We start from the raw sequence: 57671 nt of genomic DNA, 5'->3' as shown, positions 1-57671 counted from the left end.
CCCGGGAACAATCGATGCCGATTACCGCGGTGAGATCAAGGTGCTGTTGATCAACCTGGGGCAGGAGCCTTTTGCCATTGCCCGTAATGAGCGGATTGCCCAGATGGTGTTCCAGGCTGTTCCGGCAGTAACACTTGTAGAAGTGGAAGAGCTGTCTGAAACTGTTCGGGGCGCCGGCGGCTTCGGCCATACCGGGAAGTAAGGATTTACTGCCCATTCAAAAGCTTGCAGACAAACCGCCTATTAGGGCGCTGTCTGCAAGCTTTTTTTTTGTAACGTTATTTGCCACTATTCATTTTCAGGCCGGCATGTATAACTTCACGCAGCTTCTCCAGCTGCGCATCCCGCCGTTCGATGATATCTTTGGCTGTAGTGTAGGCTTCTATGTCCGGCTGCAGGGAATCTGCCGGATCACGTTCCGGTGCGGAACGGGTGAATTTTTTAAACGAAACCTGGAAATGGATGCCTGAGGCAGGAAGCTGGAAGGTAAGGATATCACCGAAGGACGACGGCTGGTTACCTGTTGCTTCACCAATAGTCCGGCCAAGACCGTTATCCTGGACAATGACAGCAAACATGTTGGCTGAGCTGAAGGTCTGGGGGGAGGTCAGCAGGTACAGCTTGCCCTTGTATGGATAGTCTGTCTTCAGGACGTTCTTGATTAGCTGCGGTGGCGATTGCACCACACCATCATCCTGATCTGCACCGTAGGCTGTCTTAACCTGCGGGGAGTAGCGGACATTAGCACCGTAAGTGTAGTATGATTTAACATCCATGTAAGACAGAAACTCACCGATAACGGACGAGTCACCGCCCCCGTTACTCCGCAGATCCACTGCCACATGCTGTATGCCCCGCGCCTTAACCTCGTCAAAGAACTGTTGCACAGTGACCTGATATTTCTGGGTATTCTCGCATGTATTCAATTGAAAGATGCCGAGTGACAGATCGTCCTCAAAGGTATAGGAAAAAGGCACGTCACCTTTAGGATACGGATTGTACTCCTTATGTGTAAGCTTATCCGTAAGGGTAAAAGCTTCTGTGATACTCGCGGCCCCTCTCTTTACAGTTATCTTAACCCGATCATTTGTAACCAGCCCAAGATGGCGGAGCAGAGCCTCTACCCGCAGCAGGACAGTTCCCTGCACTCTAATCCATTGCGTATTCTCAGCGGGAATGAGTATGGCCAGTTCCTGTTCCAGATCATCGATGCTGCGTCCGCCGATAGCTGTAACAATATCCCCGGTATGCAGATTGCCCCGGTTATCATTAACCACCAGTCCGTCATGCGCCCAAAACAATGGAAGATCAAGGAACTTTAGGTTCTCCAGCTCCCAGTATAAAACCGTATGCCCGTCATGCATCAATGAGACAATCTCGTTTGCGGTGAAATAAAAATCAGCGTCGCTTTGCGGCTTCCGGATTTTGCTGTAGGCAGATTCGATGACCTGCTTCTGTTCACTGCTCCAGCCGTTAATCAGAGAAGGATGGACTTCACCGATCGTCTCTACCAGAAAGTCCAGATCCTGCTTCATTTGTTCTGGATTTAAAAGCTTTACCGGAGCCTCAGAGGCCGGAGCACCGGAGCCTTGGGCTGCCTGGTTTCCATTGGGGGCTGGACTGCTATGAACCGATGCAGCGGGAAGCGCTCCGGAGGCTTGTCCGCCTTCATCCCCGAAATCTGAAGATTTAATATAGAGCGCGGCAGCAGCCACTGCGGCTACTGACAGCAGCAAGGCAGCCTTCGTCCATTTCGCCTTCATTAGATAGCTTCTCCTTACCATTTTTTAACTAACTATAAAATGATTCTGGATCATTTTCTGTGATTTATGTGGACCGCCCAGGAATTATTATCCGCTTTTCACCCATCTGCGAGCCCCGGCATAAGATGCTTTATAGACGATAGTGTATGTGGAAAGGAGCGTCATCCCTATGCTTACTGGCATCAGGATCGTGTTCCTGGGCGGGGACGCGAGACAGCTTGAAGTGATTCGAAAATGTGTGGAAATGGATGCGGCGGTCAGTGCCGCCGGATTCGAGAAGTGGGAAGCCCCTAGCCCGGGGGTGAACCTGGAACAGCTGTCGCCTGAGCTACTCGGAAATGCGGATGTGCTGGTGCTGCCTACGGTGGGCTGTGACGAGGAAGGGAACATCAACGCGCTGTTTTCATCCGGCCGTCTGCAGCTGCTGGAGGAGCATGCTGCTGCCCTGCCGGAAGGATGTACAGTATACACCGGAATGGCCAAAAGCTATCTGCGCAGCCTGTGCGCAAGACACAAGCTTAAGCTCATAGAGCTGCTGAACCGGGATGATGTGGCGATCTATAACTCGATCCCGACAGCGGAAGGTGCGCTGGTCATGGCCATTCAGAATACCGATTTTACCATTCACGGCTCCACTTCGATGGTGCTCGGGATGGGACGCACCGGCTTTACTATGGCAAGGGCACTCCAGGGGCTCGGCTCCACAGTCAAGGTGGGTGTAAGGAAGCAGGATCATTTTGCCCGGGCGGAGGAGATGGGCTGGAAGCCGTTTATGACCGGGGAGCTGCTGCAGCAGGTGGGCGATACCGATCTGATTTTTAATACGATACCAAGCATGATTATTACAGCACAGATTCTTTCCCGTGTTCCCAAGAGTAGCGTCATTATTGACCTGGCTTCGGCGCCGGGCGGATGCGACTTCCGGTATGCGGAGAAGCGCGGCATCAAGGCGATGCTGGCACCCGGGCTGCCCGGGATTGTCGCCCCGAAAAGCGCCGGGATGATTATGGGCAATGCGCTGGTACAGTCGATCTCGGAGGAGATTCTAACGAAGGGGGACCAATAAATGGATTGGCACGGAAAAACAGTAGGTTATGCGATTACCGGCTCACACTGCACCTTTGCGGAGGTGATGCCGCAGATTCAGCGGTTTATGGATGGGGGAGCGAAAGTGGTGCCGATTGTTTCCGCATCCGTGCTGAATACGGACACCCGGTTCGGCACATCGGAAAATTGGCTAAAACAGTTGAAAGATATAACGGGGAATGATATCATTTCTACAATTGTTGATGCGGAACCGCTGGGTCCATCCAAGCTGCTCGATGTGCTGACAATAGCTCCCTGCACAGGCAATACGACGAGCAAGCTGGCTAACGCCATGACTGACAGCCCTGTCCTGATGGCTGCCAAATCGCAGATGCGCAACGGCCGCCCGCTTGTGCTGGCCATTTCGACTAATGACGGCCTGGGTCTGAACGCGGCGAATATTGCGAAGCTTCTGGTAGCCAAACATATTTATTTTGTGCCGTTCGGCCAGGATAACCCTGAGGGCAAGCCCAATTCGCTGGTAGCACGCATGGAGCTCATTCCTGAAGCCTGCTACGCCGCACTGCAGGGCAAACAGCTGCAGCCGATGATTATCGAACGGTTTCATTCAGCATAGCATGAAGGTCTGCATGGAGCAGACCTGAATTGATTTATAAGCCTTACTTGCGCCGTCCTCATGCTGGGGGCGGTTCAGCACTTTTTTAGCTTGTTTAGAGAAGTAATGGAGGAATTATACGATGGGTATTTTAGTGCAAAAATTCGGAGGTACTTCACTTTCGACACCGGCAGCAAGAGAGCATGTTATCAGCCATGTCAAACGGGAGCTGGCAAGCGGATTCAATCTTGTAGTCGTTGTATCTGCAATGGGCCGCAAGGGCGAGCCTTATGCTACCGACACCCTGCTGGACTGGGCGGTACAGAACGGCAACGCGCTGCCTGACCGCGAGAAGGATCTGCTGATGTGCTGCGGAGAGATTATCTCGGCGACGACGCTGTGCGGGCTGCTGGAGGAGCAGGGCATCCGTGCAACTGTGCTTACAGGGGCACAGGCAGGCTTTTTGACTGACAGTAATTACGGAAATGCAAGAATTCTCGATGTCCGCACCGAACGGATTCTACGCGAACTGCGCGAGCATAAAGTAGTAATAGTAACCGGGTTCCAGGGTCAGACCGAAGCCGGGGATTTCACGACCCTTGGCAGAGGAGGAAGTGATACTTCGGCAACTGCGCTCGGAGCTGCCCTTCGTGCAGATATGGTCGATATTTATACCGATGTGGACGGAATCCTGACTGCTGATCCGCGGATTGTCGAGGATGCCAAGCCTCTTACTTATGTCAGCTATACCGAAATCTGCAACATGGCCTACCAGGGGGCTAAGGTTATTCACCCGCGTGCCGTGGAAATTGCTATGCAAGCCAATATTCCGGTACGTGTACGCTCTACCTTTTCCGAATCAGAAGGTACATTGGTCACCCATCCCGAAGGGTTTAATGATGTATCCAACGGGATTGTAGACCGGTTTGTCACTGGGATAGCCTATGTGAGCAACATTACACAGATTTCCGTTGAATGCCCGGACGGCAACGGCACAGGCGTACAGCTGCAGATATTTAAAAGCATGGCCGACAACGGCATCAGCGTTGACTTTATTAACGTAACGCCTACAGAGGCGCTGTATACCGTCAATGACGACAAATCCGAACGGGCTATTGCTGCGCTGCAGGAGCTGGGGCTCCGGCCGAAGAGCTTATCCGGCTGCGCCAAGGTCTCGGTAATCGGGGGCGGAATTAACGGTGTACCGGGGATTATGGCCCGGATCGTTGAGGCGCTCAGCTCGCAGAATATTCAGATTTTACAGTCGGCGGATTCGAATACTACCATCTGGGTTCTTGTGAAAAAGGAAGATATGGTGCAGTCGCTGCGTGCGCTGCATGCCAAATTTGAATTGCACCGCTGACAAGGAGGAATTCAAAGTGGATTTCGGTAGACTGATCACTGCGATGGTAACCCCCTTTGACGGGGATGGAGAAATCAACTGGGAAGGAACTTCCCGGCTGGTCGATTATTTGATAGAAGAACAGAAATCCGAAGCGCTGGTTGTCTGCGGGACGACGGGGGAATCGCCTACCTTGACCGATGAGGAGAAGCTGAAGCTGTTTTCCTTTGTCCTGAATAAAGCAGACGGACGCTGTAAAATTATCGCCGGAACCGGCACCAACAGCACCAGACATTCCATACATCTTACGAAGGAAGCAGAGAAGATCGGCGTAGACGGTGTTCTGCTGGTCGTTCCTTACTACAACAAACCGAACCAGGAAGGGCTGTATCAGCACTTCTCGGCGATTGCCGGCAGCACCTCTTTGCCCTGTATCCTGTACAATGTTCCCGGACGAACAGGTGTGAGCATGAGTGCGGCAACGACACTGCGGCTTGCGGAGATTCCGAATATTGTCGCCACCAAGGAATGTGCCTCCGTGGACCAGATTACATTGATTGCTACGGCATGCCCTGAGGATTTTCATGTCTACACAGGCGATGATTCTGCAGGTCTGGCTACCCTGGCGGTTGGCGGGCACGGGATTATCAGTGTGGCAGGACATATTATCGGCGCCCAGATGTCGGAGATGATTCAGGCATACCTGGCCGGAAATGTGAAGCGGGCAGGAGACCTGCACCGTCAGCTGTTCCCTGTGTTCAAGGGTCTTTTTGAATGTCCGCAGCCGCTGCCGAATCCGGCCGCAGTCAAGTATGCCTTGTCGCTGCGCGGAATCGACGTCGGTTCTGTCCGGCTCCCGCTGGTCGGCCCGGATGAAGCTGAGGCCGCTTTTATCAAGGAGCTGCTGAATTAGCCTTACTCTGATTCTGAACGGTAACTAACTGAAACCGGTATCCCTTTAACGGGAGCCGGTTTTTTTGATGAAATTGCATATTTTATATGAGCTGGTTGATGCATCTTTTCCGCAAATAATGCCTGAATTCTAAGGAAAGAATAAGCTTACATAGCGGATGACTTGTCTTTTGCCAAAAAAATCATGTATAATGTTCTTAAGTGACTGGGTGCGGTTAATTAAATATGCGGTAATCTTCCGTCAATGTTTTTAACATTGTGAGACAGGGTAGGTCCTTCTATAAGTCTGTGCTATTGCTGTCGGTTTTTTGCGCGAGGGGCGCAGCATTGGCCTTTGACGGATATTATCCAGTTCAAGAAGCTACTCACTTCTCACTTCTCGGTTTCGGGATTTTTCGCATTGCACAGCAGATATGATCAGACTTAAGCGGAATATCCCTGTTCTTTATGGAAGCTATCGGCAATTTGAACAATGTGTTCAGCGCCGCTGAAATATGAAGCTTAATGATTTGCCAATAAAAGGGTGACGTCCAACATCATAGGAGGGTTAGATTCATTTGTCCAAAAAAAATAACAACAACGATAAGCTAATGATTTTCGCTTTGGGCGGAGTCGGAGAAATCGGAAAAAACATGTATGTAGTCCAATATGCTAACGACATTGTGGTCGTGGATGCAGGACTTAAATTCCCGGAAGAGGATATGCTCGGTATTGATATTGTTATTCCAGACATCTCATACCTGACTGAGAACCGTGATAAGGTTAGAGGGATCGTCCTCACTCACGGACACGAAGATCACATCGGCGGTCTGCCTTATGTGCTCAAGAACCTGAATGTTCCGGTATACGGAACAAGACTTACGCTCGGCCTGGTCGAGAACAAGCTGAAGGAAGCCAACCTGCTTGGCGAAACGAAGCGCATTCTGATTAATGAGGATTCTGTCATCGACCTGGGAACCTCCCTGCAGGTGACATTCTTCAGAACTAATCACAGTATTCCGGATTCCGTAGGCGTATGCATTGAGACCCCGGAAGGTAATGTCGTTCATACAGGCGACTTCAAATTTGACCATACACCAGTCAATGGCCAATATGCGAACCTGCACCGGATGGCGGAAATCGGCCAGAAGGGTGTACTCGCACTTATGTCTGACAGTACCAATGCCGAGAAGCCGGGCTTTACCCCTTCGGAGAAAAATGTCGGCATCGTGCTGGAGGATATTTTCCGCAAAGCCGACCAGCGCGTAGTAGTGGCGACTTTCGCTTCTAACGTGCACCGTATTCAGCAGGTGGTTAATGCTGCAGAATCGACAGGCCGCAAGATCACTGTTATCGGACGCAGTATGGTTAACGTGGTTGCCATTGCTTCCGAGCTTGGATACCTGCATGTACCGGACGGTATGCTGATTGAGCCGGAGGAAATGAACCGCATGGCCGCCAACCGCGTTGTCGTGCTCTGCACAGGCAGCCAGGGTGAGCCGATGTCGGCACTTACCCGGATGGCCCGCTCCAGTCACCGCAAGGTAGATATCCTGCCGGGAGATACCGTTATTATTGCGGCGACTCCGGTTCCGGGCAACGAGAAGTATGTCGGCCGTACCATTGATGAACTGTTCCGTCTCGGCGCCAATGTAATCTACAGCGGCTCGAACTCCGGCGTTCACGTATCCGGTCACGGCAGCCAGGAAGAGCTTAAGCTGATGCTTAACCTGATGAAGCCGAAGTACTTCATTCCAATCCACGGTGAATTCCGGATGCAGCGCAGACATGCGCTTCTGGCAGAATCCGTCGGCGTGGAACCAAGTAACATCTTCATCACCGAGATTGGTGAAGTGATTGAGATTCAGGGCGGTGGAGCCCGCAGAGCCGGTAAGGTTACTGCAGGCAACGTGCTGATCGACGGTCTGGGTGTCGGCGACGTAGGTAACATCGTACTCCGCGACCGCAAACTGCTGTCCCAGGACGGTATCCTCGTAGTCGTCGTTACACTTAGCAAGCAGAACGGAGCGATTGTCTCCGGGCCGGATATCATTTCCCGCGGCTTTGTATATGTCCGTGAGTCCGAAGGACTGCTGGACGAAGCCAACCGTATTGTATCCAGCACGCTGCAGCGTCTGATGAGCGAGAAGGTCAATGAGTGGGCTTCCCTCAAGACCAGCGTCAAAGATTCCCTCGGCCGCTTCCTGTACGAACAGACGCGCCGCAGACCGATGATTTTGCCGATTATTATGGAAGTTTAAGAAGATAGCTTCTTCTATTTAAATAAGCAGGGCGCAAGAGCCCCTTCTCTCCCGGAAATATTGGACGGTTTCCTGGGGAGGAGGGGTTTTTGTTATTTTTACGGCAAGAGACAACATTTCCTTAGTTCAATCGTTATACTGCCAGGGAGGTGCATAATGGGGGCTAAGCTTAAGGAGCAGCTGCTGGGATCCAAAATGGCCGAGATCCGCAGATATCTGATCCGCCTGGGCGCAGCGCCTGAAGATGCGGAGGATATTGTACAGGATACGGTCTGCAAGGCACTGCAGTATATAAGCGGGATCGAAGAGCGCAATTTTAGCGCCTGGCTCTATAAGGTTGCAATTAACCGGTATTATGATCTGTGCCGCAGACATAAACGGTTTCAGTACACCATGGAGGCAGAGGAGCAGGCGGCGCCTGATAAGGAGCAGCCGGAGTCACTGCTATTGCAGCGCGAACAAAAGGAACGAATTGAACAGACGCTAAGCCGGCTGATTCCGGCCAACCGCCAGCTGATTCTGCTCAAATACGAGCTGGGCTTATCCTATAAGGAAATCGCAGCATTGCTGGGAATCAGTGAAGGAACGGTAAAAGCGTCTCTATACCGGGCAAGACAACAGTTTCAACAATTTTACGGAGGTGAGGTACATTGACTGCCCCATGGAATGAAGATGAGGACAAGCAGCTGTCACAGGTCTTGAGAAAGGCAAAACGCAAAAGTACGGTGCGCAGTATTTTCATTTCGCTGGCCGTAGTGCTTGTGACATTAACCGCTATATTTTTTGGTGCTGCCCAAATGGTGAATCACAGATCCTCAGAGACCCTTTTGAGCGAATGGATGTACAGGATGATCAGCAGTCCTAACGAATATGAAGCAGGATATAAGGATACCCGCGGGTTTCTGTCAGGTGTGCTGGAAACGAACACCTACAAAATTATTGAGGGTGTTCCGATCCCCTGGGAGCAAGAGTGGATAAATTACAATGAATGGTGGTTTCCGTTCACTACAGGCGCATACGGCGGGACATCAGCTTTGACCGTCAGCAATTCGGAGCTGGAGCAGGCCGGTTATGAATACGGCAGACAGTATAACCCTTACAATGGCCAGCGCGAAATGCTCTACTATGTTCCTGAAGTGGATTATAACGGGAAAATTTTTAATGACCTATCGCTGCTTAGTGAAATGGAGCCCGGGAAGCTTGCGGAAATGTCGCTGTCATTCGATCAATCCTATTCGTTTGAGGAGGTGCGAGACATGCTGCCAGCGGGCGTAAGACCGGTATGGTATTGGGTTGATACGTATGGTGATTGTAATGGATTTCAGTTTGAACCCCGTGATGACGGAAACGGAGGAACGAGCTACCCTTTGCCAATGTCAGGTTACGGGGTATACGGCTTCGGAATCCGTCCTGACTACAATGATGTAACACCTGAAGATTTTGTTGACTCCGTTCAAAGCGGATTGTCGCGCAAGGACAGATACTATGAAGAATATAAGCATATTATTGAGAATTTGAAAAAAGATAAAGCTGCGCCGGATGCAAGTGATGTCCGTATTCTGGGCGTAGTTGTTACAGGTACAGCGCCCACCCTGGCCAGCCTGCAGGGACAAAGCTATATCCGGGGCGCGGTGCTTGGGGCTGTTGTCGACAAGTACTAAAAGGAAATGTTCATTTCTGTATAAGCCGCTCACCGTAAATGTCATACTAAGCACAGTCAGTATGGCTGCAGCTTTATAAGAGCTGCAAGCGGAAAGGGTGAGCTGGAAGTGGATAAGAAGCAAGGTTTGGATACGGGTATCAGCAACGGAGAGGTTCAGCCGGAGGAAACCAGGACAGCTGCTCCTGAAGCAGTCCCGCCTGCCGTAAATATGCTTAAAGAGCTGGGCCAGACGGCGGTGCCGAGCGCAGAGCCGGATATTTTCTGCATGACGATCATCGGCCAGATCGAGGGGCATTTTGTACTCCCGCCGCATAATAAAACGACTAAATATGAGCATATTATTCCGCAGCTTGTGGCTGCAGAACAGAACAAGAATATTAAAGGCCTCCTGATTATTCTGAACACTGTCGGTGGTGACGTAGAGGCCGGGCTCGCGATTGCCGAAATGATTGCGTCCCTGTCCAAGCCGACGGTTACGGTGGTTATCGGAGGCGGGCACAGTATCGGTGTGCCGATTGCCGTAGCATCCAGCTACTCCATAATTGCCGAAAGCGCAACGATGACCATTCATCCGATCCGGATGAACGGGCTTGTGATCGGTGTGCCGCAGACCTTTGAATATATGGAACGGATGCAGGAGCGGATGGTACGGTTCGTCACCTCCCACTCGCGGATCAGTGAACAGATGTTCAAGGATCTGATGTTCAAAACAGGGGAGCTGAACCGTGATATCGGTACCGCGGTGGGCGGGTATGATGCGGTTAAATTCGGCCTGATGGACGAGGTTGGCGGAATCGGCGCCGCCCTGGCTCATTTAAACCGGATGATTGCCGGTACAAGAGTAACGGCTGCAGGAACCGGTGAGGTTACACAGGGAGGCCTGCCGCAATGACCTTCTATACCGTTGTGCCGCTTGAACAAATGTTTGAGGGGGCTTACAGTAACGGGCAGCAGCTGCAGGAAGTGACAATCGGGGGGATGCTGATGCAGGTAGAGCCGCTGGAAGGCAGGCAGGCACGGATTGTCCGTCTGCTTCAGTGTCCGCTTGACAAGTATCTTGATCCGGCGTTCGCTCCCGGTGCAGTTGTCGATTACGATAAATAACGGAGCGCCATAAAGTTGCATTTATTTACAAAACAGAACATAGGTACGCCACGCCATTATATGGTATAATGTTGCCGGGGGTGGCTGGCGTGGCTAAACGGAGAAAAAGAAAGTCTAAGAAAAAAGCGACAATCGGCAGCGTTCTTAAATATGAAATTTATGGTATTATGCTCATTACCATTTCAGTAATAGCCCTGTCCGGCGAAGCTGCCGTAGGGCGGTCTCTGTCCAGTATGGCGGGATACCTGCTGGGCAGATTTTATTTTGTTCTGCCGGTCGTCGGCATCATCTACGGCCTGATGGTCATGATACACAGGAAGTGGCCCTCCGGCTGGAATACTCGTTATACCGGTGCGGTAATGCTGGTCCTGTCCTTATGCCTTATGAGTTCGATCTCAGCCATGCAGCAGAAGCTGGGACCTATTAATATGCTGCATCCCGGCAATGTGCTGGCGCAAATACATAATGATCTATCCGGTGCGCTGAAGCCCGGTACCAATGACAGCAGTGTCTACCTGCTGGGCAAGGATATCAGCGGCGGATATGTTGGCGCGCTGGAGTTCGCAGCACTGCTGTGGCTGTTCGGCACATTGGGTGCGAAGCTGATTATGATCGTAATGCTGGCTATCAGCTTCATGCTGGTTACCAATCTCTCCTATGTGGAGCTGTTCTCGCTGCTGCGGGTACGCTCCGTGAAGCTGCTGGAGAATCTCAGGCAGAGAGCGGCCAACCGCCCGGCTGCAGTTCCGGTAACCCCCCGTTCGCCAAGAGGCGGCAGGCCTTCTGCACCACCGCCTCCTGACGATGACGAGGACGATGAAGAAGAGGACGAGCCATCTCTTCCGAGAAGAAGCCAGCCGCTGTTCTTCCGCCGGATCAGCGGCTGGCTTGGCGGATCCGGGTCCACCGGATCTGTTGAAGCAGGCGGCGACGAGACAGGCTCTGATGTGAGGACGCCGGATCCGGGCATGCCTGGATCTCCGGTAATTTCAGGATTTGAAACAGACCACTTGGATGCTGTTCAGGACAGGGCTGAATCTGATTTTGCCGATGAGGATCTGGAGCCGGTAACTCCGATCATCCGTGATTTCTTCGAGCATATCCGTTCTGAAGGGCTAAGTGAGGAAGAGCGGGAAGAGTGGGGCGGGTTTTCACCTGCCGCGCGCAGTGCAGGAGCACGCAGTACAGCTGCACCAGGCATTCCTTCAGCCGCCCGGCAGCCTGGTACAGATGATGTGCCGGATGAGGAGGTCACGGTAGATCTTGAGGGCCTGCTGGGTACGTCTGAGAGCGGAGAGCCTGCTCCGGCTCCGCCGCTTCCGCCGCCGCCGAAGCCATATAAGCTTCCGCCGTTCAGGCTGCTGTCCAAACCGAACGGCGGCGGCAAAGCTGGAGACCAGAACGATTACATGCAGACTGCCCGTAAGCTGGAGGCGACGCTGGAGAGCTTCGGCGTCCGGGCCAAGGTGCTTGAGGTGGTTCGCGGGCCTGCTGTAACCCGGTATGAAATCCAGCCGGATATCGGGGTTAAGGTCAGCCGGATTGTTAATCTGACCGACGATATTGCGCTGGCGCTTGCAGCCAAGGATATCCGGATGGAGGCGCCGATTCCGGGCAAATCGGCTATCGGTATTGAGGTGCCGAATCCCGAGGTTTCGCTTGTAACGATGCGTGAGGTCATGGAAACACAGATTTTTCAGGATGCCGAATCCCGGCTGTCCATTGCCTTCGGACGCGACATTTCCGGCCAGACCATTGTTGGCAATCTGGCCAAGATGCCCCATCTGCTCGTTGCCGGGGCTACGGGATCAGGGAAGTCGGTCTGCATCAACGGGATTATTACCAGTATTCTGTACAAAGCGAAGCCGGACGAGGTTAAGTTCCTGATGGTCGACCCCAAGATGGTTGAGCTTAATGTCTATAACGGCATTCCGCATCTGCTTGCTCCCGTAGTTACCGATCCGAAACGGGCCAGTCTGGCCCTGAAGAAGATTGTCGTAGAGATGGAGAAGCGTTATGAGCTGTTCTCCAAATCGGGAACGCGCAATGTGGAAGGCTACAATAATCTGATGAAGGATAACCCTGCGGCAATTCTCCCTTACATTGTGGTTATCGTGGACGAGCTTGCCGATCTGATGATGGTGGCAGCAAACGATGTGGAAGACGCAATCTGCCGTCTGGCGCAAATGGCTCGTGCTGCGGGCATTCACCTGATTATCGCTACCCAGCGGCCATCTGTTGACGTTATCACCGGTCTTATCAAAGCCAATATTCCTTCACGGATCGCCTTCGGCGTATCCTCCAACGTGGACTCGCGGACTATTCTCGATATGCCTGGTGCAGAGAAGCTGCTGGGACGGGGCGATATGCTCTTCCTCCCGATGGGTGCCTCCAAGCCGGTCCGTGTACAGGGCGCATTCATGAGCGACCAGGAGGTAGAGTCGATCGTGCAGTTCGTCAGCAGCCAGGGGGAAGCCGAATACGATGAGACACTTGTACCTGAAGTGGATGATGTCATTTCGGAAGATCAGGAGCCGCAGGATGAATTGTATGAACAGGCTGTACAGATCGTCCTTGAAGCGAAGCAGGCCTCTGTCTCGCTGCTGCAGCGGCGTATGCGGGTAGGCTATACCCGCGCCGCCCGGCTGATTGATGCGATGGAAGCCCGGTCGGTTATCGGGCCTTACGAGGGCAGCAAGCCGCGTGAAGTGCTAATGTCGCTGGAGCAGTATCAGCAGAACCGGATCAGCTCATAGACCTTATTGATCAAGCACTCTTTCCTTTGCGGAGAGGGTGCTTTTTGCTGTGAAAAGCCCCCCTTCCAAAGGATATGCAGCAGAGTTCAGCTTGCCCATGCATAGGATGTCCTGCCAGTCGTCATAATAACTTTAGCCATCCATGTTGAACTTACAATAGAAAGGTAGAGCGACCCCAATGAAAAAACATAAGCAGTGGATATTTGCCTTAATGACTCTGGTACTGGCAGCCGCACCGTTTGCGGGAGTCCTTTTCAAGAACCAGGATGTCTACGCCAATCCGCAGCAGCAGACGGAATCCGTTAGCCCTCTTTCCGGGGAAGAGGCGCTGCCGGCTTTCGGGACGACTCCGCTGAAGGTTGGCTCATCAGGTCAGGATGTATATGAGCTGCAGGGCAGACTGAAGCATCTCGGTTACTATAACGGAAAGATTGACAGCCAGTTTGGTGCCAAGACCAAAAATGCGGTAACCTGGTTCCAGTGGAAATTCGGGATGAAGGCAGATGGCGTTGTCGGGGCTAAAACAAAGCTGAAGCTGTATAATGCGACCAAAGCATGGAAGCCGACAGAGCCTTCAACCACAACTGCCAAAAAGAATACGGGCAGCAACACGGCTGCCAAGACAGGCAATACCGGCAAAACGAATACAACTGCAGAATTATCCTCCGGCAACACCATGGGCTTGTCCGAAAATGATCTGAAGATCATGGCCAATGCCGTATACGGCGAAGCACGCGGGGAACCGTTTGAGGGACAGGTGGCGGTGGCTGCGGTAATCCTGAACCGGGTTAAATCCCCGAGCTTTCCCAATACGCCGTCCGGTGTTATTTTTCAGCCGGGTGCCTTTACGGCAGTAGCGGACGGCCAGATCTATCTCGAGCCGAATGAGCAGGCACGCAAAGCCGTTCAGCAGGCGCTTAACGGCTGGGACCCATCCGGGGGCTGCCTGTATTATTTTAACCCGAAAACGGCGACCTCCAAATGGATCTGGACCCGGCCGCAGGTCATCACGATCGGGGAGCATATCTTCTGTATGTAAGACTATACACCGACTTAAAGCAACCGGTATATCTTCTGCCGGTTGCTTCCTTACTTTGGAATGGTTTAGAATGGATAATACTTCATAAACTTAAATTGTACTGCATCTATCCACGCCGTAAAGGAGTTTTGGACTTGACAAACAATGGATTTCAACATGGTAACGCTGCAGGCATGCGCATCCATGTACTGCCGACCAAGGCGTTTAAAACCTTCGCCATTTCTCTCTATGCCGGAGTGCCTCTGGATGAGGGCACAGTCACACCGACAGCGCTGGCTCCTTTTGTCCTCCGCAGAGGCACAGCCACTTACCCGGAGACCATGCAGTTCCGCGAACGGCTGGAAGAGCTTTACGGAGCCGGTTTCGGCTTTGACATCTACAAACGGGGCGATTATCAGATTGTCCAGTTCCGGATGGATACGATCAACGATTCATTTGTCCAGAGCAAGGAAAGTCTGCTGGGTGAGTCGTTTGCCTTTCTCGGTGAGGTGCTGACCCGGCCTTTGCTGGAGGATGGAAGCTTCCGCGCCTCCTATGTAGCAACCGAGCGTGAAACGGTGCGCAAGAAGCTGGAAGCGATCGTGAACGATAAAATCCGCTACGCCGCTGAACGCTGCATTGAGGAAATGTGCCGCCAGGAGCCTTACCGTCTGCATCCGCTTGGCCAGAGAGCCGACCTGGACAGCATTACGCCCAAGAGCCTGTATGAATCATATACAGCATGGCTGAACGGCGCCATTCTTGATCTGTATGTGGTTGGCGATACAACGCCTGAAGAAGTTGAAAAGCTGGTTATCCGCCATTTTGGCCGTGCGCATAAGGAAACGGCCGGCTACAGCTCCAACTTTAAGCCGGTGGCTGTTTCAGAGGTCCGCACGGTGGAAGAAAAGCTGGATGTTAATCAGGGCAAGCTCAACATGGGTCTGCGCACCTCCATAACCTATTCAGATGACAGATATGCTTCTGCGCTGATGTACAACGGTATTCTCGGCGGGTATCCGCACTCCAAGCTGTTTGTTAACGTCCGTGAAAAAGAAAGTCTGGCGTATTATGCATCCTCGCGATATGACGGCCACAAGGGTATCGGCACCATCCAGTCGGGGATCGAAACGCAGAATTACGGTAAGGCCGTAGACATTATCCGCAAACAGCTCGATGAGCTGAAGGCCGGGAATATCAGCGATCTGGAGCTGAACCAGACCAAAGCGATGATCCGCAACCTGTTGTCCGAGATACAGGACTCTGCCTTTGAGCTGATTTCGTTTGATTTTAACCGCCAATTGTCCGGAAAAGACCGTTCAGCGCAGGAATTGCTTGCACAAGTGGACGGAATTGGTGCTGAAGACGTGAAGGCGGCTGCCGACACCTTCCAGCTGGATACGATTTATTTCCTGACAGGGAAGGGGGAATAGCAGATGAACAAAATTCATTACGACAAGCTGCAGGAAACGCTGTATCACGAGGTTATGGATAACGGGCTGCAGGTATATGTACTGCCCAAACCGGCGTTCAAAAAAACCTACGCCACTTTTGCCACCAAATACGGCTCTGTAGACAATCATTTCAAAGTGGCCGGGGGCGAGGAAACGACAGTACCGGACGGGATTGCCCACTTCCTGGAGCACAAAATGTTTGAGGAGCCGGAAGGCGATATTTTTGCCACGTTTGCCTCTAACGGCGCTTCTGCGAATGCTTTCACCAGCTTTGACCAGACGGTTTACCTCTTTTCGGCAACCGAAAATATTGAGACCAATCTCAGCACCCTGATTGATTTCGTGCAGCGTCCTTATTTTACAGATGAAAATGTGGAAAAGGAAAAGGGCATCATCGGGCAGGAAATCAATATGTATGCCGATAATCCGGACTGGCGCGTCTATTTCGGATTAATTGAGGCGATGTATTCCAAGCATCCGGTGCATATTGATATCGCCGGCACAATTGATTCCATTGCTACGATCACCAAAGAAACGCTCTACACCTGCTACAATTCCTTTTATCATCCGAGCAATATGCTGCTGTTCGTTGTCGGCGGTGTAGAGCCCGAGAAGGTATTCGAGCTGGTCCGCAGCAACCAGGCAGCCAAGACCTATGACAAGCAGGGTGAAATTACGCGGATTTTTGAAGAAGAGCCTGCGCAGGTTGCGCAGAAACATAAAGAAAGCCGGCTTGCTGTGTCAATGCCGAAATGCCTGTTCGGTTTCAAGGAGAAACCGGAGGGGCTGACCGGGGAAGCGGCGGTACGCCGTGACCTGACAACGAAGCTGATGCTCGACCTGCTGTTCGGAAGCAGTACGGCGCTCTATCAGAAGCTGTACGATGAAGAGCTGATTTCGGACAGCTTCGGCCATGAATTTAACAGCTCCCCGCAATATGCCTTCTCGGCGGTTGGCGGAGATACGAAGGACCCGGATCTGCTGCTGAAGCGGATCAAGGAAGAGGTAAATGCGGTGCTGGCTTCCGGTTTTGCCGAGAAGGATTTTGAACGGGCCCGCAAAAAGAAAATCGGCGGCTATCTGCGTATGCTGAATTCGCCGGAGAGCATTGCCCATGAATTCACGCGCTATCAGTTCCGCGGCGGTGATTTGTTTGAAGTGCTACCGGTCTACGAATCGATTACACTGGATGAGGTCAATGCCCGTCTCCGTGCCCATGTGGACTGGGAGCAGCTTAGCGTATCGCTTGTGGTGAGCCCTTAATGGCGTTAACGGGAGAGGGCGGCAAACCAATCAATGAGATGACCGTGCTCATCACGGGAGGAAGCGGGGGAATCGGCGGCGCAATCGCCGAGCGCTTTGCTTCGGTGGGCATGAACATTGTCATTCATTATATGAATTCACATGAAGCGGCAAATGATGTTGCCCGCCGCTGTCTGGCAATGGGGGCAAAGGTGATGACCGTGGCTGCGGACATGAAGGACCGCAGCCAGCTTTTGCGTATGGCTGAACGTCTGGAAAGCAGCGGCATGCTTCCGGATATTCTGGTTAATAATGCCGGAAAGGCCCATTACGGGATGCTGGCCGATGTCACGGAAGAGGAATGGGATGAAGTGATGGCAGTCAATCTCAAGGGAACCTTTTTATGCAGCCAGATTTTTATGCCTTATATGGTCTCGCAGCGCTTTGGCCGGATAATCAATGTATCCTCAGTCTGGGGCATTTCCGGCGCTTCCTGTGAGGTGGCCTACTCTGCAAGCAAAGGCGGCGTCAACGCTTTTACGAAGGCGCTGGCCAAGGAGCTGGCCCCTTCGGGGGTAACGGTGAATGCTGTAGCGCCGGGGGCCGTGAATACAGCGATGCTTAACAATCTTCAGGAGGAGGAGCTGCGCATGCTGGAAGAGGAAATTCCGGCCGGCCGGCTTGCTTCACCGGAAGAAGTGGCTTCACTTGTCTATTTTCTGGCATTGCCCGAATCGGGTTATATCACCGGCCAGGTGATCAGTCCGAACGGCGGCTGGATTACTTAGCGAATCTGTTTTTCCGAGCGGCTTGGAGAAATCTCCAGCATAAGAACAGCACGTACGAGACATATTAATACTGTTGCTTTTAAATCATCACGTAAGACGGCTGACGGCTGAACAGGGCGTCCGGACCGTAACCATGAAGGAGGATTTAAGATGTCAACAGAATCCGTAGTAAAGAACTTTGATACCTGGAAGAGCTTTCTGGGTGAACGGGTCATTCAGGCTGAAAAAATGGGGATGAGTGAAGAAACCATCACCAAGCTGGCTTTTGAAATCGGGGAATTCCTCGACAAAAAAGTCGATCCGGGCAACTACTCCAACCGGGCGATCAAAGAGCTGTGGGATGTCGGTACGGACGATGAGAAGCATACCATTGCTTCCCTCATGGTCAAGCTGGCGAAGAAAAACGCATAGGCAAGCGGAAGGAGCTCCCCATCGCGGGAGCTTTTCTGCAATTATTACAACAGTGTCCTTGCCTTTCATTTTTATTTTATATATCATTAACATGACCCGTGTTTCAGAAGCTATGCCGAAGCCGGTTTTTTTGAGGTTATGGCGAGTCTGCAGGGAAAAGTAATCAATGAGGTGCGAATCAGTGGAATATAAACAGTGGTACATGGAGTACAAGATACATAAGAACAGACCTGGTCTGCTTGGTGATATCGCTTCAATGCTTGGTATGCTCGAAGTCAACATCCTGACGATTAACGGTGTTGAAGGCAAGACCCGCGGGATGCTGCTGGAAACCAGCGACGACGAGAAAATTATGCTGATGGGTGAAATGCTCAAAAAGGTGGATAATATTACGGTTACAGCGCTGCGTTCCCCGCGTCTGGTGGATAAGCTGGCTGTCCGTCATGGACGATATATTGACCGGGATTCGGATGACCGCAAAACCTTCCGCTTCACGCGGGATGAGCTGGGGCTGCTTGTCGACTTTCTCGGCGAATTGTTTAAGAGGGAAGGCAATCAGGTTATAGGACTTAGAGGTATGCCGCGCGTCGGCAAAACAGAGTCGATCATTGCAGGGAGCGTGTGTGCGCAGAAGCGCTGGACCTTTGTCTCGTCCACCCTGCTGAGACAAACGGTGCGCAGCCAGCTGGCTGAGGATGAGATGAATCCGAATAATGTCTTCATTATTGACGGCATTGTCAGTACCATCCGCTCCAACGAGAAGCATTACAATCTGCTGCAGCAGGTCATGAGCATGCCGAGCACGAAGGTGATTGAGCATCCGGATATTTTTGTGCGGGAATCCGAGTATACCTTCGATGATTTCGATATCATTATCGAGCTGCGCAACAACCCTGCAGAAGAAATATTGTACGAGTCGTTTACGACAAGCTACAGTGATGATCTATAAATAAGCACATGCTTCCGCAGTTAGTTTTGTACGAAAGCGAATCATGGAAGTGTTGCTCACAAAACCTAAGAGTATGCTTCCGAAGCGAGTTTTGTACGAAGCTAAATCGTGGAAGTGTTGCTCACAAAACTAAGAGTATGCTTCCGAAGTGAGTTTTGTACGAAGCTAAATCGTGGAAGTATTGCTCACAAAACTAAGAGTATGCTTCCGAAGGGAGTTTTGTACGAAGCTAAATCGTGGAAGTATTGCTCACAAAACTTTTAGGAGGTGATGGTATGTCGGAACTGGGCCGGCATTTGAAAGAGGCGCGTCTGCAAAAAGGGATGAGTCTTGACGATGTCCAGGAAGTAACCAAAATTCGCAAAAAATATTTAGAAGCCATCGAAGCGGGGGATTACAAAGTGCTTCCCGGAAGCTTTTATGTCCGGGCCTTTATCAAAACCTATGCAGAAGCTGTCGGAGTTAATCCGGACGAGCTGATGGAAGAGCACGGCAATGTTCCAGCGGCTCCTGTCGATACCACGATGGAAACGGTGATCCAGAAGCGCAGCCGCAGGACGGAGACGGAACGGAATGCCAAATGGCTGCCGACAGTCCTGATGTGGACCTTTCCGGTCCTGATCATCGCGGTGATCTACTGGTACGCTTCCTCGAATATGAACAAATCTGATCCTGAAACGGTAGATTCGTCCAATGTAACGAATGAACAGCAGGATCCGTCCAAGATCCAGCCTTCGCCGACGGCTGTCGGCGGTGGGATCGTCAGCAATCCTCCGGCTGGGGGCGGGGACAGCACGGCAACAGCTTCGCCTACAATTGCTCCGACTGCTACACCTGTACCTTCGCCGACAGCAGGCCCGGTGACGGTTACTGAGGACCGCAAATCAGGCAAGACAACAATCTTTAAAGTAACGGCATCCTCCGGTACGCCTGTGGAGGTTAAGATTGCAGCTACTGGTACAAGCTGGCTTGAGGTATACAACGGCGAGAATTCCCAGGGCGAGAAGCTAAGCTTCGGCAATACAGAAGCTGGTGATTCCCTGAGCTTTACGCTGGGTGCAGAAGGCATGTACATCAAATCCGGATACTCTCCGGCGACCACCATCACTGTGAACGGACAGGAAATTACCGACGGCAAAACCTCTTCACGTCTCCTGCTGGAACTGGACAGCGGTGCTTCCGGCGGCGCTGAAGGAACCGAAAACACTGCCGGAAATGAGAATACAGGCGAGTAAAGCCAGTCCTGCATAGACTTTGGTATTTTGGAGAACCTAAGAATGATTTACAGTTCTTACGCCAAAGTGAGGTGTATCTCATGACTGTCAGTTGGATTGTTACCGGGCTTGGCATTATTGTCAGCCTTCTCGGGTATTATTTGACACCGAGCGCCTGGGGCTATGGAATTTTGGGTTTTGGACTGGCGCATATTGTGCTGGGAATTCTGGATATGTTCCGGGCTCCTGCACGCAGCAGATAAGGCCAGTGAAGAAGTCTCCCGGGAACGGATATGCCGGGGGACGGGAATAATCTTTTGTTTTACACAGAAACGGGTGCCGCCTTACAGGCGGCGCAGCCGTTTCTTCTTGCATGCCCGGCAGCTTCCTTCCATAATTAGACTTCATGTGCCCTATCTCATATAATAGAAAAGAATAATTGTAAGCAAAGGACGTGGAAGAATGAGTTCGGAAAGTTCATTTGACATCGTATCCAAAATGGATATGCAGGAATTAACCAACGCGGTTCACCAGACAGAGAAGGAAATTGATAACCGCTTTGACTTCAAAAACAGCAAAAGCAGTCTGAAGCTGGAGAAAGACGCGCTTATCATTGCCTCCGAGGATGAATATAAGCTGAACGCCGTCATTGATATTTTGCAGTCCAAAATGGTCAAACGCGGAATTACACTCAAAAATCTGGATTTCGGCAAAATTGAGCCGGCTGCACTGGGAACAGTCCGCCAGCGCCTGGGCCTGAAGCAGGGCATTGATCAGGAAAACGCCAAAAAGATCAATATCCTCATCCGCGACTCCAAGCTGAAGGTGAAAAGCCAGATTCAGGGAGATACCATCCGTGTAACCGGTAAAAGCCGTGATGATCTGCAGCAGATCATCCAAATTCTGCGCAAAGCTGATTTGCCGCTGGATCTGCAGTTTAACAATTTAAAGTAAGCTTATGCACCCCGCAGTGTTTGTGTAACTGCCGCAGCGGGGTCTTTTATCTACATATTTTGGAATCAGGATGGATCAGGGGAGGAACTTCAGTGAATTTGCCCAACCGTATTACACTAGCACGTATTTGTCTTATCCCGATTATGATGTTTTTTCTGCTGGTTGATTTTAAGTTCTATCCCGAGCCGATTCATTGGGGATCATTCCAGCTTTCCATTAATCATCTGATCGCAGCCGTAATTTTCCTGCTTGCCGCCAGCACAGACGGAATAGACGGGTACATTGCCCGGAAATATAACATGGTTACCAATCTCGGCAAGCTGCTTGATCCTCTTGCGGACAAGCTGCTGGTATCTGCAGTGCTGATCTCGCTGGTAGAGCTGGGCAGATGCGATTCCTGGATTGCCATCGTTATCATCAGCCGCGAGTTTGCGGTTACCGGACTGCGTCAGGTTGCGCTGCTGGAAGGGAAAGTAGTGGCTGCCAGCAAATGGGGTAAAATAAAAACAGTAACGCAGATTGTTGCCATCTCTCTGCTGCTGCTTAACAATTTCCCGTTCCAGTTCGTGAGCATTCCGCTTGATGACATTGCAATCTGGGCGGCGGCTCTGATTACGATTTACTCTGGGATCGATTATTTCGTGAAGAACAAAGAACTGCTGGAGCTTCATAACGCCTAACCCTAATCCTTAACTAGTCATAACAATATCATCAGGAGGAGAACGCCAGCTATGAAAGCAGAAATTATTGCTGTCGGCACAGAGCTATTGCTTGGACAAATCGTTAACAGCAACGGCCAGTTTTTATCGGTTGAGCTGGCCGCGATGGGGATTGATGTTTATTTTCAGACCGTAGTCGGGGACAACAAGGGCCGGATCCAGGAGGCGATTGAGATCGCCCGGGGCCGCGCGGATATTATTCTGTTCACCGGCGGCATCGGTCCGACGGAAGATGATCTTACCAAGGATGCGCTGGCAGCAGCGCTTGGACGTTCACTTCATATTGACCAGCTTGCGATGGATCATGTTCAGAGATTCTTCGATGAACGTAAAATAGTAATGACCGAGAATAACCGCAAGCAGGCCGTAATTATTGACGGAACTACGCCGCTTCCGAATGAAATCGGCCTGGCCGTCGGCCTTGCTTTTGCCCATGAGAGTAAATATTACATCGTGCTTCCCGGACCTCCGCGTGAGATGAAGCCGATGTTTACTGACAAAGTCAAGCCCTGGCTGCTGCAGCATGCCCTCACCACAGAAATGCCGATCTACTCCAAGATGCTCAAGTTCGCGGGTATCGGTGAATCGCTGCTGGAGGACAAGCTGATAGATCTGATCCGCAACCAGACTGACCCAACTATTGCGCCCTATGCCAAGGAAGGTGAAGTGACGGTACGGATCTCAACCAAAGCGCCTTCGGAGCGTGAAGCGATGCAGAAGCTGGATGTGCTCGAGGAGCAGATGAAGGCAATTCTGCCTGAGAACATGTACGCCAACATCGATGTACCGCTGGAACAGCTGCTGGTGGACTGGATGGCGGATGCCGGCCTGACTCTCAGCGCAGCCGAGAGCTGTACCGGCGGTTTATTAATGGAGAGCATTACGAACATTCCGGGCAGTGCATCCATGTTCAAGGGCGGCATTGTCTGCTACTCCAATGAACTAAAGAAAAAGCTGCTGAACGTGCCCGCCTCTTATCTGGAAGGTCCTGATGCTGTCGGAGCTGTCAGCCGCGAGGTTGCAGAGGTGCTGGCGGACCAGGTCAGAATGCTGGCCGACAGCGACTTCGGCTTGTCGGTTACCGGGGTAGCAGGACCGGGATACTCGGAGCGCAAGCCGGTCGGGCTGGTATTCGTCGGCCTGGCCGAACGCGGACACAAGACAGAGGTCTTTGAGCTTAACCTCAAAGGAACACGCGAGAACATCCGGCTTCGTTCGGTCAAAGCGCTATTGTACCGTCTATGGCGCCGGCTGGAGGAACGCAAGGTGGAGACTCCGCTTGAAGGATCGGCCTTGCAATAGTTCCGCAGGGCGGTATATAATTGTAAATACGGAAGAACCGTGGCATAGTGAACCATTTGCTGCGGTTTTTTGTTTTTGTGGCTGCGGTTAGCCTGTAAATGTGAGTCTGCTACACCGGCTGGTTAATGACTATGTATGGTGCGTTCCTCATGGAAGGGGGCTTACAATAAAAGGGTATAATTCGCCCGCGGTCAAAAAAAACGAATGTATGTTCGAAAAAAAGCTTGGCAAGACCTCTAAAACACGGTATTATATTACTATAAACAAGTGAAGGAAGTGGTCTGATTGTCAGATCGTCGTGCTGCGCTGGATATGGCGCTTCGTCAAATAGAAAAACAATTTGGTAAAGGTTCGATCATGAAATTGGGTGAATCCAATCACATGAAAGTGGAAGTTGTACCAAGCGGAGCCTTGGCACTTGATATTGCCCTGGGTATTGGCGGACTTCCAAAAGGACGTATTATAGAAGTATATGGACCGGAATCTTCCGGTAAAACAACGGTTGCCCTGCATGCTATCGCTGAAGTACAGAAGGTTGGCGGACAAGCTGCCTTCATCGATGCGGAACATGCGCTCGACCCTAAATATGCCAACGCGCTTGGCGTCAACATTGATGAGCTTCTGCTGTCCCAGCCGGATACAGGAGAACAGGCGCTGGAGATCGCTGAAGCACTTGTGCGCAGCGGTGCAGTAGACATTATTGTCGTTGACTCCGTGGCGGCACTGGTGCCTAAGGCGGAGATTGAAGGCGATATGGGGGATTCCCACGTTGGTCTCCAAGCCCGTCTGATGTCCCAGGCTCTGCGGAAGCTGTCCGGTGCGATCAACAAATCCAACACGATCGCCATCTTCATCAACCAGCTGCGTGAGAAGATCGGCGTTATGTTCGGTAATCCCGAAACGACTCCGGGCGGCCGGGCATTGAAGTTCTACTCCTCGGTGCGTCTTGATGTACGCCGTGTAGAGAGCATCAAGATGGGTAATGATGTAGTCGGTAACCGTACCAAGATCAAAGTCGTGAAGAACAAGGTAGCTCCTCCGTTCAAACAGGCAGACGTTGATATCATGTATGGTGAGGGCATCTCGAAGGAAGGAAGCCTTGTCGATATCGGAACGGAAATGGACATTGTCAACAAGAGCGGAGCCTGGTATTCCTATGAAGGCGAACGGCTTGGCCAGGGACGTGAGAATGCCAAGCAGTTCCTCAAGGAGCATCCGGAAATTGCCTTGCTGATTGAGAACAAGATCCGTGAAGCAAGCAACCTTACCACCATTGTTGCTGCCCCTTCGGAAGCTGAGGTTGCAGCGGAGAAAGAGGAAGAAGATAATCTGCTGCTTGAAATTGAATAATACGTTTAACTAATATTGAGCGCCCTGTGTAAGATTGCAGCAGGGCGCTTATTTATTGATAATTAATAGTTAAGCTTTCACATTTTATATCGTTAGAGTGAGAGGTGAACGAACTGTGGTAATTCAACTTAATCCTGAGCCGGAAGATCAGGAGGTGCAGGCACTGGCGGATTTTCCGGACGGTGAGCTGCTGGAAATAACTAAGGTAGAGCGGCAGAAGAAGTCGGACCACCGCTATATTATACATTTCGGCGCCTATAACATGACTGTGCATGAGGATGTCATGATTAAATACCGGATGATCTCAGGCAATTCATTCATGAAGGAAGACCTTGAGGAGATTGTAGTGGCAGATGAGCGCCAGCGGGCCTATGTCGAGGGATTGAGATACCTGGAGCGCAAGCCGCGGACGGCCCAGGAAATGGCCCGCCGTTTAAGGGAGAAAGAAATAGGAGAGACTATAATTGCAGAAGTGCTGCAGCGTCTGCAGCAGGAACGTTTCATTGACGATCCCCTGTATGCGAAGCAGTGGGCGGAGCAGCGGATAACGAACCAGCGCAAGGGCAAGCTGTGGATCCGCCAGGAGCTTCGGGAGAAGGGAATCGACAAATCGCTGATCGCTGAAGCACTGGAGACTATTTCGCCTGAAGAGGAACTGGCGGGCGCACTGCAGACCGGGCGCAAGAAGTGGAACATGATCCGCGGGGATATGAACGACAAGCGCAGAAAGACCGGTGCTTTCCTGATGCGGCGCGGTTTCCCGGGTGAAATGGTCCGGCAGGTATTGAATACTCTGCGTGAGGAAGAGAATGCGGAAGGCTATGATGACGAGTTTTACGAATTTGAGTGAACCGCTTGACATTCTCTTGACTTTAATGGCGTTATCGACTCTCTTGACAATGTCTTTTTATAAATAATAAAATATAACATGAATCGGCATAAACTAAGAATCCTTTTTCCTTCCCAAAAAGCAGACTCTTAGGTAGCCGCTTCGCGTACAACTCATATGAAATGTAATCGCCGGATAAGGCGGGCAGTGTGCATGTGCAGCATGTGCAGTATGGCAATCGGTGTATTACCGGTTTTTTGTATGGTGATGAACGGATAGTTTAACAACTGCACAATTCCCAAGGCAAATTCCTTGGAGGAACCAACGAGGAGGTGAACAGATGCATCCTGCAATCTGGGTCATAATCGTTCTCGTTGTAGCTGCAATATTCTTTGGATTCGGTTATTTTATTCGTAAATCCCTTGCAGAAGCTAAGATTCAAAGCGCAGAGAAAGAAGCACTCGTCATCGTGGAGAACGCGAAGAAAGACGCTGAGGCGCTGAAGAAGGAAACGGTACTCGAAGCTAAGGATGAAGTACACAGAATCCGTACTGAAGCTGAGAAAGAAACTCGTGAACGCCGGAATGAAATCCAACGGCAAGAGAGACGTTTGCTGCAAAAGGAAGAATCGCTGGATAAAAAAATGGAATCGCTTGAACGAAAAGAAGAACAAGTAGCTAACAAAGAGAAACGAATTGACGAAACGCAACAGCAAATTGATGTTATTTACAAGAATCAGGTTACCGAGCTGGAGCGTATCTCCAACCTGAGCATCGATGATGCCAGAAGTATCATTCTGAGCAATGTAGAGCAGGAAGTTCGCCATGAAACCGCGCAGATGATCAAGGAAATTGAACAGCAGGCCAAAGAGGAAGCGGACAAGAAGGCCCGCGAAATCATTACACTGGCTATCCAGCGCTGTGCAGCTGATCACGTTGCCGAGACAACGGTATCTGTGGTAACTCTGCCGAATGAAGAGATGAAGGGCCGGATTATCGGCCGTGAAGGCCGTAATATCCGGGCACTGGAAACTCTTACAGGTATTGATCTCATTATCGATGATACGCCGGAAGCTGTTATTCTGTCGGGATTTGATCCGATCCGCCGCGAAGTGGCCCGTACGGCACTCGAGAAGCTGGTTGCCGATGGACGTATCCATCCGGCACGGATTGAGGAAATGGTGGAGAAATCCCGCAAAGAAGTGGATGAGCGGATCCGCGAGTACGGTGAACAGGCTACCTTCGAGGTTGGCGTTCACGGTCTGCATCCGGATCTGATCAAGATCCTGGGCCGTCTGAAATTCCGTACGAGCTATGGTCAGAATGTACTCAAGCACTCCATGGAGGTTGCTTATTTGACTGGACTTATGGCCGGTGAGCTTGGGGAAGACATCGTGCTTGCTAAACGTGCCGGGCTGCTCCATGATATCGGCAAAGCGCTGGATCATGAAGTGGAAGGCTCACACGTTGAAATTGGCGTTGAGCTTGCGAAGAAATACAAGGAGCATCCGGTCGTTATCAACAGTATCGCGTCCCACCACGGAGACTGCGAAGCTACCTCGGTTATTGCTATGCTGGTCGGAGCAGCTGACGCCTTGTCGGCAGCACGTCCTGGCGCACGCCGTGAGACACTGGAGACCTACATCAAACGTCTGGAGAAGCTGGAAGAGATCTCTGAGAGCTTCGAAGGCGTCGAGAAGTCTTATGCAATTCAAGCGGGCCGCGAGGTTCGCGTGATGGTGCAGCCTGAGAAGATCGACGATGCGGAAAGCTTCCGTCTGGCACGCGACATTACGAAGATGATCGAGAGTGAGCTGGATTATCCGGGTCATATCAAGGTTACCGTTATCCGCGAGACACGGGCTGTGGAATACGCAAAATAAGCAAGGAAACTGGCCCCCCTGCGGGGCCTTTTTTCTTTCCCGCGAAAAGGCGGCCGTAAAAAAATAAGATTAGGCAGTGCGATTAATGTTAGGAGGAGAACAACATCAAAGTTTTATTTATAGGAGATATTGTAGGCAATACCGGCAGAAAGGCTCTGCGGGAAATGCTGCCCACATTAAAGAGCAAGTACCAGCCGCATATTATCATCGTTAACGGTGAAAATGCCGCCGCAGGCAGAGGAATTACCTCAGCAATTGCCAATGAATTTTTTAATTGGGGTGTACACGGCATTACATTGGGTAATCATACTTGGGACAATAAGGATATTTTTGACTTTATCGACGACGAGCCGCGGATGATCCGTCCGGCCAACTTTCCGCCGGGAACCCCGGGTAGAGGGTATACCGTTGTTAAAGGCAACGGCAAACAGCTGGCGATTGTCAATCTGCAGGGGCGTACCTTTTTGCCGGCAATTGATGATCCGTTCCGGGTAGGGGAAGAAATTGTGGAGGAGCTGCGGCGTACCCACAAATGCATTCTCGTTGATTTCCATGCCGAAGCGACTTCAGAGAAGATTGCCATGGGTTATTTTATGGACGGAATGGCTTCTATCGTAGTCGGCACCCACACACATGTGCAAAGCAACGATGATGTCATTCTTCCAGGCGGAACCGCTTATTTGACCGATGCGGGCATGGTTGGTTCAAGAGAAGGAATTTTGGGTATGGAAAAGGATGCAGTCCTTTATAAATTCACTACCCAGCTCCCGTCGAGGTTTGTGGTAGACGAAGGTAAATGGCAGTTGAACGGGTTATTCGCGGAGATTGACGAGGCTACAGGTAAAGCGACACGTCTGGAGAAGATTCGTTTGCGTGAAGACGAATGGGTTATGAGCTAGGCCTGGATATCATGTAGTAGGACATTCGGGAAAAATCGCCGTTTTTGGATAAAGTGTGATCTTTTTTATATCGAAAAAGAGTATCTTTTGTACCAATTTCTCCAGCGTAGTCCGCAAAAAGAAGGAATTATTTCTTCTCCCGCGAATAACATCTACAGTAGTGGAAGAACACCATCATTTTCCCAGGGGAGGTACTTACTATGGATGTATTAAAAGTATCAGCTAAATCCAATCCGAATTCCGTTGCCGGTGCGTTAGCAGGTGTTCTTCGTGAACGTGGATCGGCCGAGCTACAAGCTATTGGAGCAGGAGCACTGAACCAGGCAGTCAAAGCAGTTGCCATCGCCCGGGGATTTGTCGCGCCAAGCGGTGTTGATCTGGTCTGCATTCCAGCCTTTACGGATATCGTAATTGACGGGGAGGACCGGACGGCGATTAAACTCATTGTGGAACCCAGATAATTTATGAACTTTTTCTGATGGACCTGTTTACTTAGGTAAACAGGTTTTTTGCTGTTCCGGGAAAAGGAGCGGATTGAAGGCATAAGCTGTTAATATAAGCGGCTGACGCTAATGGTTTGAAATGAATAAGGCTGTTGCACGGTATTTTAGTGGTATGGAAAGCGGGGAGAAGATGGGGACAGCGGAAAAATTTAAGGTTGCGGATTTTCATTGTGATGCACTGAGCAAGCTGCAGGCGAAACCCGATATTCATTTTAGAAATGATCATCGGCTGGACGTGACAGCAGAGCGGCTGGAGGCGGGGAATGTGGGACTGCAGGTTTTTGCGGTCTATTTGTCCGAGACTCTGGGAAAACCCGGCGTTGAAAGGATACTGGGTCAGCTTGAGCTGTTCCGCAAACGGGTTATCAGCGTGGAGGGTCTGCGTTGGCTTCGCTGGAAAGAGGAGGCGGTTATAACGTCTGCCCCGGAACAGGCCTGGGCGATGCTTTCGCTTGAGGGCGTCGACGGCCTGGAAGGGAATATATTTTATGCAGAGCTGCTGTTTGAGCTTGGAGTGCGATTTCTTGGGATCACCTGGAATTATGCGAATTGGGCGGCGGACGGGGTGCTGGAGTCAAGAAACGGCGGATTTACGGAAAAAGGCAGGCAGCTCATCGAATGGTGCAATACCAGCGGAATGCTGCTGGATGTGTCCCATCTCTCTCCATCCGGGTTCTGGGAGCTGGCTGAGCGCAGTACACGGCCCTTTATTGCGTCCCATTCCAATGCGGCCGCTGTGTGCAACCATCCACGTAATTTGACTGATGAACAGATTAAAGCGCTGGCAGCGATGGACGGACGGATCGGGCTGACCTTTGTTCCCTGGTTTGTCCGTAATGGGGGCGGGGCCAAAACAGAGGATCTTCTGAAGCATATCGAGCATGTCTGCAGTCTGGGCGGATCGCGGCAGCTGATGTTCGGGTCGGATTTCGACGGAATTGATGCCTGGGTTGAAGGGCTCGAGCATCCCGGAAAATATACGGATTTAGCCGATCTGCTGCTTAAGCATTATCCTGAGGATGAGGTAATAGGCTGGCTGCATGGGAATGCCATGCGTTTTTTGAGCACACATTTGCCTTCACGGGGTTATTAATAAAATGGCAAAAAGGTGACTAAGGCGGAGGGAATATTGCGAATTGTCGAAGAAATGTCGAAAAATTAATGCTTAATGTGAGCCTGGCCTTTTTATTTTTGGGTAAGAAGTTGTATAATGTTCAGTGGCTTGTACAGATACTAGAGAAAATACAAGGAGTGACTTACAATGAGCAAGACTGTACCCGTAGGTGTGTCGGCCCGGCATATTCACCTTACGCAGGAGCACGTGGAAGCATTGTTTGGCCCAGGCTATCAATTGACTGAGTTCAAACCGCTCTCCCAACCAGGACAATTCGCAGCAAACGAGCAAGTAGCCGTTATCGGCAGCAAAGGCAAATTCGACAAAGTAAGAATTCTCGGACCTGCCCGTCCGGCATCACAGCTCGAAATTTCCCGCACCGACTCTTTCAGCCTCGGTGTGAAAGCCCCTGTCCGCGAATCCGGACATATTGAGGGAACACCAGGCATTACTCTTAAAGGACCAGCAGGTGAAGTTGAGCTGGAGACTGGCGTAATCATTGCAGCACGTCACATTCACTTCCACACTTCCGAAGCAGAAGCTTGGGGTATTGCTGACAAGCAGATGCTCAAAGTACGCCTTGGCGGCGAACGCGGCCTGGTGCTGGAGAACGTGCTTGCACGTGTATCTGACAGCTTTAAGCTTGATATGCACATCGACACCGACGAAGCGAATGCTGCAGGTGCCAACAACGGCGATACAGCAGAAATCGTAGATTAGTTTTATTCTTAATACCGAGAAGGGCGGGGGAAATGTTCCTCCGCTCTTTTTTGTGTAATGAAGGACTGTTTTAGAATACGGGGTTATTTTATTTGCAGATTTATGGTATCATTATGCGTTATGTCTTAGCTTTGCGCATTGTGGAAACGTATGGATAAGCGTAATCCCGCTAGTCCGGGTGAACTGACAATATAAGTGTTTGATATAAGGAGATAACCATGACTTTTAATGATTTGGGTCTGAGCCCGTCGATTCTTAAGGCGCTGGACCTTGCAAACTATACATCGCCTACACCTATTCAGAGAGAAGCAATCCCCGCAGCATTGACCGGGAGAGATGTGCTGGGCTGTGCGCAGACCGGTACAGGGAAGACGGCAGCTTTTTCGCTGCCCATTATCCAGCTGCTTAGCAAGCAGAATGTTAACCGGAGCGGCAAACGCCCGATCCGTTCTCTGATTCTTACCCCTACCCGTGAGCTTGCGCTGCAGATTTATGAGAATATTCAGGTCTACAGCAAGTTCACTGGAATCCGCTCTACTGCTGTTGTCGGCGGGGTTTCACAAAGATCACAGGAGCGAGCTCTGGCCCTGGGCGCGGATATCCTGATTGCTACTCCAGGCCGTCTGATCGACCTGATTGCCCAGAAGCATGCTGACCTGCAGCAGGTGCAGCTGCTCGTTCTGGATGAAGCTGACCGGATGCTGGATATGGGCTTCATTCATGATGTGAAGCGGATTATTGCCAAGATGCCGGCTAAAAAACAGACCCTGTTCTTCTCCGCAACGATGCCGCAGGAGATTTCACAGCTGATCAAGACGCTGCTGGTGAATCCGGTCAAGATTGAAATTACCCCGGTTTCTTCGACAGTGGACAGAATTCAGCAATCCGTCTATCTGCTGGAGAATGGCTGCAAGCAGAAGCAGCTGAACCGTCTGCTGGAGGATAAGTCGATTGTATCTGCGCTTGTGTTTACCCGTACGAAACGCGGGGCGGACCGGGTTGCGCGCGATTTGGGCAAGGTCAATATTGCCGCCCAGGCGATTCACGGCAACAAATCGCAGAATGAACGGCAGAATGCGCTGCGTAATTTTAAGACCGGAGTAACCCGGGTATTGGTAGCAACTGATATTGCTGCCCGCGGTATTGATATTGACGAGCTGTCGCATGTGATCAACTTCAACCTGCCGAATATTCCGGAAACGTATGTTCACCGGATTGGCCGTACTGGCCGTGCCGGGATGAGCGGCATCGCCATTTCCCTGTGCGAAGCAGAGGAGCTTCCGTACCTGAAGGATATCCAGAAGCTAATCGGCAAGACCATCCCGGAAGTGAAGGATCATCCGTATCCGATGATCAAGATCAATCCGGCGCTGGCGGCGGAGGTGGCTAAAGCGAGTAAGACAGTTGCTTCAGGCAAAGCATCCAACCAGCCAAAAGCCAAAGCCAATCCGGCACGCAAGCCGAAGGAAGAATGGTTCACCAAGGGCAGCCGTCCGCGCAGCGGCTCTGAAGGCGGCAAGGTAGAGTGGCCGGACCGCAAGGATGGCAGATCTGCAGGCAGCGCCGGAGGCAATGCAGGCGAAGTGCGTACTGGCGGTGCCGGCAGAAAGCAGGCTGGCGGAGCTGGTAGAGAGCAGGCTAACGGAGCGCGTACTGGCGGTGCTGGCAAAGGACAGGCTGGCGGAGTGCGGAATGCAGGAGCTGGCAGATCAGCAGGAAACCGGTCCGGCGGAAGCGGAAGGAACAGCTCAGGAGCTGCGCGAGGCTAATAGGCAGCAGGAACGAGCAAAGTTTAAAATAGCAGCGTTATAGGAGGGAGATTGAAGCGGGGTTAATGCGAAGATCTTCTTTCCGCAGCTGCCCGGAAATGGTACTCTAAAGAACCGCCGGCAGCAAACAAACGTTGCAGCGCTGGTCTGCCGTAGTCAGCGCAAGCCGCTGCAAACGAATGCGGGCGGACTAAACCGGCGAAGCCACCGCAAAAGAACAAACACAAAAACCCGTATTGTACACTCCCGGAAGAGAGTGCAATACGGGTTTTTGCGTCTACGGCGTCCAGCCGGTATCATCCGGGCAAGGGCTAGCCGGCGAGATGGGCGCCCAGCTCCTCGCGGAGTGCGTCGCTGATCGAAGTCATCGGCAGGCGGAGGGTATCCGAGGAAATCTCGCCTTTGGCACTGAGGAGCCACTTGATAGGTGCAGGATTGGATTCCTTGAACAGCAGCTTCATCAGCGGCACCAGCCGGTCGTACGCGGCTCTGGCAGCCTCTACCTGGCCGGCTCTGTACTGTTCGTATATGTCCAGGAATCTGGCCGTATGCACATTGGCGGATGCAAGCATGCCGCCGGCAGCGCCGCAACCCAGCATATCAAAGAAGGAAAGGTCATCACCGCAGAGGATCGGCTTCGAACCGTGACGCGACAGCTCAGAGACGAGCAGCGGTGAGCCGGAGCAGTCCTTAAGGCCGACAACATTGTCCATTTCCAGGATGGTGCGTGCAGTATCTAATGTCATGCCAACTCCGGCGCGGCCGGGGATATCGTAAGCCATAATCGGAATACCGACCTCGGCTGCTTTGCGGAAGTGTGCGATAATGCCCTGCTGTGAAGGGCGGCTGTAATAGGGAACAACTACGAGTGCGGCATCAGCTCCGGCATTCGCGGCAAGCTCCGTACGCTTGACGGTAGACATTGTGTCGTTAGTACCCGTTCCGATAACGAGTGGAATATCGCTGCCCTGCAGCAGCTGTTTAGAGGCATCAATTAACAATTCTAATTCTTGTATGCTGACTGTCGGCGATTCTCCAGTGGTTCCATTTACGACCAGACCATGAATGTTGTTCTTGATAATGCCTTGCACATACCGCTGATAGGAAGCCAGATCAATCTCGCCGGCTGCATCGAACGGTGTTACCACGGGAACATAGATTCCATAAATCTGCTCTTCTGTTAACATGAATATCGTCCTCCAAATTTGTATAACCGTTTATTATACTGTAGCATGGAATAATTCATCGGTGTTAGCTATAATAAATGATATGGGGCATCAATAATATTGATGTTATATTTGATGAACTTGAGCCAGGCAGCGGGTCTAATCTGCTGATACACTCATGTTCACGTTCTGAAGGGTGAGAGCATGGATTTAACATATATGAGAACCTTCCGTGAGGTGGCGAAGCGTCAGAGCTTTACAAGAGCGGCAGAGGAGCTGGGATATGCCCAGTCGAGTGTCACAATGCAAATTCAGAAGATTGAAAAAGAATACGGGGTAACCCTGATGGAGCGCCACGGCCGGATTTTGCGTCTGACTCCTCCGGGGGAAGAACTGCTGAAGCTGTTTGTGGAGATTCTTGATCTGTATGACCGGTCAAAAGAAACCATTGCCCAGCAGATCGGCGGTACGCTGACCATAGGGACGATCGACTCGCTGGCTGCGTTTTATCTGCCGCCGTTCCTGCAGCAGCTGCGGACGACCTTTCCCGGGCTGAACATTCATCTGCAGACCGAACAGGAAGCGAATCTGGTCTCCAAAATCCGGGACGGCGAGGTAGACATCGGACTGATGCTGGACCGCTGCACGGCCGATTCCACACTGGAGCGGACGATCATTCGGGATGAGCCGCTGGTGCTGGTCGCTCCTGCAGGACATCCGCTGGCGAAGCTCGGTAAGGTATCGCTGCAGGATCTGAACAACTGTGAGCTGATTGTGTCGGAGGAAAGCTGTATTTACCGCAGCATGTTTGAGAATCTGCTCCGTGAGCACGGTATCGTGTTCCGGATCGGCTTTGAGCTGTCCAATCTGGAGGCGATCAAACGCTGCGTGCGCAACGGCCTGGGCATCGCCCTGCTGCCGAGAATAGTGGCCGAGGAAGAGATTGAGCGGGGGAATCTCGCCGAGCTGCCGTTCGTCCATCCGGAGATTCATTTTGACCTGCAGCTGCTCATCCATCCGAAGAAGTGGAAGTCGCTGCCGCTGCAGTCACTGATTCAAATGCTGCTTACCGATGCTGAGGCCAAAAAGGCTGCAGTATGAAGCGGGTGGACCCGGACTGCAGCTGCTAAACCAACTTTATAATCAACAGGGGGAGAGTATGGTCCATTTCCGGCTTGCTACAATAAATGACCTGAATGCCATTGTGCAAATGCTTGCGGACGATGAACTGGGCAGACAAAGAGAACGTTATGAGACTCCCCTGCCGCAAAGCTATTTTACAGCCTTCCATGCGATTGACTCTGACTCGAACAATGAGTTGATTGTGGCTTGTCTTGGTGAGGAGACCGTTGGTGTTCTCCAGCTTACTTTTACACCTTATTTAACCCATCAGGGCAGCTGGAGAGCCACAATCGAAGGAGTCAGGACTGCATCCCGCGTAAGAGGAAAAGGGGTCGGAAGTAAGCTGATTCTCTGGGCTATCGAGCGTGCTAAAGCGAAGGGCTGCTACATGATTCAGCTAACGACAGATAAGCAGCGCGAGGATGCCCGGCGCTTTTATGAGCGTTTGGGATTCGAGGCCACTCACACCGGGCTAAAAATGAATCTATAAAATAACAACTGTCGGAGGACACAATGAACATTATCGAGCTTCCTGTTGAATTTATGTATGAAGGACAGCAATATTACATCTATCCCTGCTTGATTGCATCTGACAATGAACTGATTCTGATCGACACAGGCTATCCCGGTTTCCTGCCCCTTATTGAAAATGCCATAGAGCAAAAGGGGTATGACCTCAGGCAGCTGAAGTATATCGTGATTACCCACTACGATGACGATCACATCGGGGCATTGCATGATTTTAAGGAAAAATACCCTTGGGTGACAGTGATCTCCAGCGAAAGGGAGGCCGTCTATATCAGCGGTGAGGTGAAATCCGAACGTCTGGTTCAGGCGGAGGCTTTGCTTGAGCAAATGCCTGATGAGCAGAAGGCCTTCGGCCAGTCGTTCGTTGACCTGCTGACGAGCCTGCGGCATCTTCCGGTCGATCAGACAGTCAAGGATGGCGAGTGGCTGTTTGGCGGGGCATGCAAGGTAATCGCAACTCCCGGACACACGTCAGGCCATATCTCTTTGCATCTCCCGGAGCTGGACAGCATAATTACCGGTGATGCCGCCTACATAGTGGACAAAGGCACAGAACTGCTGGTAGCCAATCCCCAGTATTGCCTCGACCTGCCGCAGGCGGAGCAATCTCTGGAGCTGCTGAAGAATCTCAGGGCGAAGCATTATTACTGCTATCATGGCGGAACGTTACATATATAAGAGGCTCATTTGGCGCTGATATGCAGCAAGATATTGACATCAAAAACGACAATATGGTATATAAAAGGAAGTGTTAGCACTCACCCTTATGGAGTGCTAACCATCCGGAAGCAATTAGCAGGCTATTTTTGAAAGGAGATTCTATATTCATGTCTAAAAAAGAGTTCAAAGCCGAATCCAAACGACTACTTGAAATGATGATTAACTCCATCTATACGCAGCGGGAAATTTTCCTGCGGGAGCTGATCTCCAATGCAAGCGATGCCATCGACAAAATCTATTACAAAGCACTGGCCGACGACAGCCTGGTGTTCAATAAAGAGGATTACTACATCAAAGTAACCGCCGATAAGGACAGCCGTACACTGACTATCTCGGACACAGGAATCGGGATGACGCAGGAGGAGCTGGAGAACAACCTGGGGATCATCGCGAACAGCGGCTCCTTTGCGTTCAAGAAGGATAACGAAGCCAAGGACGGCCATAACATTATCGGGCAGTTCGGGGTCGGTTTCTATTCCGCTTTTATGGTGGCAGAGGATGTTACAGTCATTAGTAAGGCGTTGGGCAGCGACCAGGCTTACAAGTGGGAATCGCAGGGGGCAGACGGTTACACGATTGAGCCAGCGGAGAAGGACAGCGTGGGTACTGAAATCACCCTCAAAATCAAAGCCAACACCGAAGAAGACAACTACGACGAGTTCCTTGAAGAGTACCGCCTGAAGGCGATCATCAAGAAATACTCCGACTTCATCCGCTTCCCGATCAAGATGGACATCACCGGCAGCAAGCCAAAGGAAGGCAGCGAAGGCGAATTCGAGGAAACGAAGGAAGAGCAAACCGTCAACAGCATGGTGCCAATCTGGCGAAAGAACAAAAACGAGCTGACTGAAGAGGACTACACCAACTTCTACAACGAGAAGCGCTACGGCTTCGACAAGCCGCTTAAGCATATCCATATCAGCGCCGATGGTGCGGTGGTATACAATGCGATTCTGTTCATTCCGGAGAACACACCTTTTGACTACTACACTAAGGAGTATGAAAAAGGCCTGGAGCTCTACTCCAACGGCGTGCTGATCATGAACAAATGTGCGGATCTGCTGCCGGACTACTTCAGCTTCGTCAAAGGGATGGTCGATTCCGAGAATCTGTCACTCAACATTTCCCGTGAGCTGCTGCAGCATGACCGCCAGCTGACGCTGATTGCGAAGAATATCAAGAACAAGATCAAGAGCCAGCTCCTCAGCCTGCTGAAGGATGAGAGAGAGAAATATGAGACGTTCTACAAATCTTTCGGCAGACAGCTGAAGTTCGGCGTATACAATGATTACGGTATGGAAAAAGAAACCCTCCAGGACCTGCTGATGTTCTACTCCTCCAAGGAGAAGAAACAGGTTACGCTGGCTGAATACGTGGAAAGAATGCCGGAAGACCAGAAGTATATCTACTATGCTTCCGGGGAGTCGGTAGAGCGGATCGAGAAGCTGCCGCAGACCGAAATCGTGCTGGACAAGGGCTATGAAATCCTCTATTTCACTGACGACATCGATGAGTTCGCGATCAAAATGATCATGTCCTATAAGGAAAAAGAATTCAAAAACGTCTCCAGCGGTGATCTCGGTATCGAAGAGGATGCTGCGGACAAGCAGTCGGAAGAGGAACAGAACGAGAATAAGGACCTGTTCGAAGCGATGCAGGGCATCCTGGCCGGCAAAGTGAAGGCAGTCAAAGCCTCCAAACGACTGAAGTCCCATCCGGTCTGTCTGTCTACTGAAGGCGAGCTGACCATCGAGATGGAAAAGATCCTCAAGGCCATGCCAAACGGCCAAGAGGTTCAGGCGGACAAGGTGCTGGAAATCAACGTGAACCATGACGTCTTCAAATCGCTCAAGGCTGCGGCTGACAGCGACAAGGAGAAGCTGGGCCTGTACACGAACCTGCTGTACAACCAGGCGCTGCTGATCGAAGGCCTGCAGGTTAATGATCCGGTGCAGTTCACCAACGATATCTGTAAAATTATGGTGTAATACTTAAGCGGCAGCTTTCTGCTGCTGTAGAGTGGCTCTAAAAGATAAAACCCGCTTCCGGCCCTGCCGGGGCGGGTTTTATCGTGTTTAGCAGGAGAGTTCCGTTCCGCTACAGGTATGCATACGGCAGTCCGTGTGCCGGATTTACCCCTGCCGGAAATTCTCAATAAACTTCTCGGCCAGGGCGGAAAGGTACTTATCCTTCATCCACACGGCGGCTACCCGGGTATTCAGGGAATCGCTGCGGATCTCCTTGAGTACCAGATTACTGTTGGCGGCAAGACTGTAGGCGGATCTGGGAATAATGCCGACACCCAGCCCGGCGTTGGCCCACAGCAGCGTCGTGCGGGCATCATCATTCATGCAGAAAAACTGCGGATCAAAGCCGTGCTCCAGACAGGTCTCGCGGATCAGCTGCTCAAACCGGCGGTAGGCGATTAGCGGCTGGTTCTGCAGCTCGCCGATCTCAATGTCCGGTCTCCCGTCTGTCCAGTCATAAATGGGGGCCATCACGGCAATCATAGGTTCAGCTGCCGTATAAATACATTCGAGTCCGGCACTGCTGAACGGGGTACGGATAATGCCTACCTCGACGATGCCTTTGTTCAGCAGGTCGAGAATCCGGTAGGTATTGCCTTCATGAATTTCGAATTTCACACCGGAATAGAGCTGGTGGAATTCCAGCAGCCGTTTCTGCAGCAGGGTGGCGGCAGAGGAGGAGACGGTGCCGATGGAGAGCGTGCCGGACACACCCTTCACATAATCCTTCAGCTCACGGGTGGTGGAATCTGCCAGCTCCAGAATCTGTTGAGCCCGTTCGCGCAGCATCATTCCGGCCTCGGTAAGCTGTACGCTGCGCGGGCCCCGCTCGACGAGCTTCACCCCCAGCTCCTCCTCCAGCAGCTTCAGCTGCTGGCTGAGCGGCGGCTGGGCCATCTGCAGCCGCCTGGCTGCTGATGTAATCTGTCCTTCCTCGGCAATGGCCAGAAAATATTTCAGTTGGCGGATATCCATCATTAACCTCCTTTTAAATTGTAATGACATATGAAATTCATATCTCAGTGATATGAAACCAATATTATTAATATGGTTGCAGATATGACATAATCATAACGGGTCTTCTAGATGTTGCATAGAGGTTACATACTGTATAGGCTGGTGAGTACTTATGTTTAAAATTGCTGTTTTTCTGAAACCGTACAAAAAAGAGGTCATTCTCGGTCCAATCTTCAAGCTGCTGGAAGCGATGCTGGAGCTGCTGCTCCCGACCATCGTGGCGCTGATTGTCAACAACGGCATCGGCAACCAGGATAGCGCCTATGTATACCGGATGGGCGGGCTGATGCTCCTCATGACCTTGCTGGGCTTCGGCTGCTCCATGGTCTGCCAGTATTATGCCGCCCGCGCTTCACAGGGCTTTGGCACATCGCTGCGCAATAAGATGTTCAAGCATGTATCCTCGCTCTCCTACGCAGAGCTGGATAAGCTGGGAACGCCATCCTTGATCAACCGGATCACTAATGATGTGAACCAGCTGCAGCTGGCCGTAGCCATGCTGATCCGGCTGGTTGTCCGTGCGCCGTTCATTTGCATCGGGGCGATCATCATGTCAATGATCCTCGACTTCCGGCTGTCGCTGATCCTGCTTGCGGCCACACCGGTGTTCGGGGTAATCCTGTATTTTATTATCACCCGCAGCAGCCCGCTCTACCGCAAGTACCAGCAGAAGCTAGATCATCTGGCGCTGGTGCTGAGTGAAAATCTGTCCGGTATCCGCGTTATCCGTGCTTTTGCAAAATCGCGCCGCGAGAAGCAGCGCTTTGCTGCGGCGTCGGATGATTTAACCGCGACAGCGATCCGGGTCGGCCGCATTGCCGCCTGGCTTGGACCGATGACGACGCTGGTCGTCAACGCGGCAATTATCGCCATCCTTTGGGCAGGCGGGATGCACATTGACGGAGGCCGTCTGTCCCAGGGCGAAATTATTGCTTTTATCAACTATGTCACCCAGATTCTGCTGGCACTGATCGTTGTATCGAATCTGGTGATCCTGTTCACCAAAGCTTCTTCGTCCGCTAACCGGGTTAATGAAGTCTTGGCTTCGACTACTTCCGTTCCGGATGAAGGAAACACGGCGGTTGCTGCAGCAGCACCGACTAACGTTCCGGCCATTTCCTTTGAGCATGTCTCCTTCGGTTATAACCGTACCGGGGAGCTTGCGCTGGAGGACATTACGGTAAAGATAAGCCAAGGCCAGACAGTCGGGCTGATCGGCAGTACGGGCTCCGGCAAGTCGACGTTCGTTAACCTGATTCCGCGTTTCTATGATATCGTTCAAGGGAATATCCGGGTCAGAGGGGTGAATGTGAAGGATTACCCGCTGGAGCAGCTGCGGAGCCTGATCGGCATCGTACCGCAAAAAGCGCTGCTGTTCACCGGTACAATCGCAGATAACATCCGCTGGGGTAAGCAGGATGCCACCCGTGAAGAGCTGCTGCAGGCTGCTTCGGTAGCCCAGGCGGAGGAGTTCATCAGTAAGCTTCCGGAAGGGCTGGAAACGCCGGTAGCCCGGGGCGGCCTGAATCTGTCAGGCGGCCAGAAACAGCGTCTGACTATTGCCCGCGCCGTAGTCGGCCGTCCGCCGGTTCTGATTCTGGACGATTCCTCGAGCGCACTGGATTTTGCAACAGATGCCGCGCTCCGCAAGGCGCTTAAGGAGTACGGGCGGGATATGACGGTGCTGCTCGTATCACAGCGGGTCAGCACCGTGCAGCAGGCGGACCAGATTATCGTCTTTGACGAGGGACGGATCGCCGGAACCGGCACCCATGAGGAGCTGCTTGCTTCCTGCGGGGTCTACCGGGAAATCTGCGAATCACAGCTGTCCAGCCAGGAGGTGGCGCAATGAATACCAATGAGACATGGAAGAGACTGCTCAACTATACAAGACAATACCGGAGGATGTCTGCCGGTGCCGTAATCTGCGCCATCCTGAGCGTGGCCGCCAGTCTGGTTGGTCCGCTGCTGATCGGGCGGGCAATCGACCGGATGATCGGGCCGGACAATGTCGATTTTCCGGAAATTCTGCGGCTGCTGCTGATTCTTGGCGCGGTTTATGCTGCGGGGAGCTTTTTCGGCTGGCTCCTGACCTATTACACCAACAAAATCGCCTACAGAACGGTCTATGGTCTGCGCCGTGACTTATTCGATAAGCTGGACACGCTGCCGCTTAAATTCCATGACAATCATCCGCAGGGCGACAGCATCAGCCGTTTTGTCAATGATATGGATGCCGTCTCCGACGGGCTGCTGCAGGGCTTCTCAACCCTGTTGACCGGTATTGTCACGATTGCCGGAGCAATCGGACTGATGCTATATATCAGCCCTGTTATGACTGTAGTAGTGCTCCTGTCGGCACCTGTGACTTACTTTGTCGCCAGATTCATTACTACCCGCTCCCAGAAGCTGTTCCGCGAGCAGGCGAAGATTCTCGGCGGACTGAACGGCTATGTGGAGGAGATTGTCGGCGGGCAAAAGGTTGTGCAGGCCTACCATTACGAGGACCGTTCCTTTGCCCAATTCTCTGAACGCAACAATGAGCTGTATCAGACCGGGGTTAAATCACAGTTTTACGGCTCGCTGGCTAATCCGACGACCCGGCTGGTCAATAATATTACTTTTTCGGTCATTGCGATGATCGGCAGTGCGCTGGTGATCGGCGGGCATTTCTCGGTCGGGGACCTGTCGAGCTTCCTGATCTACTCCAATCTGTTCGCCAAGCCGTTTAATGAAATCACCGGTGTAATTACCCAGCTGCAGTCAGCGACGGCTTCGGCCCAGCGCGTCTTCAGGATTCTCGATATGGTGCCGGAAACGCCGGATGCCCCGGACGCTCATGTGCTGGGTGCAAGCCAGGGGACGATCACTTTTGACAAAGTAAGCTTTGCCTATACGCCGGAGCGGCCGCTGATCCGTAATTTCAGCCTGGAAGTGAAGCCGGGTACCCGTGTAGCCATTGTAGGCCAGACAGGAGCAGGGAAGACGACGCTCGTTAATCTGCTTATGCGCTTCTACGATGTGGACAGCGGCAGCATCCGGATTGACGGTGTGGATATCAATCACATCACCCGTGACAGCCTGCGGCAGAACTTTGGGATGGTGCTTCAGGATACCTGGCTGTTCGGCGGCTCGATCCGCGACAATATCGCCTACGGCAAGCCGGGGGCGAGTGATGAAGAGGTTATTGCCGCTGCCAAGGCGGCGAGCGCGCACAGCTTCATCAAGCGCCTCCCGGAGGGCTACGGGACAAAGATAAGCGGTTCAGGGGATAATCTGTCTCAGGGCCAGAAACAGCTGCTGACCATCGCCCGCGTCATGCTGGCGGATCCGCCGATGCTGATTCTGGATGAAGCGACCAGCAGCATAGATACGCTGACCGAAATCCGTATCCAGAAGGCTTTTCTGAAGATGATCTCAGGGCGAACCAGCTTCGTCATCGCCCACCGGCTGTCAACAATCCGCGAGTCGGATATTATCCTTTATATGAAGGACGGGGATATTGTCGAGAGCGGCACTCATGAGGGGCTGCTGGCCAGCGGCGGGCATTATGCGAACCTGTATAACAGCCAGTTTGCGGCTGTATAACCTCTCTTATGAGAACATGACTGCATACAGTGAGGAATTACTGTGTGCAGTTTTTTATTTTCTTCTGCGGTCACCTATCGTCATCAGAACTGCAATAAAAATGACAAAAATGATAACTCCGGCTGCTATAAGAATATCCTGCAAATGAAACTCACCTCCGTCAGTGATGAAAGGGAATGAATGGGATAAATCCCTAATACGTAATGATAACATAGCCTAAAGCTACCTCAAAAATCATACAACTTTCCCTTTGACTTTAAAACCGTCTGGACGGTATAGTAAATAGAGAGGTGAATTCATTGAACGTTAATTCTAAACGCGGAGTCATATTGAACGCTGCATCCTTAATAATCAGGAGCCAGGGGGTAGAGAAGCTTACGCTCGAGGCGGTTGCCAGAGAGGCCGGCGTCAGTAAGGGCGGACTGCTGCACCATTTTCCGAATAAAAATGCTTTGATCCAGGGGCTGGTCGAAGAGCTGACGGACGGGTTCGTGACCGATGTCCAGGAGCGAGTGGCGGTTTCAGCTGTTAATGAAGGAAAGTGGAGCAGGGCATACACGGAATCTGTGGCCTGTGATATCAAAGACGGCAACGGGATCAGCACGGCGCTGACGGCGGCGCTTTTCATCAAGCCGGAACTGCTTGAGAAGCTGCAGGAGCAGTATGCGCTCTGGCAAAAAGACATTGAAACCGACGGGATCGACCCGGTGCGTTCCACCATTGTACGACTGGCTGCCGACGGCCTGTGGTTCTCCGAAATGTTCAGCTTAGGAAAGCTGGATGCGGAGCTGCGCGAACAGGTCATACAGGAACTGCTTAGAATGACGGTATAGGAGGAAAAGGATTGTGAATCCCTTTGTGTTATTGGCATTTGCCATTGTGTCAGAGGTCTGCGGCAGCTCGCTGCTCAAATTATCCAACGGCTTCAGACGGCTATATCCATCTCTTGGGGTGGTAATTGGACTCGGCTCAGCCTTTTACTTTCTGTCGCTGGCGCTGCAGTCGATCTCACTCGGTACGGCTTATGCGATCTGGTCCGGGGCGGGTACGGCGTTAACGGCCATGGTTGGAGTATTTTTTTATAAAGAACGGCTTAACCGCAAAAAAATACTGGGACTGCTGCTGATCATCGGCGGTGTCATTACACTGAAGCTTGCTACAGGCGGAGCGCATTGATTGATTTTACGGGCAAAGAAGAGGATGGGGATTCAATTGAAAAGTTACATGTACCTGGCTATGGCCATCTGCTTTGAAATATTCGGGACAACGATGCTTAAGCTATCGGACGGGTTCACGAATCTGCTGCCTGGTCTCGGGGTAGTTGTGGGAATGGGGTTATCTTTTTTTAGCTTATCCATGAGTCTGCGGGTTATTCCGCTTAGCTTTGCTTATGCAGTCTGGTCAGGCGTCGGGACGGCCATTACAGCTTTGCTTGGTGTGGTGGTGTGGGGCGATCCGTTCACCTTTGTGTCCTTCCTCGGTATCGCGGCTATCATCGGCGGTGTGGTGCTGCTAAATTCTGCTAATCATCCGGAAAAGGCATCGTCTGGGCAGTTGTGAGTTCATTTGAATGAGGAGGGATCATTATGGTACCAGACCTGGAGAAAGAATTGAGGGAAATTTGTATAGCTCTTACTGTGAAGCTGAGAGGAAACGGGGGAGGGAATGGGAACGCTTTGATTGATCACGACCTGATTCAAACGAAGCAGATCTTATAAAAGAGTATGATGATTTAAATCAAAGGTTAGTTCGCGTTTTCAGCAATTACAACTCTTAGCAAGGAAAAAGAAACTCCGCAACCCGCTGCATTCGCGGATATACGGAGTTCTTTTTTTAGAGATTAAAGTCAGCTCAGGACAGGAGTGTTCTTCATTTCATAGATTTTTTGGAGTGTCTGGAGGTTAAGCAGCTTTCCGTCTTCGTTCTTTGCATGGAGATACCCTTCCACAAGCCTGTACCCGAATATGATCAGGATCAGCTCGCAAACGCAATGCTCTGCAACTGGGGGAGCATCCGCATACTCTGCAAAACCTCTATAATACGCAGGGACGCACCGCTGGAAGTATTCGATCATGTGATCAAGATCCACTTCATCCGCCAGCAGGCTGGCGATGTCCTCGCCCAGATAGCCCCATCCGGAGGTATCCCAGTCGATGAGTGATATTGTCCCTTCGTTATAGATAATATTGGTTATCCAGAAATCCCGGTGGCACAGAACTAGAGGCAATTGTTCGATGCGGGCAAAAATCTCCTCTGAATGCTCGTCGATAGCAATAAGCATTTGCCGTACATGCTGCGGAAATTCACACTCCTCCGAACGGATGTAATTGTAGACGAGCGGCCATGACCGGTAATGCAGATACGTATTCTTCATGAGATCCGCCCGGCTCAAATTGGTCAGACGCTCCAGCACAGCAGGCTGCTCCGCGTACAGTTTGCCTTGATAACGGCCCAGTTCCAGTGCGGCTTGTTCGTACATGTCTCCAGTCAAGCTTAAACCGGATACACCATCAACGAATTCCAGCCACAGCTGATATTCATTCTGCTCGGCATTCATTTCAGCGTAGTAACATGCCGGCCAGCGGAAGGTATCCGGGAACGTTGCCCCTAAGTCGGAGGTATAGAGATCATACTCCCGCCGCCATGAACCAGGATCACTGTAGCGCTCCCATTTTTTCTGGATTTTCAGCACGACACGGTATGGTAACTGCTCGCCGTCCGAAGTTTCAGCGGTTCCTGTTACCAAATTTACATTTCCCACAGTTCCGCCTTGTAGAGATTTAGTAGTGTAGTCAGCTGAAATGATTTCCTTCTTGAACTGTTGGCTTAAGGCATATGTTAATGTTCCGATTGTAATCTTCATTTATTCCATCCCCCGGTTTTCCTGGTTTGTTTGCTGTGCATAGCTATTGTTTTGTTTCTGGCCCGCTTGTCAATCAGGTAGCCTGATTTATCCTGGACATATTTGTGCTCATGCTGCTGGGTAAGATAATGCTCCCAACGTTCACGGGGCAATGTACCGTCTTCGAGCGCGGTGAGAACCGCACAGCCCGGCTCGGCCACATGGCGACAATCGGCAAAACGGCACTTCAGAAACCACTTCTCCACATCGGTAAAGCTTGCTTGTATGCCTTCGCCGGCATCAAAAAGCCCAAGCTCACGCATCCCCGGTGTATCAATCACCATCGTACCGGAGGGGAGCATGAACAGCTGACGGTGTGTTGTCGTATGCCGCCCTCTGCTGTCAACCTCCCGGATGGCCTGGACCTTCATTACCTCCTGTTCCATTAACGCATTTAACAGTGAGGATTTACCGACACCGGACATGCCGAGAAAAACGGCTGTTTTGCCTGGCATCAGGTAGGGAGCGAGTTCATTCAGCCCAAGGCGGGTATGACTGCAAATGGCGTGTACGGGCACACCGGGAATGCTATTTATGACTTCTGCGAGCAGGGGAGTATAATCTTCAACGAGATCTGCTTTGGTCAAAATAACGACAGGCTGACCGCCGCTCTGCCTGACTTGGGTCAGATACCGCATAATGCGGGTTACGTTGAAATCCTGATTAAGCGAAGTCACTATAAATACATAATCAAAGTTGGTTGCGACGACCTGCTCACGGATGGTTTTGGCATAGCCTGCGGCATGCCCGGAGTAATCAGCGCGTGAGAACTTGGAGCGGCGGGGAAGTACCGTAACGATGAGTGAATCTCCGCTTCCGTTGTACTGCAGCAGGACGAAATCACCGACGCATGGAAAATCTGAGCGTGTATCCGCACCGTGATAAAAGGATCCCTTCAGCACCGCCGTTACTTCGCCTCTTTCGGTTATAACCGTGAAGCGCTCACGCCGCAGCTCGGTAACCCTGCCGGGTTGTAATCCGTCTTGAATGTCTTCTGTTTCTGTGTAGCCATAGGTTTTCAAATCGGTCATGTTTGTGTGGTTAGCTCCTTTAATGTTGTTTTTGGACGCAAAAATGCCGCGGACCAGCAGCCTTTACAGAAGCTGCTGATACACGGCATAAGAACGCACCTGAAGACACGATCCTCATCGTATCCTGCAAACAGCAATTTTCACAAAAGGTTACTTTGGACGGCATCACAAAGAATACGGGCAATATCCCGCGTTTTTCGTGTATGCCTGCTATTCGATTCTAAGACGAAACCACCGTATAAGTAGCTGCCATTAAAATCACATCCCCTTTCGTGTACGGAACTTGCTTATCGCTAAGCTTTCTTTAAAGTATCCTAAAATGGAAAAATGTTCAATGTATTAAATGATTATAATTAAAAAGCACATGCATTCTTGACTATCCCTCAAAAAGTATAAGCATGGCCGCCAACATCTCCCCAGGCTAACGTCCCATCCGGCATCCATCCAAGCAGAACGCCTGCTGCCACGAACGCTATGGTCCGTTCTGTTGTGTCATATATCTGGATTATGCCTGAACCGGATGAGTAAGCCGCGAACCTGCCGTCCGGCGACCATTGAAGCGTAGACAGAAGGTAGTAATCCTCCTGCCGCTCATGCTCCCAAATATCCGCTTTTACCTGCTCCGTAATCCGCTCATCTGGTAAGACTTCAGAAGCCCCGCTGCCGGTGTCAAAACGGATTTTGCCAAGCGGGTTGCTCTCTTCGTAGTCTGCAGGGAGTATAAGGATCGAGTTATCTTCCCAGGCCAGCGGATACACGAACAGGAAGCCGTCGCTGTGCGAGAGGAAAGCTGCGTTCTCCCGGGAAAAAATCGTATTTCCCTTCTGATCCAATACCAGCAAATCCGCTCCGGGGCCAATGTAATCATCGTGTGCATATAGAACGGCGATACGGGTGCCATCGGGCGATGAGGACATCCCGTAGACCGGCTTGTCAAAAACATGAAGCCTCTTCCGGGTGAAATCCTTGAGGTCTACCCGGTACAGCGTTTTGTTGCCTGATACCATATAAGTGTAGCCCGGATAGAAACGGTCGGAATACATCTCACGGTAACCGTAGTCATTGCCGTAAGCGCCCTCCTCCGGGGGGAAGGAAGGAATCGTAAGCTCCCGGCCTGTCAGAGCCTGAACCAGATGATGCTCTTCGTTTCCATAGAACAGAAAGGAGGGGCCGGTGAGTTGCTGGTTATCGACGGCCTTGACCCAGCCCGTATTCCAGACTGGAATCATCCGCTGAGTGCCGGATACGATACCTTTGAAATGTACACTGCCCTGATCAGTCAGAGATTTGACAACGACAGTATTGCGGTACGGCTGCTCTGTACTCGCATAGCTTCGACCATCTGCTGTGGTAGCTTCATCCAGATTAAATGTCCCGGACCAAGCGGTATCCTCGTCCATCTGCAGTCGAATCTGCACAAACCGCGGAGACTCCCATTCCATCGTATAGCTGAACTCTGTTTGCGGATTGCTGGTCTGCAGGCTTTTTTTCAGGGCGGACTCCAGTGAAGCCTTATCTATATCGGTATTGGACTTCACCTGCACCACTTGCCCGTGTCCTCCCAGGTTCTTCAACTGCTCTATATAGAGAAATGGCTCTTCCGGGTTTAAGGGTGCTGCGGACGAAGGTAGAGGCGGCGAAGCTGTAGCTGACTGGATCGTTGCCGGAGGAGGGGACGAAGAAGTGTCCGCTTGTTCTGCTGTATCCGTCTGCTGACATCCTGCGAGCATGGCAGCCGCCAATATAATAACTGTCAAATAACGCATGTATAATCCTCCCTGTTGCAAATAGTAAGAGTTTACCATATTAATATGGACGTTGTTTATGCGGATAAGTTGCTTAGGCTCAGCATTTAGCAGGGCTGCCCGGATAAGATAATCGTTAGTGCATTGACTAGCCAGGAGACAGCAACGTATAATTTTTCCAAATGTATTTTTAAGTTTGATGTTAAAGGGGATTTAGGATGAAGCGATTTTTGGGGAAACTGTTCTTTTATTTCGTGATATTTGTGTTTGTATTATTTATGAGATTAAATGACTTTCCATTTACTCTGACGGTAGGGATTGCTATGACGGCTACACTGATTGCTTTTACGATTCTGTTTTTTTATCCTTTTGTTTTGGAAAAGCGTGTGGAACGGGTGGAAGACTTTTTACTTAGACAGAAACACAAGCCCGGGGTTTATATTCATTATGTTGTTGCGAACAAACTTGATGACGAAGCAAAAACAACTATGGATAAGCTGTTGAAAAAATATAAGCACTCAAAGGCATTGGCAGTTTACAAGGCGGCTTACGGGCTTTACTGCAAAGATATGGCTTCTATTGGGGAGGCCGTGCCGCATATCCGCTATCCTGATTACCGGAAATATTACGAGACGGTGCTATTGTTGGAGGAGGGGAAAAGTGCTCAGGCGCGTGAACATCTGGAGTCGATTAAAAAGCGGTGGATGAGATCGGCACTGCTCGCAGAAGTGGAACGCAAAGCGGGAGACATCGAAGCTGCAGTCAAACACGCCAGGGAAGCGGTGGATGCTTCGGGAGGCGCTCAGCGTTATATTTTGCATAAGGAATATGAAAGGACGTTGCCGCAGGCGGTTGAGCGGGTATCTTGAGGCTGGAGGAAGAAAAGCATGAGGAAAACAGACTGGATTAAAGTACTCCTAGCAGTATCGTTATTCGGCAATGCGAGTTTAATTATCAATCAGCTGGCAGCAACTATATTCGGTTTGGAATTTTAGGAACAAATACATACCAGGAGAGTGACATTAACTATACAACCATATGAACTCCTATCTGAGCTCCTATCCCGAATAGAAGGATATATTTCTGGTATGAGCGAAATAGAATATCTGAGCGATCTCCCGATTTCCGCTGTTCATTTGCGCCGACTCTTCAAATTCGCTTTTGGTGTACCGCTGCAAAGCTATATCCGCTCTCGAAAGCTAGCCGTCAGCTTAGAGGATTTGATGAAAACGGAGAAACGGGTTCTCGACATTGCAATTGAATGCGGTTATGAACATGAACAAACCTACATACGTGCGTTTAAACGTGAATATGGGCTTACGCCTGGTGAATGTAGAGATTCCGGTAGAAATATTCACGTAACATCTCCTATTCATCTGTTTTCAAAGAATAATGTTTACGGGAATATGGTATACGGGCCGGAAATGGTGATGATTCCATCGTTTCATTTAATTGGGCGAATGTATCAAATAGAGATTGCTGAAGCGCCGACAAAAGCGCCCGAAGTTGCCAAACAGTTTTGGTGGGACAATCGACATGACATTCCTAATCCAGTAGAATCCAATATCTTTTATGGTCTAACGAGAAGACCTGATCCATCGCTTAGTTGGACTCACTATCTACCGTCTATGCGTGTAAGGAATCTGGCTGATATTCCTGGCGGCTTTACAGGTGACACAGTCCCTGCTTCTATGTGTGTCGGTTTTCGTTATATTGGGAATCATCATTACGAGGAAATTAGTGAATTGCGCGCAGAGGCACTATATACTGCCATCGATAGGCTTGTCAAGGAGCACAACGGCAGATATGAACTTCTGGATAGTGAATTCTTCTTCGAGAAAATTGACACGGATGCCTATGATGGACAATATTGTCAAATGGAATGGTTCGCGCCCATCCGAGTGAACAACGCTTAAAATGATCAAAAAAGTCCATTGAGCATGCCGCTATTGAGGTATGCTCTTTTTGTATCCATTAATAGATTGTGAACAAAAAGGAGAGAGTTATATTAATTACAACGAAGTTGTTTCAATCGGAGATTCCTATTTACTTTCCGTACTATCAGAGTTGTTTGGATTAGAAGGCTATGTTATCCGGCTGATTCCGCCACATGAGGGCGGGAGGAATGTCGTATACACCTGTGAAAAAGAAGGCGCCAACGCAAAGATACTAAGAATCGCTTTTTTGCCTGACAGAAGCCGGGAAGATTTTTTGGGTGAAGTTGAGTATATCAGGTATTTATTTGAGCATGGTGGAGCTGTCGCGGATGTAATTAGCTCCAAGAAGGGAAACCTGCTGGAAGAAGTCACTCACCATAACCATACCTTTTTTGTCTGTCTATTTAAAAAGGCCAAGGGCAAAATGCTTGTGGAAAATCATTATCGGTACCGGGAGGGAGCTCCGATAACTGAATATTATTATAATTGCGGTAAAGTACTGGGGAAACTGCACCAAATATCAAAAGGGTATACTCCTGTTCATCGCCGGTATAGTTTTATTGATAAATTCAATGCTGAATATATCAATAAACTGATTCCCGACTCTTTGTCCCTGACCAAGGAGAAAATGGTACAGATCCTTGATACATTAGAAGGTTTAGACATGAATCAGGAGACTTTCGGTATGATCCATTTTGATTATAACGATGGGAATTATTCAATAGATTTTAGTACCGGTCAAATAACCGTATATGATTTCGATAATTCGTGTTTTGGGTGGTACATGTATGACCTGGCAAGTCTCTGGACTCATGGAGTGGGTTGGACTCAATTCGAACCAGATGCCGGTAAACGCAGGAAGTTTATGAATGATTATTATAATATCGTCGTGGAGGGATATAGATCAGAGACCAACCTCGAAGATTCAATGTTAGATAGGCTGCCCTTATTTATTCAAGTAGGCATTATGGAAAGTATTGTGGATGCTTTCGAGGTAATGCAGAACAACGGTGAGGAACCGAAGTGTGACGAGGAATTGTCGTATCTCATAAAATGTCTGGAGGATGATATCCCGTATAAGGGGTTTTTCCATGACATTTACTCTTGTGAAGAACCCTTTGAGTATGAGGAACGAACTATTTAGTCATTTTGCAGCATCCTTAAATGAACTAACGGCGAACGATAGTTGAAGAAAGCGAGATCAGAGAAGGGTCATCCGACAAAGGATGGCCCTAAAAGCTTACCGTTTCAGACAGCGTGGAGAACCGTATCATAAATAGGGGCAAGTTTTATTTTAACGATACTCTTCATTGAACTAAGGCCTGAAAAGGAACTAAAATGAAGAAGAGTTGATCAATTACGAGAAGGTGATTAACGTGATATTTAGAAAGTGCCTGCTGCACGAGGTACAGCATCTTATCCATGAATATACTCATACCTTATCTTCGCCATTTGACTCTTTTTTGGAGGAACACATTCTTGCATCTGATTTTTACGTAATCTGCGATGAAATAAGAGAGATTGGCTATTTTGCGATTCATGATGGCCAACTGCTTACGCAATTTTACATTCAGCCCTCATATGTTAAGGATGCCCAAACGCTATTCAGCCAAGCGATTGAACAGCATAAGGTGAAGTCTCTTTTTGTTCCGACTTGTGATGAGTTGTTTCTTAGTTTGGCTTTGGATAAAGACTTTCAACTCACCAAACAGGCTTACTTCTTTCAGGATAGCCAGCTACAAATTTCGGAGAATGAATCTTATGCAAGCGACGTTTTTGCTCCGGCAACATTGGACGAACTTCTCGCCATTCAACATATGTGCGGGGGGTTCCTTGATCAATATGAAAAAAGGATAGTAAACGGGGAACTCTTTACGTATTACCGGGGCGCCGACCTACTGGGAATTGGGGTTTTGGAAAAGAGCAAAATGCTTCATGGACTTGCTAGTATTGGCATGTTCACAAACGAGGCGTATCGCAAGCAAGGAATTGGAAAAAATATTATTCTCAAATTAAAAAAATGGTGTTATAACCATGACCTGTCGCCGATTTGCGGATGCTGGTATTATAACGAGGCTTCCAAAAGAACTTTGGAAAACGCGGGTATGATAACAACAACCAGACTTTTGAACATAAAAGTAAACCTGCCTGAAAAGAATTAAAACTTGCCGTATCACGATTATAAGAAACAAACGCACAAGCCACTGGCTTGTGCGTTTTGCTGCAGCTTAAGTGCAGTTCTTATTTTATGATTAATGGTGCTGAGCTTGGCCTGCAGAAAGACCAGAGCTATATAGGCGTAACGAAAAATATCCCATATGGAGGAAGAAATGACTGAATTATTAGCTCCAGCAGGAAATATGGAAGCTTTAAAAGCTGCAATATCTAATGGTTGTGATGCAATATACTTAGGAATGCAAAAGTTTGGTGCAAGAGCATACTCATCTAATTTTGATTTAGAATCGTTAAAAGAGGCTGTTACCTATGCGCACCTGAGGGACGTTAAAATCTATGTTGCAATGAATACCATCGTTTTCGAAAACGAAGTTGAAGAGATGAAAGAGCAGATAAATGGGTTAAATGAACTCGGTGTGGATGGCATTATCGTCCAGGACCTGACTGCTTTCGATTATATCGTCAAAAACTTTCTTGATCTGGAAGCACATTGTTCAACTCAAATGGGAATAGACGATCTAGACGGAACGTTATTATTGAAAGAACTTGGTGCTAAAAGAGTTGTTCTGTCCCGTGAGGTTAAGATTGAAAAAGTAAAAGAGATCAAAAAAAGTGCTGAAATCCCTTTAGAAATTTTCGTTCACGGTGCTTTATGTGTATCTTATTCGGGAAACTGTCTAATGTCAGGATTACTCGGCAACCGGTGCGCAAACCGCGGGAGATGTGTGGGTTCATGCCGTAAGGAGTATGAGCTGATGGATAAGACAACAGATACATCTTTAGGGAAAAGCTATATTCTATCTACTAAGGACTTAAACACAATCGATTACATTGATGATTTAAAAGAAATCGATTCTTTAAAAATAGAAGGCAGAATGAAAGCACCTACGTATGTTGCAAATGTTGTGTCCAAATATCGCCGGGCCTTAGATCATAAAATAACCGAAGAAGATAAAGAAAATCTGAAAAAAACATTCAATAGAACATTTACTAAAGGATATTTGTTTAACGAAGACAGGAGAAATATTACGAACATCTCAAGACCGAATAACTTTGGTTATCCAATTGGAACAATCAGCAGGATAGATAAAGATCGGTATGAAATAACACTTACACGCACTTTGAATCAAAACGATACAATCCGAATAAGTCATAACAATGAAGATATAAATTTATCGGTTGCGAAACTGTACAATAAAGATGGCGACTTAATTAACCAAGCGGATGATGTCTGCTATATCAAAGTTACAGAAAAGATGTCTACGGGAGATTTAGTATATAAAACGAAGGATTATTACTACCAAAAAGAATTAGAAGCATCACTGGAAAAGGAATTTAGGCGGTTTAACCTGGATATTAGAGTATATGCTTATCCAGATTCAAAGCTTTTCATAGAGGCTGATGGCTTAGGCTTTAATTATTCATTTGAAAGCGAGGAGATACTGGGCGAAGCCATTAATAATCCAACAACGAAAGACCAGGTAATAAAGCAATTCTCAAGATTAAGTGATACGATATTTGAACTCAATCAGGTAGATTTTGAGGAATGCAATGCATTTATTCCAGCTAAACTGTTAAATGCAGCAAGAAGAGAGATTGTACAGGGCTTATATGACTTAAAGCTTAACAGCCAGAAGAAAAGAACCAAAGCTTTGCATGCAAAAGAAAAAATAAGCTTTGCCCCTGAAAAGCCATACCTTACGGCCTCTGTAACGAACAAGGAACAATATGATGCTTGCGTGAGCTGTGGAATTAAGGAAATCTATTTTGAAAATGTGGTTAGAAGAAACCAGAATGATTATAAGGAAAGAGAAGGGCAGCTGCTAATCGGAGGATATGGCGGCATTTATCACTACAGAGAAACCAATCCGTTTGTTACGGACTATTCTCTAAATGTTACTAATGCTACCAGTTGCTATGAATTATATAGATTAGGTGCAAAACGGGTCACTTTATCTTATGAATTGAATAAGAGCCAAATAGAAGAGTTAATGAATGCCTACTATGAAGAAAACGACGGCTATCCTGCGCTGGAAATGATTGTATATGGCAGGGCTCCGTTGATGTTTACGAAATATTGTCCCATGAAAAAAATGAATCAGTGCAGAATTTGCAAAACGAAGACCTATGAGTTAAAAGATGAGCACGGAACGTTCCCTATTATTTCCCATGATGATTGCACAACGACTATTCTTAACGGGAAGACGCTTAATCTTTTAGATGAGCTGCCAAACATCAAAGGAATCGAGGCGCTCAGATTAAACTTCACAGTTGAATCCAAAGAGCAGGTTGTGAAAGTCATTAATATGGCCTCAGGCAAATTAAATGACTCCATGAATAATGCTGTTTTTAATCAGGACACAGACACAAGAGGACATTTTAATAAAGAGATTGTGTAGGCAGCCAAAGCCACTAAGCAACAAATGAAGATACTATAATAGTTCTGGGGCAGGCTATTGAAGCTGTCCCGGCTGATCGAAGCGCCTGAAAATAAGGTTAACCGGATTAAGCCGGCTAACCTCACAATCTTATCAATAGGATGTAAATATCATTCCAAAAAAGCCGCAGTAAGCTCAGCTATTTGCTTTGAATGAGCATGGTGTAAATAGTGTCTTCCCTCTATGATTTCAACAGCGGCTTTATCACTGTTTTTGACCATGTCCTGATGAATCTTCAACCAGTCATCATCAGCGTCCATACTTTCAGTAGCCACAAAATATAATACGGGCAGATTCTTGGGATACTGGAGCTCAGCCGTTTTTTTGAAATTTTCTGACATTGCCTTGCCTTCATTCATGGTTGCTTTTGAACCTATATTTTTCAGTGATAAATATTTATACTGCTTACCCAGCTCTTCGCCCACATCCGGAATGTTCAACATGTCGGGGTTCAAATATGAGAGTAACCGGAACAGTCCCGATTTACTTAGCAGTTCGATAGCCTCCACGTTATTATCAGTGCCATCTCCTTGAGAAGGGAGACTGCTGTCAATTCCTATAAAGGCTTCAACCTCATCTGGGTACTTGTGAATATACTCAAGAGAGTATATTCCTGAAATGGAATGTCCCATAATGGTGTACTTGTTAATTCCCTTCTTGACCAGAACCTCATGGATTTCCTCTGTTATATTCTCAACCGATCTTTCCTTGTCTGTATCCTCACTTAAACCATATCCGAAAGGCTCAATTGCAATCACGCGATAGTTTTTATCTAACTCATCAATCAGAGGTTTGAAATCGATGATAGGTGCAGTTGTCATAAAGCCAGGTAGCAGGACAATTGTTCTGCTTCCGTTCCCGAAGATCTGAACATTCATTTTAGTTCCGTCTACAACAACGGTTTCACCGTAAGGAACGATCTTTTTAGCTTCACGGCCCAGTTGAATTTTATTGTTGATATAAACGCCTGCAAAAAACAATACAATAAGGGTTAGTAAGGAAAGTATAATTATTCCGAAAATTTTAAAGGTTTTTTTCATCAGATGCTCCTTCTTGCTGCTTGTTATTTCCTGTGATTTTTTGGACGATTGTTGAACAGACTTCATCACTTAGAACATTGATTCCGCTTGCTTTTAATACGTATTGGGCAGTTTTTAATTTTTCGAAAAACGATTGAGCAGTGTTTGGAAATAAGGTCTGGATAAACCAGGTGCTTGTCAATAAAATAACGGCCTCTGCCATTTGTGCTGATTGTGGTACGGTGATAGAACCGTCCGCATTGCCGGCATGAATATACTTTTCTAAGATTGGAACAAAAACTTCACACATTTGAGCGTTATAAATCGAAGTAAAGATGGGATCCCTTAGTAAGGACAACGAAATGACTGTCGATTTTGTAATATCCTCATTAAACATCGACTCCAATAAAATGGTTTGAATTTTTCCTAAACCACTTAGATCATCCCGTTTATCAATAGAATCGAGTAGATCCTGTTCGGGTATAAACCTTTTTGCAATTCCGACAATAATGTGATACTTGGATTCAAAGTGGTGGTAAACAGCCCCCCGGGTGAGCCCATCCAATCCGGCAACAATATCACTAATTGAGGTTTGCTCATACCCTTTTTCAATGAATAATACAGAAGCAGTATCGAGTATTAAGTTTCTGACTTCCTTTGCCGTATACTTTTTTTTCAAGTGACCCTCCTTAAAACATTCAATCGGTATGTTTTTTTGTAAGTATAAAATAAAAAGCTAAAAATATCAATTTTTTTGGCAGAGGATAAGTTATCGGATATTATTAAGAGGAGCAAGGCTGTTATAATTGGTGCGGCGCGCGGTGCTCTGCCCAAACCTCTTTTTTTAATAATTGAGCTGTGCCAAATGAATCAGATTAAAACTACCAAGGACAAGAAGACAATTGCATTAATCGAGTCATGGGAAAATAGCCCTTCTGCTCTTCAAAGGCGGGTAGAAGCGAATATTATGCAGGAAGAACCGGAAGTTCAATGGGCGATGAATTTCACCGCAGGCTGGATAGGGGTTTATGATGAAAAGAACCGTGCGCGTTGCATTAAGCTGGGTGAGGTAACGGGGCTGTATAAAGGCGATATGGTATCAAGGGGCTGTACTCCCGATTATTTGCCGGATTTCATTGCGATTGAAGTTAGTAAACGAAAGGATAATCAGTTATGAAAAGAGTCGGGATTATTACTCTTTATTATAAAAACTACAATTATGGCGGCCAACTTGGAGCTTATGCACTGCAAAAAGCTATAGCTAAGCTAGGCTTTCATTGTGAGCAGATTACATTTAAGTGGCTAAACGAACACACCTTACAAACCTATGAAAGCGCTAAAGGTGCTGAACATTTCAGGATTTTTTCCGAAAGCATTCCCCACAGCAAACGCTTATATACAGTATCTGATATTGCAGAATGTGTGGATGATTACGATTCTTTTGTGTGCGGCAGTGACCAAATATGGGGGTTGCCATGGGTTATTTCCGACGGTGTTCTACCCTGCATGGCACTTTCTTTTGTCCCTGTATCAAAAACGAAAATTGCATACGCAGCAAGCATGGGGGGAGCAGAAATAGAGCCTGATCGAAAAAGTATCCTTGCTCCGCACGTTAGTTCTTTAGACTTCGTTTCTGTTCGTGAAAAAAGTGCCATTCCCTTTGTGTCAACGATGAATAATGGAGATGTAGCTCATGTATTGGATCCTGTGATGCTTC

The 57671-nt window shown here is 49.7% G+C and carries 53 protein-coding genes and 1 pseudogene (2 of these 54 running past the window's edge); 46 read left to right on the top strand and 8 right to left on the bottom strand.

The window, feature by feature from the left end:
• Positions 1-202 carry the 3' portion of a dUTP diphosphatase gene (gene dut, locus AC4G46_RS19260; RefSeq protein WP_491124134.1) on the top strand. It extends 251 nt beyond the left edge of the window, so 202 of the gene's 453 nt are visible here — the last part of the coding sequence; its start codon lies beyond the left edge, outside the window; it ends in the stop codon at positions 200-202.
• A 76-nt stretch (positions 203-278) separates the two neighbouring features.
• Here dut and AC4G46_RS19255 read toward each other — a convergent pair whose 3' ends face one another.
• A complete protein-coding gene (locus AC4G46_RS19255; protein WP_491124133.1) occupies positions 279-1763 on the bottom strand; it encodes a S41 family peptidase in 1485 nt (494 codons plus the stop codon).
• A 169-nt stretch (positions 1764-1932) separates the two neighbouring features.
• On the opposite strand from AC4G46_RS19255, the gene dpsA reads away from it, so the two are divergent.
• The 29 genes from dpsA (at position 1933) to AC4G46_RS19110 (ending at position 32539) form a co-directional block, all read left to right on the top strand.
• Complete coding sequence (dpsA, locus tag AC4G46_RS19250; protein ID WP_491124132.1) at positions 1933-2829, top strand: dipicolinate synthase subunit DpsA; 897 nt, start codon at positions 1933-1935, stop codon at positions 2827-2829.
• A complete protein-coding gene (locus AC4G46_RS19245) occupies positions 2830-3426 on the top strand; it encodes a dipicolinate synthase subunit B (RefSeq protein ID WP_068723941.1) in 597 nt (198 codons plus the stop codon).
• 121 nt (positions 3427-3547) lie between these two features.
• Positions 3548-4768, top strand: coding sequence for an aspartate kinase (gene dapG, locus AC4G46_RS19240; protein ID WP_068723939.1), 1221 nt, complete (start codon positions 3548-3550; stop codon positions 4766-4768).
• 16 nt (positions 4769-4784) lie between these two features.
• Positions 4785-5660, top strand: a complete 876-nt coding sequence (gene dapA / locus AC4G46_RS19235; RefSeq protein WP_491124131.1) for a 4-hydroxy-tetrahydrodipicolinate synthase — start codon at positions 4785-4787, stop codon at positions 5658-5660.
• 589 nt (positions 5661-6249) lie between these two features.
• Positions 6250-7899: a ribonuclease J gene (locus tag AC4G46_RS19230; RefSeq protein WP_491128933.1), complete on the top strand. Its 1650-nt coding sequence runs from the start codon at positions 6250-6252 to the stop codon at positions 7897-7899.
• A 156-nt stretch (positions 7900-8055) separates the two neighbouring features.
• On the top strand, positions 8056-8553 hold the full coding sequence (locus AC4G46_RS19225) for an RNA polymerase sigma factor (protein WP_491124130.1): 498 nt from the start codon (positions 8056-8058) through the stop codon (positions 8551-8553).
• On the top strand, positions 8550-9560 hold the full coding sequence (locus AC4G46_RS19220; RefSeq protein ID WP_491124129.1) for an anti sigma factor C-terminal domain-containing protein: 1011 nt from the start codon (positions 8550-8552) through the stop codon (positions 9558-9560). The genes AC4G46_RS19225 and AC4G46_RS19220 overlap by 4 nt, the downstream gene beginning before the upstream one ends.
• A gap of 126 nt (positions 9561-9686) precedes the next feature.
• Entirely contained in the window at positions 9687-10454 is a 768-nt protein-coding gene (locus tag AC4G46_RS19215) for a ClpP family protease (RefSeq protein ID WP_491128932.1), read from the top strand.
• The gene (locus AC4G46_RS19210) at positions 10451-10666 is read left to right on the top strand and encodes a YlzJ-like family protein (protein ID WP_068723930.1); all 216 of its coding nucleotides are present in this window, start codon (positions 10451-10453) and stop codon (positions 10664-10666) included. Before AC4G46_RS19215 ends, AC4G46_RS19210 begins: the two co-directional genes overlap by 4 nt.
• Before the next feature lie 89 nt (positions 10667-10755).
• Complete coding sequence (locus AC4G46_RS19205; RefSeq protein WP_491124128.1) at positions 10756-13422, top strand: FtsK/SpoIIIE family DNA translocase; 2667 nt, start codon at positions 10756-10758, stop codon at positions 13420-13422.
• Between the two features lie 178 nt (positions 13423-13600).
• Positions 13601-14461, top strand: coding sequence for a spore cortex-lytic enzyme (sleB, locus tag AC4G46_RS19200; protein ID WP_491124127.1), 861 nt, complete (start codon positions 13601-13603; stop codon positions 14459-14461).
• A 134-nt stretch (positions 14462-14595) separates the two neighbouring features.
• Positions 14596-15873, top strand: a complete 1278-nt coding sequence (yfmF, locus tag AC4G46_RS19195) for an EF-P 5-aminopentanol modification-associated protein YfmF (RefSeq protein WP_491124126.1) — start codon at positions 14596-14598, stop codon at positions 15871-15873.
• 3 nt (positions 15874-15876) lie between these two features.
• Positions 15877-17157 (top strand): EF-P 5-aminopentanol modification-associated protein YfmH, encoded by a 1281-nt coding sequence (gene yfmH, locus AC4G46_RS19190; protein ID WP_491124125.1) that lies wholly within the window; start codon positions 15877-15879, stop codon positions 17155-17157.
• Positions 17157-17924 carry an elongation factor P 5-aminopentanone reductase gene (gene ymfI, locus AC4G46_RS19185; protein WP_068723922.1) on the top strand — a complete coding sequence of 256 codons (768 nt, stop codon included), beginning with the start codon at positions 17157-17159 and terminating at the stop codon, positions 17922-17924. Before yfmH ends, ymfI begins: the two co-directional genes overlap by 1 nt.
• A gap of 150 nt (positions 17925-18074) precedes the next feature.
• A complete protein-coding gene (locus tag AC4G46_RS19180; protein ID WP_042177468.1) occupies positions 18075-18335 on the top strand; it encodes a DUF3243 domain-containing protein in 261 nt (86 codons plus the stop codon).
• Between the two features lie 166 nt (positions 18336-18501).
• Positions 18502-19284, top strand: coding sequence for a DUF3388 domain-containing protein (locus AC4G46_RS19175; RefSeq protein ID WP_068723918.1), 783 nt, complete (start codon positions 18502-18504; stop codon positions 19282-19284).
• A gap of 275 nt (positions 19285-19559) precedes the next feature.
• Entirely contained in the window at positions 19560-20519 is a 960-nt protein-coding gene (locus AC4G46_RS19170; protein ID WP_491124124.1) for a RodZ domain-containing protein, read from the top strand.
• A gap of 80 nt (positions 20520-20599) precedes the next feature.
• Positions 20600-20761: a hypothetical protein gene (locus AC4G46_RS19165; protein WP_167347618.1), complete on the top strand. Its 162-nt coding sequence runs from the start codon at positions 20600-20602 to the stop codon at positions 20759-20761.
• A gap of 199 nt (positions 20762-20960) precedes the next feature.
• On the top strand, positions 20961-21452 hold the full coding sequence (locus AC4G46_RS19160; protein WP_491124123.1) for a YajQ family cyclic di-GMP-binding protein: 492 nt from the start codon (positions 20961-20963) through the stop codon (positions 21450-21452).
• Between the two features lie 92 nt (positions 21453-21544).
• Positions 21545-22132 carry a CDP-diacylglycerol--glycerol-3-phosphate 3-phosphatidyltransferase gene (gene pgsA, locus AC4G46_RS19155; RefSeq protein WP_068723915.1) on the top strand — a complete coding sequence of 196 codons (588 nt, stop codon included), beginning with the start codon at positions 21545-21547 and terminating at the stop codon, positions 22130-22132.
• Between the two features lie 51 nt (positions 22133-22183).
• A complete protein-coding gene (locus AC4G46_RS19150) occupies positions 22184-23473 on the top strand; it encodes a competence/damage-inducible protein A (protein WP_491124122.1) in 1290 nt (429 codons plus the stop codon).
• A gap of 285 nt (positions 23474-23758) precedes the next feature.
• Positions 23759-24823, top strand: a complete 1065-nt coding sequence (gene recA / locus AC4G46_RS19145; RefSeq protein WP_491124121.1) for a recombinase RecA — start codon at positions 23759-23761, stop codon at positions 24821-24823.
• Between the two features lie 115 nt (positions 24824-24938).
• Positions 24939-25673: a regulatory protein RecX gene (locus AC4G46_RS19140; RefSeq protein ID WP_491124120.1), complete on the top strand. Its 735-nt coding sequence runs from the start codon at positions 24939-24941 to the stop codon at positions 25671-25673.
• 319 nt (positions 25674-25992) lie between these two features.
• Positions 25993-27534, top strand: coding sequence for a ribonuclease Y (rny, locus tag AC4G46_RS19135; protein ID WP_277469310.1), 1542 nt, complete (start codon positions 25993-25995; stop codon positions 27532-27534).
• Between the two features lie 104 nt (positions 27535-27638).
• Positions 27639-28433 (top strand): TIGR00282 family metallophosphoesterase, encoded by a 795-nt coding sequence (locus AC4G46_RS19130; RefSeq protein WP_491128931.1) that lies wholly within the window; start codon positions 27639-27641, stop codon positions 28431-28433.
• 200 nt (positions 28434-28633) lie between these two features.
• The gene (locus AC4G46_RS19125) at positions 28634-28894 is read left to right on the top strand and encodes a stage V sporulation protein S (protein WP_068723905.1); all 261 of its coding nucleotides are present in this window, start codon (positions 28634-28636) and stop codon (positions 28892-28894) included.
• A gap of 172 nt (positions 28895-29066) precedes the next feature.
• Complete coding sequence (locus AC4G46_RS19120; protein WP_491128930.1) at positions 29067-30029, top strand: dipeptidase; 963 nt, start codon at positions 29067-29069, stop codon at positions 30027-30029.
• Between the two features lie 168 nt (positions 30030-30197).
• Positions 30198-30770, top strand: a complete 573-nt coding sequence (pduL, locus tag AC4G46_RS19115; protein WP_491124119.1) for a phosphate propanoyltransferase — start codon at positions 30198-30200, stop codon at positions 30768-30770.
• 218 nt (positions 30771-30988) lie between these two features.
• Positions 30989-32539 carry a DEAD/DEAH box helicase gene (locus AC4G46_RS19110; RefSeq protein WP_491124118.1) on the top strand — a complete coding sequence of 517 codons (1551 nt, stop codon included), beginning with the start codon at positions 30989-30991 and terminating at the stop codon, positions 32537-32539.
• Between the two features lie 311 nt (positions 32540-32850).
• Here the strand turns inward: AC4G46_RS19110 and dapA (AC4G46_RS19105) are convergent, their stop codons facing one another.
• The gene (gene dapA / locus AC4G46_RS19105; RefSeq protein WP_491124117.1) at positions 32851-33726 is read right to left on the bottom strand and encodes a 4-hydroxy-tetrahydrodipicolinate synthase; all 876 of its coding nucleotides are present in this window, start codon (positions 33724-33726) and stop codon (positions 32851-32853) included.
• Between the two features lie 183 nt (positions 33727-33909).
• Here dapA (AC4G46_RS19105) and AC4G46_RS19100 point away from each other — a divergent pair, with 183 nt between their 5' ends.
• From AC4G46_RS19100 to htpG, 4 genes are all read left to right on the top strand, one after another.
• The gene (locus AC4G46_RS19100; protein ID WP_491124116.1) at positions 33910-34806 is read left to right on the top strand and encodes a LysR family transcriptional regulator; all 897 of its coding nucleotides are present in this window, start codon (positions 33910-33912) and stop codon (positions 34804-34806) included.
• Between the two features lie 58 nt (positions 34807-34864).
• Positions 34865-35317 (top strand): GNAT family N-acetyltransferase, encoded by a 453-nt coding sequence (locus AC4G46_RS19095; RefSeq protein WP_491128929.1) that lies wholly within the window; start codon positions 34865-34867, stop codon positions 35315-35317.
• A 23-nt stretch (positions 35318-35340) separates the two neighbouring features.
• Entirely contained in the window at positions 35341-36033 is a 693-nt protein-coding gene (locus AC4G46_RS19090; protein WP_491124115.1) for an MBL fold metallo-hydrolase, read from the top strand.
• Between the two features lie 149 nt (positions 36034-36182).
• On the top strand, positions 36183-38063 hold the full coding sequence (htpG, locus tag AC4G46_RS19085; protein WP_491124114.1) for a molecular chaperone HtpG: 1881 nt from the start codon (positions 36183-36185) through the stop codon (positions 38061-38063).
• Between the two features lie 144 nt (positions 38064-38207).
• Here the strand turns inward: htpG and AC4G46_RS19080 are convergent, their stop codons facing one another.
• On the bottom strand, positions 38208-39077 hold the full coding sequence (locus AC4G46_RS19080) for a LysR family transcriptional regulator (protein ID WP_491124113.1): 870 nt from the start codon (positions 39075-39077) through the stop codon (positions 38208-38210).
• Positions 39078-39231: 154 nt separating this feature from the next.
• On the opposite strand from AC4G46_RS19080, the gene AC4G46_RS19075 reads away from it, so the two are divergent.
• The 5 genes from AC4G46_RS19075 to AC4G46_RS19055 all read left to right on the top strand — a co-directional run bounded on the left by AC4G46_RS19075 (position 39232) and on the right by AC4G46_RS19055 (position 44267).
• Complete coding sequence (locus AC4G46_RS19075; RefSeq protein ID WP_491124112.1) at positions 39232-40971, top strand: ABC transporter ATP-binding protein; 1740 nt, start codon at positions 39232-39234, stop codon at positions 40969-40971.
• Positions 40968-42707 carry an ABC transporter ATP-binding protein gene (locus AC4G46_RS19070; protein WP_491124111.1) on the top strand — a complete coding sequence of 580 codons (1740 nt, stop codon included), beginning with the start codon at positions 40968-40970 and terminating at the stop codon, positions 42705-42707. The genes AC4G46_RS19075 and AC4G46_RS19070 overlap by 4 nt, the downstream gene beginning before the upstream one ends.
• A gap of 290 nt (positions 42708-42997) precedes the next feature.
• On the top strand, positions 42998-43540 hold the full coding sequence (locus tag AC4G46_RS19065; protein WP_491124110.1) for a TetR/AcrR family transcriptional regulator: 543 nt from the start codon (positions 42998-43000) through the stop codon (positions 43538-43540).
• Between the two features lie 13 nt (positions 43541-43553).
• Positions 43554-43883 carry a DMT family transporter gene (locus tag AC4G46_RS19060; RefSeq protein WP_042199259.1) on the top strand — a complete coding sequence of 110 codons (330 nt, stop codon included), beginning with the start codon at positions 43554-43556 and terminating at the stop codon, positions 43881-43883.
• 36 nt (positions 43884-43919) lie between these two features.
• Entirely contained in the window at positions 43920-44267 is a 348-nt protein-coding gene (locus tag AC4G46_RS19055) for a DMT family transporter (RefSeq protein WP_491124109.1), read from the top strand.
• A gap of 286 nt (positions 44268-44553) precedes the next feature.
• Here AC4G46_RS19055 and AC4G46_RS19050 read toward each other — a convergent pair whose 3' ends face one another.
• The 3 genes from AC4G46_RS19050 to AC4G46_RS19040 form a co-directional block, all read right to left on the bottom strand.
• Entirely contained in the window at positions 44554-45570 is a 1017-nt protein-coding gene (locus AC4G46_RS19050) for an aminoglycoside phosphotransferase family protein (protein WP_491124108.1), read from the bottom strand.
• Positions 45567-46640: a ribosome small subunit-dependent GTPase A gene (gene rsgA, locus AC4G46_RS19045; RefSeq protein ID WP_491124107.1), complete on the bottom strand. Its 1074-nt coding sequence runs from the start codon at positions 46638-46640 to the stop codon at positions 45567-45569. Before rsgA ends, AC4G46_RS19050 begins: the two co-directional genes overlap by 4 nt.
• A 383-nt stretch (positions 46641-47023) precedes the next feature.
• On the bottom strand, positions 47024-48406 hold the full coding sequence (locus tag AC4G46_RS19040; RefSeq protein WP_491124106.1) for a hypothetical protein: 1383 nt from the start codon (positions 48404-48406) through the stop codon (positions 47024-47026).
• A 197-nt stretch (positions 48407-48603) separates the two neighbouring features.
• On the opposite strand from AC4G46_RS19040, the gene AC4G46_RS19035 reads away from it, so the two are divergent.
• From AC4G46_RS19035 to AC4G46_RS19015, 5 genes are all read left to right on the top strand, one after another.
• Positions 48604-49254, top strand: a complete 651-nt coding sequence (locus tag AC4G46_RS19035; protein WP_491124105.1) for a hypothetical protein — start codon at positions 48604-48606, stop codon at positions 49252-49254.
• 219 nt (positions 49255-49473) lie between these two features.
• The gene (locus AC4G46_RS19030; protein ID WP_491124104.1) at positions 49474-50301 is read left to right on the top strand and encodes a helix-turn-helix domain-containing protein; all 828 of its coding nucleotides are present in this window, start codon (positions 49474-49476) and stop codon (positions 50299-50301) included.
• A gap of 49 nt (positions 50302-50350) precedes the next feature.
• Entirely contained in the window at positions 50351-51466 is a 1116-nt protein-coding gene (locus AC4G46_RS19025; protein WP_491124103.1) for a phosphotransferase enzyme family protein, read from the top strand.
• Between the two features lie 232 nt (positions 51467-51698).
• On the top strand, positions 51699-52484 hold the full coding sequence (locus AC4G46_RS19020) for a GNAT family N-acetyltransferase (protein WP_491124102.1): 786 nt from the start codon (positions 51699-51701) through the stop codon (positions 52482-52484).
• 168 nt (positions 52485-52652) lie between these two features.
• The gene (locus AC4G46_RS19015; RefSeq protein ID WP_491124101.1) at positions 52653-54896 is read left to right on the top strand and encodes a U32 family peptidase; all 2244 of its coding nucleotides are present in this window, start codon (positions 52653-52655) and stop codon (positions 54894-54896) included.
• 149 nt (positions 54897-55045) lie between these two features.
• Here AC4G46_RS19015 and AC4G46_RS19010 read toward each other — a convergent pair whose 3' ends face one another.
• On the bottom strand, positions 55046-55975 hold the full coding sequence (locus tag AC4G46_RS19010) for an alpha/beta fold hydrolase (protein ID WP_491124100.1): 930 nt from the start codon (positions 55973-55975) through the stop codon (positions 55046-55048).
• Complete coding sequence (locus AC4G46_RS19005; RefSeq protein ID WP_491124099.1) at positions 55959-56633, bottom strand: TetR/AcrR family transcriptional regulator; 675 nt, start codon at positions 56631-56633, stop codon at positions 55959-55961. Before AC4G46_RS19005 ends, AC4G46_RS19010 begins: the two co-directional genes overlap by 17 nt.
• A gap of 168 nt (positions 56634-56801) precedes the next feature.
• Here AC4G46_RS19005 and AC4G46_RS19000 point away from each other — a divergent pair.
• Together AC4G46_RS19000 and AC4G46_RS18995 are read left to right on the top strand one after the other, a co-directional pair.
• Positions 56802-57131 (top strand): annotated as a pseudogene (locus AC4G46_RS19000) (DNA alkylation repair protein); the annotation flags it as partial.
• On the top strand, positions 57128-57671 hold the 5' portion of the coding sequence (locus tag AC4G46_RS18995; RefSeq protein WP_491124098.1) for a polysaccharide pyruvyl transferase family protein. Its footprint extends 482 nt past the window's final position; 544 of the gene's 1026 nt are visible here — the first part of the coding sequence; it begins with the start codon at positions 57128-57130; the stop codon falls past the right edge of the window. The pseudogene AC4G46_RS19000 and the gene AC4G46_RS18995, both read left to right, overlap by 4 nt.

Source organism: Paenibacillus sp. fava2 (assembly GCF_058313675.1).
This window is presented reverse-complemented; position numbering and strand designations above follow the sequence as displayed.

Coding starts and splice junctions, on each gene's coding strand:
- AC4G46_RS19230 (WP_491128933.1), top strand. CDS start 6,250: ATGATTTTCGCTTTGGGCGGAGTCGGAGAAATCGGAAAAAACATGTAT.
- dapG (WP_068723939.1), top strand. CDS start 3,548: ATGGGTATTTTAGTGCAAAAATTCGGAGGTACTTCACTTTCGACACCG.
- AC4G46_RS19255 (WP_491124133.1), bottom strand. CDS start 1,763: ATGAAGGCGAAATGGACGAAGGCTGCCTTGCTGCTGTCAGTAGCCGCA.
- rny (WP_277469310.1), top strand. CDS start 25,993: ATGCATCCTGCAATCTGGGTCATAATCGTTCTCGTTGTAGCTGCAATA.
- AC4G46_RS19160 (WP_491124123.1), top strand. CDS start 20,961: ATGAGTTCGGAAAGTTCATTTGACATCGTATCCAAAATGGATATGCAG.
- sleB (WP_491124127.1), top strand. CDS start 13,601: ATGAAAAAACATAAGCAGTGGATATTTGCCTTAATGACTCTGGTACTG.
- AC4G46_RS19035 (WP_491124105.1), top strand. CDS start 48,604: ATGAAGCGATTTTTGGGGAAACTGTTCTTTTATTTCGTGATATTTGTG.
- AC4G46_RS19180 (WP_042177468.1), top strand. CDS start 18,075: ATGTCAACAGAATCCGTAGTAAAGAACTTTGATACCTGGAAGAGCTTT.
- AC4G46_RS19070 (WP_491124111.1), top strand. CDS start 40,968: ATGAATACCAATGAGACATGGAAGAGACTGCTCAACTATACAAGACAA.
- AC4G46_RS19080 (WP_491124113.1), bottom strand. CDS start 39,077: ATGGATATCCGCCAACTGAAATATTTTCTGGCCATTGCCGAGGAAGGA.
- AC4G46_RS19165 (WP_167347618.1), top strand. CDS start 20,600: ATGACTGTCAGTTGGATTGTTACCGGGCTTGGCATTATTGTCAGCCTT.
- htpG (WP_491124114.1), top strand. CDS start 36,183: ATGTCTAAAAAAGAGTTCAAAGCCGAATCCAAACGACTACTTGAAATG.
- yfmH (WP_491124125.1), top strand. CDS start 15,877: ATGAACAAAATTCATTACGACAAGCTGCAGGAAACGCTGTATCACGAG.
- AC4G46_RS19050 (WP_491124108.1), bottom strand. CDS start 45,570: ATGAAGATTACAATCGGAACATTAACATATGCCTTAAGCCAACAGTTC.
- AC4G46_RS19120 (WP_491128930.1), top strand. CDS start 29,067: ATGGGGACAGCGGAAAAATTTAAGGTTGCGGATTTTCATTGTGATGCA.
- AC4G46_RS19040 (WP_491124106.1), bottom strand. CDS start 48,406: ATGCGTTATTTGACAGTTATTATATTGGCGGCTGCCATGCTCGCAGGA.
- AC4G46_RS19030 (WP_491124104.1), top strand. CDS start 49,474: ATGAGCGAAATAGAATATCTGAGCGATCTCCCGATTTCCGCTGTTCAT.
- AC4G46_RS19090 (WP_491124115.1), top strand. CDS start 35,341: ATGAACATTATCGAGCTTCCTGTTGAATTTATGTATGAAGGACAGCAA.
- AC4G46_RS19075 (WP_491124112.1), top strand. CDS start 39,232: ATGTTTAAAATTGCTGTTTTTCTGAAACCGTACAAAAAAGAGGTCATT.
- AC4G46_RS19175 (WP_068723918.1), top strand. CDS start 18,502: ATGAGGTGCGAATCAGTGGAATATAAACAGTGGTACATGGAGTACAAG.
- AC4G46_RS19150 (WP_491124122.1), top strand. CDS start 22,184: ATGAAAGCAGAAATTATTGCTGTCGGCACAGAGCTATTGCTTGGACAA.
- pduL (WP_491124119.1), top strand. CDS start 30,198: ATGAGCAAGACTGTACCCGTAGGTGTGTCGGCCCGGCATATTCACCTT.
- AC4G46_RS19100 (WP_491124116.1), top strand. CDS start 33,910: ATGGATTTAACATATATGAGAACCTTCCGTGAGGTGGCGAAGCGTCAG.
- dapA (WP_491124117.1), bottom strand. CDS start 33,726: ATGTTAACAGAAGAGCAGATTTATGGAATCTATGTTCCCGTGGTAACA.
- AC4G46_RS19110 (WP_491124118.1), top strand. CDS start 30,989: ATGACTTTTAATGATTTGGGTCTGAGCCCGTCGATTCTTAAGGCGCTG.
- AC4G46_RS19015 (WP_491124101.1), top strand. CDS start 52,653: ATGACTGAATTATTAGCTCCAGCAGGAAATATGGAAGCTTTAAAAGCT.
- rsgA (WP_491124107.1), bottom strand. CDS start 46,640: ATGACCGATTTGAAAACCTATGGCTACACAGAAACAGAAGACATTCAA.
- AC4G46_RS19125 (WP_068723905.1), top strand. CDS start 28,634: ATGGATGTATTAAAAGTATCAGCTAAATCCAATCCGAATTCCGTTGCC.
- ymfI (WP_068723922.1), top strand. CDS start 17,157: ATGGCGTTAACGGGAGAGGGCGGCAAACCAATCAATGAGATGACCGTG.
- AC4G46_RS19010 (WP_491124100.1), bottom strand. CDS start 55,975: ATGAAAAAAACCTTTAAAATTTTCGGAATAATTATACTTTCCTTACTA.
- AC4G46_RS19210 (WP_068723930.1), top strand. CDS start 10,451: ATGACCTTCTATACCGTTGTGCCGCTTGAACAAATGTTTGAGGGGGCT.
- AC4G46_RS19095 (WP_491128929.1), top strand. CDS start 34,865: ATGGTCCATTTCCGGCTTGCTACAATAAATGACCTGAATGCCATTGTG.
- AC4G46_RS19245 (WP_068723941.1), top strand. CDS start 2,830: ATGGATTGGCACGGAAAAACAGTAGGTTATGCGATTACCGGCTCACAC.
- dpsA (WP_491124132.1), top strand. CDS start 1,933: ATGCTTACTGGCATCAGGATCGTGTTCCTGGGCGGGGACGCGAGACAG.
- AC4G46_RS19170 (WP_491124124.1), top strand. CDS start 19,560: ATGTCGGAACTGGGCCGGCATTTGAAAGAGGCGCGTCTGCAAAAAGGG.
- AC4G46_RS19225 (WP_491124130.1), top strand. CDS start 8,056: ATGGGGGCTAAGCTTAAGGAGCAGCTGCTGGGATCCAAAATGGCCGAG.